Raw genomic sequence first — 57,521 nt, forward strand, 5'->3', positions numbered from 1 at the left:
CGGAGTGGACGGGACTCGAACCCGCGACCCCCGGCGTGACAGGCCGGTATTCTAACCAACTGAACTACCACTCCACCGAAACTGGTTTAGACAGCTATCCGAGTGGTCATTCTCAGATCCCTGTTGACTCAATGAGTCGAAAAATCACTTTGCCTTTGAGAGCATCGCCCTGAAGACGCCGCGAATATTACGGCGCCCCTTGCATAGCGTCAACCGATTTTTGCCGGCTCTTATTTCAATTGAATGCCTTTTCGCCGATTGGCGAAAAGGCATTCAATCACGGGGTGTTTTTTGTCTTCATGTCACTAACTAGACCAGACAGGTCAACCTCTTCAGGAGTCAGTTCCCCCTTAGGCTCAGGCTGGGCCAGCAGTTGCTGATAGAGGCGCTGCCGCTTACGCCAAATGATCAGGCCGGTACTGCCAACGAGCAACAACAGAAGATTGAGACCTCCCACCAGCCAAAGTACTTTACGCTTGGCTTTCTGCTCCTGACTTTTGGCCTGCTCCAATGCAATCATGGCCAGTTCCTCGGCACTCGGTGGAGAAGGCGGCAAGGGGGCCACAAAGGCGGCAACCTGAGGCAATACTAAGAAGAACTCCTCACCATTGCCGGCACTGCCCGCCACCTCACCGGAGATAATATAGTTGCCGGGATCATGCAACATGGGCAAAGGGACGACATGGCTCAAAGAGCCTGGGGTCACCGACATCTCAACCGTCTCCTGCTCAGGGGTCACCAGCACTAAATTCAGATGCATCTGCTGAGGGATCACTTCCGGCTCCACCTGAATATGCAACTCGTACCCTTGTTCGAGATCACCGTGGATCGCCAATCTAAGCGGCTGCGGCAGCAGTGTAATCGTGGTTTTCGTCTGCCGGCTAAAGACGGGGTTCTCAACACTCATCTGTAAGTTGTAGAGGCCGACTGGATAATCAAAATCCAAATTCGCCGTAAACACACCATCATGAGGACGCTCATCTAGGCCCTGACCATCGTCATAATAGGTGCCTATGTTGAACGGGCCGGCAGCAAAGTTTTCATCTCCCGGACGATTGGCACTGCTAATGAGCACACGCCACTCCAACTGCTGGTAAAAATCCCGCATCTCTATCCGATCGCTGTCAGCAGAAAGTTCTGCCGTCAATTTCAGACGCTGACCCCGATAGATGCTGGCCGGGAAAGGATCATGGTGCAGTGTAATATCGCTCATCAAGCGCACTTCGGAGCCCGCCTCAATTGAGCCGATCAATTGCCAAGGCCCTGGTGTGGGATTACGGATCTGGATCATGTCACTGCTCAGGGTCGCGCTCCAGCGCACACTCTGGGGGTGGCGGTCGGCGTACCACTTGCTGCCGTCAGGCTGTACGACAACCACCGGAGCACTGCCAGGCCGACGTCGGGCTAAAATGGTGATCTCCGAAACTTCGTGGTCGATACGGAAGCGGTTATCCAGCAAAGCCAGGGTCTGGGGTGCATTGACCGGTGAAGCCAGCGCGAACTGTGGTATGAGTGTGATCAGTACGCCCAGTATCCCCAACAGGTTACGACTGACGGAACCAAATCGCATCGGTAACGGCCTCCATCCTTTGGCTGTGATGTTCCAATTCCTGTTCGCTGGCGCGGATCACTCGAGTGCGAACTCGGTCCGCTGACAGACGTATTATCTCCGAAGCCCCACTGTCCCCACCGGCACTGAATTCCAACTTGGTTTGGCCACCTGTCATATAAAGGTAGACGTCGGCGAGGATCTCGGAATCCAGAAGTGCGCCGTGAAGCGTACGATGGGAGTTATCTATGCCGTAGAATCGACACAGGGCATCCAGATTCAGGTTGCCCTGGATCTCTCCCTTGTTCTTTTTCGCCCGAGCCAACTGAAGGGTATCGACAACGGTGCAGTGATCCATCACTTTTCCGTAACGCCCCAACATCTCAAATTCGTAGTCCAGGAAGCCGATATCGAAGTTCGCGTTGTGAGCAATCAACTCGGCGCCACGAATGTAGTTAAAAAACTCCTCCGCGACCTGTGAGAAATCCGGTTTATCGGCCAAGAATTCATCTGTGATGCCGTGAACTTCGATAGCTTCTTCATCGACCGGCCGGTCCGGCTTGATGTAAATATGATAGTTATTGCCGGTCAGCTTACGATTAACCAGTTCGACACAACCAATCTCAATCACCCGGTGCCCCAGGTAGTGTGGGCCCGAGCCCTGGTTCATCCCCGTAGTTTCGGTATCGAATACGATCTGTCGTAGTGGCGGGGTGGCATCTGTCATAACGGTTCCAATCAGTTCTTCGGTATACTTCGGCGTTTTCGCGCATCAATGGTATCAAGTTCAATGACCCAACGAAAACATGTCATTCTCTACACAGACGGTTCCTGCCTCGGCAATCCGGGTCCTGGGGGGTATGGCATTGTAATGCTGTATCGGCAGCATCGTAAGGAGATCAGTGCCGGATTTGAGCGCACCACGAACAATCGAATGGAGATGTTGGCCGCCATTGTGGCACTTGAGACCCTGACTGAGCCTTGCAGGATCGATCTGCACACCGACAGTCAATATCTGCGCCAAGGGATCACCCAGTGGATCCATGGCTGGAAGCGCAATGGCTGGCAGACCAAAGCCAAACACCCGGTTAAAAATGTTGATCTTTGGCAACGACTGGATGAGGCGGCATCCAGCCAAGAGATAGAGTGGCATTGGGTGAAAGGACACGCGGGTAACGTCGAGAATGAACGCTGTGACGTACTTGCCCGCGAGGCTGCCAGCGGCCCCTCCCTAAGCCCGGATCACGGTTACTTGGCCACTTGCTGACGCGCGGCGCCCAAGTGGTCCCGCCCGGCCAACTCTGGGATGGGTTTAACAATCAGGGGCCGACGCAGGTGCCATCGAGGTTGCACCGGGGTCAAGGGAGATTCTAACTTCTCTGCGACAAGCAGATACACACTTCCTAAACCGGGGAGATACTCTTTTAGCGTCTGCTGCAGGGAAGCAAAATGATGGGGTGACCAACTCAGGGAGTGTTGACTGAGGCACTCTTTTGCCAATAACCGGTAGCCCAGGATACCGAGCCAATCCTCAACTCGTGCCGAGGTGAAAAGGCGGCCATTCCAGGGTGGACGACGATGGTTCTTCGGCCATAAATACCCTAAGGCCAGAGAGCTGACCGGATTGAACCCCACCAGGATTAACCTCCCTCCGGAGACCAGGACCCGATCAACCTCACGCAGTAAGGCATGAGGATCACGATGAAACTCGAGGCAAAACGCACTCAAACAGGCATCGATACTGGCAGATTGAAACGGCAAGGCATCGAGTTGGCCCTGAATTTGGCCCTGAAGTGGGTCCAGACAGAAGTGATGGCGTACGGGACACAGCCCTGAGGCCAACTCACCGGAGAGGGCCCCCAGTTTAAGCAGGTGGTAACCGAAGATCTTCGGCCACCAGTCATTCAAACCCGCGCCGATCTGGTCCCGCAGCCAATAGCCATCGGGTAGTGCATCCCAATGCTTCGGGGAGACGAGCTCTTTGCTGCTGTAGGCAGGACGCAACATCATCACAGTTTCTCCTGCTCGGCAAAGGTTGGATACAAGGCTGGAGTTAACCGGACTGCATACGGTACCCTTGCTAAACCCTGTTCATCCATTTTAGCCTCTATGTCCTTGACCATTACGCCCATCCCTGCTTTTAACGACAACTACATCTGGTGTCTGCACAACGGACTCGACGCTTGGGTTGTTGATCCTGGTTGTGCAAACAGTGTCTTAGCGCATTTAACCACAGCCCAACTGACGCTGAAAGGGATCCTCGTCACCCATCATCACTGGGATCATACCGACGGGATCAATGAGTTGGTAGATACTCTGGGACCCCTCGAAGTGGTAGGACCGGCGGATTCGGCAATCACTGGCCTTACCCACACGGTGGCTGAAGGCGATCTGGTCCCACTCTCCGGATTAGGAGTAACACTGTCTGTGTTGGCGCTACCGGGTCATACCCTGGATCACATAGGTTTCGTCGGTCCACAGATGGTGTTTTGTGGCGACACTTTATTTAGTGCTGGATGTGGTCGCTTGTTTGAAGGCACAGCGGAGCAGATGCACGGCTCCCTACAAAAACTGGCAAGCCTGCCAGAGGCAACTAAAGTGTATTGCACGCACGAATACACGTTAGCGAACATCGAATTTGCACTGGCCGTAGAGCCAGACAACGATTTTCTGCACAATTTTATCTCGATTTGCCAAGGACTTAGGAAATCGCATCAGCCCACTCTCCCCAGCAGCATCGGGCAAGAGCTGCGCATCAACCCGTTTTTACGGTGTGACGAAGCGTCTGTGGCTAACAGCTTGGAGCACCATACGCAAGCGAAGCTCAACAATAGCGTGAGCCGCTTCGCGGCATTGCGGCGCTGGAAAGATAATTTCTGACAGTTTGGTACACTGGCGCCGTTTTTTTCACCGGGTCGACTGGGTTTCGATCTGTTTTTTGGGTTTCCAGAGCGTTCAATTTTGATGAGATTAAAGCTATCTACCCTGGCCATCGCGGTTGTCCTCGCTGGCTGTCAATCCACACCGAATGACGATGCCGAGCAAAAGGTCGCGCAGTCGGTACAAGGCACACAGGGTTCTGCCGACGCCATTGAGACGGTTGCCCCTAGGGCAAACGAAGCAAAGAAGGAGGTGATCTTGCCTCCCACGGACGTCTGGGAACGGATCCGCCGCCAACTGGCGATGGAGATCCCGGATAACGAGCGTATCGATAAATTCCGCCAATGGTACATCAATAATCCCAGTCACCTGGCTACGGTTTCCCGCCGTGCCGAGCCCTTTATGCACCTGATCGTCGAGCTGCTCGAAGAGCGGGATCTGCCAATGGAGCTGGCCCTATTGCCCATCGTCGAAAGCTCCTTCGACGTCTTTGCCTACTCTCACGGTGCCGCCGCCGGGATCTGGCAATTTACTGCCCCAATGGGACGCCATTTTGGCCTGACCCAGAACTGGTGGTACGACGGTCGTCGGGATGTCTACGCTGCGACGATCGCCGCCATGGACATGATGGAGTACTTGCACGGCAAGCTCCATCAGGACTGGTATTACGCCCTGGCGGCCTACAACACAGGTGAAGGCCGAGTCTTTCGTGCCATCCGCAATAACCGGGATGCCGGTAAGCCGACCGATTACTTTGCTCTGAGTCTGCCACGCGAAACTGAGCGTTACGTGCCTCAGTTGCTGGCCCTTGCCGATGTGATCAAAAATGCTGAGAAGTACGGGATCACCCTGACGCCGATTGCCAATGAGCCTGCGCTCAAGCGCATCGATGTCGGTTCTCAGATCGATCTTTCCCTGGCAGCCGATTTGGCAGACATGTCCGTGGGTGAACTGCACAAGCTCAACCCTGGCTTTAACCGCTGGGCCACTGCGCCGGATGGCCCACATAAGCTGCTGCTCCCGATCGAGAAAGTGGACGGCTTTACCCAGGCCTTGGCTGACACTGACAGTGCCCAGCGTATCAACTGGATCCGCTACACCATCAAATCTGGCGACAGTTTGAGCACGATTGCGCAGAAGTACCATACCCGAACCGGGATCATTCAGTCGGTCAACAAACTGGATGGCAACATGATCCGTGCTGGCCAGACCCTGTTGATCCCGGTGGCGGCCAAAGATCAGGAAGACTATGTCTTCAGTGCCGATCAACGTCTGGCACGGCACCAGTCCACCAAGCGAGCCGACTTTAAGGTCGAGCATGAGGTCAAATCTGGCGATTCACTGTGGACCATCGCCCGTGCCAACAAGGTCACGGTGGCCCAGTTGGCGAGTTGGAACAGCATGGCACCGTCCGATACGCTGCGGCTGGGCCAGAAGCTGACTATCTGGGTCAACAAGGTGGCCAGTAACCAGACCAAGTCGTCGATCATGCGCCAGATCAACTATACGGTGCGCAGCGGTGACTCCCTGGCCCGCATCGGCCAGCGCTTCCAAGTTACAGTGAACGACCTGATCCGCTGGAATAAACTGGAAGGAAAGAAGTACCTGCAACCGGGCCAGCGATTGACCCTTTATGTGGACGTGACCCGGGTACAAGTCTGAGTATCCAAACACACTCAAGGCCGGCATTTGCCGGCCTTTTTGCGTTTTGTGGTTTGCCTACCTATCGAAACAGAACATCCTCTCGATGAAACCAATAGGTACAAAATGCCAGTAGACTCGCCGCCAGCAGAACATTGGCCGTAAATACCGGCACCAAAGAAGCATACTCCATGGTGCCTTTGATCAACTCTTTGGTGGCGAGGGTTACATTGATGATTGGGATCCACAGCAGGACCCCCTTGAGCTCCACCCCGGGGATCAGGGCCACCATGGCCGGAATGATGGCTGCAATATTAAGGGGAGCCATGTAGTTTTGCGCCTCCTTGAAGGAGCGGGCGTACACAGACACCGCCAGCAACAGGGCGGAGAAAAACAGCGCGATGGGCAGGAGCATGGTCAGGATCAACACAAGATCAAGCCAACCAATGGCCAGGATCGCCTGTACCAGGGGCTCAAGCGCCAGAAACTGACCAATCAGCACTCCCCATAGCAGGCCGCTGGCCATGGTCAGACAGGCCAGCGCCATACCGGCGCTGCCGATCACGGCAAACTTGGCCAGGACGATTTGCCAGCGCGGCACCGGTGCCATCAGCAGGGTCTCCAGGGTACCCCGCTCTTTCTCCCCGGCACCTATGTCCAGGGCTGGCATCATGGCCCCCATCAGGCACAGCAGCAGAAGAATATAAGGCAAGATCCCGCCGATCTTCTCCCCCAGATCTTCCCGCTCACCGGCAACTCCCATACGTTGGATCGTCACCGGCTCAGACAGGACCTGCGCCTGGATCTCTCCCAACTGCCACCCACGGCGGTGCGCTTCTCGCCAGCGCGCCAACAGGGGGGCCAAAGCCTCTTCCAGCCGAGCAAACTGACCCACATCCCCCGCCTGATTAAACAGCATCTGCCACTCCCGACGTCGTGGCTCGGCGGGATCAAAATCCGGGGGGATCACCAGCACCAGATCCAGCACCTTGTGCTTGATGGCTTCACGATGTTGAGGCGGCTCGGTCAGATCAGGCTGCTGTTGCCAGCTCAGGCCGGGATGGCTGTCCAGGGTCTGTCCTATCACTTGCTGCAGCGGCTCCGGCCCCACCAGATGAAAGGTCAGCACTTCCTGGTGCTTCGTTACAACGGCGATGCTCACCCATATCATGCCTCCCCCCATCAGCAAGGGCAGGATCAGCGTGGGAAACAGCACGACAAACCAGAGGGTTTTTCGATCCCGTGCCACCTCCTTAAGCTCTTTAAGCCAGATCAACGCCAGCATCGTCAAGCCCCTCCCCTTGCGGCCACTCTCTGCCCTGCCGATCACATTGGAGAAAGGCGTTACGCAATGCCAGGCTGTCACGACTGCCTGCAAACTGCTCAAGTGTGCCATTGAATACCGAGCGTCCTTGCATGATCACGCACAGGGTGTCGCACAGCAGGCTGATCTCTTCCATGTGGTGGGTAGAGAACACCACGGGGATCCCCATGGCGCGCTGCTGTGCAATAAACTCCATCACGGTTTGTGTTGCCATGATATCCAGCCCGGTGGTGGGCTCATCGAGCACCAACACCGAGGGGTTATGCACGACGGCACGGGCGATATTGGCCCGCTGGGCCATGCCGGAGGAGAGATCCATCACTCGGCGGTGACGAAAATTTTCCATCTCCAGCTGCTGGCAAAGTTGGTCGATCCGAACACTGGCCTGCACTGGCGACAGGCCGTAGAGGCGGGCAAAGTAGCACAGGTTTTCTTCCACCGATAAACGCTGGTACAGGGCCGTGGTGGCGGACAAAAATCCCACTTGCCGTCGCACCCCATCGCCCTGGTGATGCAGATCTTCGCCCCCTATCCGGATCCCCCCCCGATCGGGACGAAGCACCCCGGAGAGCATTCGCAGCGTGGTGGTTTTCCCAGCCCCGTTAGGGCCTATCAACCCCAGCACCTGACCCGGCTGGCACTGCAGCTCAACCTGCTCCACGGAATGAAAATAGCCATCCCGTTGGCGGGGATCCCGCAGGGAGGGCTCCCCCTTGACAGGCGTAACGCCCAAACGAAAACGTTTGGCAACTCCGGCGACCTCTATCATTGGTCAGAGTTCCTGTTGCCGAGTGACAACAAGGCCATGAGTTCGCCTCATTGCAGGGTAATGCTCAGCGGCGTGACCAACGGAGCCTGGTTTTTGGGAAAAAAGTTCAGCTCAGCGTGCAGTTGATAGCGACCCGGTGTCAGCCCTTTCAAGGAACGAGGCCCAACCTCAACCGCCACTTCCCGGCGCCCCATGGCTGGCAAGCGAAAGCGGGTCAATGCCTGGGTAAAGGCCATCTCGTTGGCGTAGCGCCATAAGATCTTCTCCCCCTGCCGCAAGGTGAAATCCGCCAACATGCCCGAAGCCACGGTGTACTCAATGGTATGCTCCTCCATATTGACCAGCTCTAGAACCACCCGGCCGCCCTGCTCTCGGTCCCAGACGGCCTGACTGCGCAGGGTGGCTTGCAAGGTACTCTCCTCTCCGTTACGAACCGCGGAATAGCGACTGTCATCCCGATCCTGTCGGGGCTGCGCCGCCTCCAGTTTCAGGGACGTTGGCTCAGGTGGCGGTGACGCCGCCTCCGTCTGACTGCATGCCGCCAGCCAGACGGCACACAATGCCACCGGCAGTACCGGCAGGAAGGTTCTGATCATCAAAAGCCTCCGAATTTCTTAAGCAATTTGTCTTTGAGTTTCTTCTCCAGTTTTTCCCCTTCCTGCTTCAACACGCCTTTGGAAAGTGCGTCCAGATCCAAGCCGTACTCCGGCTCGGCAACCGTCCCGGAGATCGCCAGGGGAATGGGCACATCGCGCAGGGCCTCGACGCCCTCGCCTCCCTGCCCTTCAAGGCTACCCACCAGGGCCACGACCAAGTGATAGTCCAGGCTTTGGCTGGCCAGGGCTATCTCGCCCTGGCCGCTCAGCCGAAGCAGGGGGGAGGCCATCTGCATATTGCGCGTGGCCAGCACCCCTTTGGCCATAGCCAGATCCATGCTCAGGCTGGAAAAGTCGGTTTTCTCCACCGCCGCCTGAGATTGAAAGTCCCCCTTCAGCCGTGCCTGGCCATCCCGGATCATCTTGGCCACATTAACGCCGTACAGGGCGCCGTCCTCCACCACCAAGGTGCCATCGACCACCAGGTGCTCCAGCAGATCCGAACCCAGCCCTTTACCGCTCCCCTTAAGCTTCAAGGCACCGGTTCCAGCCAACAGTTCGGTCTCAGCCAACGCCTTGAGCATGGGTTGCAACGCCAATCCCTGCAAACTCTGCTCAAACCGATAAGCCTGAGTTTGTGCCTCGAGTCGGCCGCTCAGATCAAACTGTCCCTCGAAGCTGCGTCCGGCCAGTTGCTCCAGAGTCAGTACACCGTCCGTCAGTTGCAATGCCAGGCGGGCATTGTCGATCCGGGCGGAGGGCACGGTCAGCGCCGACAGGGCCAGTGTCAGGTCCAGATCTACCTGCGACAATGCGGAGAGATCGGGATCGGCACCCGGTTTCGGCGAACCCGTGGGTTCTTGCGACTCCTCCTCAACGCTGGCCATCCAGGGGCTCAGATCCAACGCATTCCCCTGGCCCTGCAACACCAGTTTAGGAACTCGGCCCGCCGTACTCAGACTGCCCTCACCCTGGAATTGAAAGGCATCCCATTCAAGAGAGAAGCTGGGCAGGGCAAAATGGCCGGCCGCCAGATCCAGATCGGCTTCCAGAGCCAGTTCCAGGGACAGGGGGGATACCGGCAAGGTCGGGGCGCTCAGGGAAAGGCTCTGCTGCCACTGGGCAAAATGGATCCGATCCAGCGCCCGGGAGAGGGTCATCTGGCTCTCTACCTGGGTCGCCAACTCGGTGTCGCCATCCCGCAGTGCCACCGAGAGTGTCAGTGGGGCTGCCTGACCCGGTGCCAGTCCGGTCAGGCTCAGTTTGGGAATGGTCAGTTGCTGCTGCTGTCCAGTCTGGCGGTTGTCCTGATTGATCAGCAGATCCTCGATCACCACTTTACCCAGCACCCAGGGCGGCGGTGAAGACGCTGAGGATGAAGGCCCCGTGGGCTCGCTGGCCGATGGGGCAGTATCATCAAACAACCCCGTCATGCTGGTGCGGCCATCCGCCAGCACCACCTGATTCAATGTCATGCCGCGGATCATCAGTTTCTCGATGGCCAGCTCATTGCGAAGCAGGGGTAAAAGACCTACGCCCACCGAGGTCTGTGCCACCGAGATCCACGCGGGCAGGCCGGCGCCGGGCAGGTTACTCAGGGTCACCTCGGACAACTCCAGACCCAGAGTGGGATAGACAGACCAGCCGATCTGGCCAATGGCCAGCTCCCGTCCGGTGGCCTCGGCTACCTGGGCCTGCAGCGTGGGCTTAAAGTCATTGGGATCAAAAAACAGCGCCAGATAGGCGGCGATCAACAGGATCCCGCCCAACAGGCTCAGGGCAAGCGCTTTAATCCATCTCATTGTGCAACTCCTCAAATCCTTCCGGAATGGGCAGCGGCAGGGGGCTGATCACTATGCCGTTGGGATCGGCATAGAGCCACTCCCCTGGGACGATCTTTCTTCCCTCTATCTCAACCACCACGTCACGCTCCCCCAGTCCCTTTTTCTCTGTTTTTACGGGCACGGCTCCCAGAGCCTGCACCCCCAGAGGCAGGGTCGCCAGGGTCATCAGATCCCGGACATAGCCATTGACCACGATCCCCGCCCAACCGTTATTGAGCGCCATGGTGGCCAATTGATCCCCCAGCAGGGCACGACGACGCCCGCCATTGCCGTCGATCAACAAGACCCGACCGTGCCCCGGCTCGGCCAGGATCTGCCGCACCAGGGTGTTGTCTTCCGGACAACGGACCGTCGTAACCGGACCGGCAAAGATCGCCCTTCCACCATAGCTTATGAACCCAGGCGGCAGGACGCACAGAGCCTCGCCGTGGCGATCACAGAGTTCAGGGACCAGATCGTTCATCTACATCATCCTTTGAGCTTTTGATAAACAATACTTTAACTCAGTTGATCCAAGTGGGTAAGTCCATACGTAGGAAAGGACAGGATCTCAGCAACAAATAGGCATCCATGATGAAACCTCGCATTGGCGTCAGCGCATGTAACCTGGGTCAGACCGTAAGATTTGATGGCGGGCACAAACGTTCGGTTTTTGTTGATACCCAGTTAGCCCAACTGTTCGATATCCACCCTCTCTGCCCTGAAGTGGGTGCGGGGATGAGCACGCCACGCCCCAGCGTGCGTCTGCGTCAAACCGAGATTGGCATACGTTTAGTGGACGATAAAAATGGCATCGATCACACCGAGGCGATGGAAGCCTTCAATCGACGAGCCCTGCCCCACCTGGCTGGCCTGTCCGGCTATGTCGTCTGCGCCAAGTCACCCAGCTGCGGCATGGAGCGCGTCAAGGTGGTTCAGGAGGATGGCAAGGGCGCCGAGCGAAACGGACGTGGGCTGTTTACCGCTGCCCTGATGGAGGCCTATCCCCTCCTACCGGTTGAGGAGGATGGTCGTTTGAATGATCCCCACCTGCGAGAAAACTTTGTCAGCCGTGTGTTGATCTACCATGAGTTTCAGCAATTGCAGGGCGGCCCGAGCAAGAAGGCGCTGATCGAGTTCCACCAAAGGCACAAGATGCAACTGCTGGCACACGATCAGGCGAGCTACAGACACCTGGGCCAGTTGGTGGCAACCACAGGGAAGGTCAACCTGGAGGAACAGATCCAGCAATACGGCACGCTTATGATGGGTGCATTGCAGCGTCCGGCCAGTCGCCGCGCCCACACCAATGTTCTGCAGCACCTGCTGGGATATTTTAAGCGGGATATCGATGGTAAAGAGCGGCAACACCTGCACGAAACCATCCTCGCCTACCGGACAGGAACCCTGCCACTGATGGCTCCCTTGAGCTTGCTGGCGGCGCTACAGGTTCGCTACCCCAAGCCCTATATCGACTCCCAAAGCTACCTGCAACCGCACCCGCCATCATTGGCGCTGCGCTGCTACCTGTGAGGACGTAATGCATCTTGTCTGGTTTCGCAATGATCTGCGCTGTGGGGACAACCCGGCACTGAGCATGGCATTGGCATCAGGAGAGCCCGTCATTGCTGTGTACCTTGCGACTTTGCAACAGTGGCAAGAGCATGGCGTCGGTGCCGGGCCCCTGGGTTGGCGACGTGCCAACCTGGACCGACTTAAGGCGTCTCTACAGCGGCTGCGGATCGGCCTGATCGTGGAGAGCTGCGAGCGTTTCGATGACGTGCCGCAAACTCTGCTTAACATCGCTCGAGCGCACAATGTCCGCTCCGTGCTATGCAACGGGGAGCCCGGCTGGAATGAGGAGCAGCGGGATCAGGCCACTGCCGGTCTGCTAGAAAAGAACAACATTCAATGGCAGCGCTTTGCCGAGCAAACCTTGCTGGAGTACGATGCCATTCTTACGGCAAGCAATACCCCCTACCGAGTATTCACCCCCTTTAGCAGGAAAGCCTGCGAACGATTGCACAGTCATGTACCTCTTCCCCTTCCTGCGCTCAACACGCCGCAAACCAAGGATACCCGGCTTCTTTCGACGGATCGTTGGCCTCAACGACCGGATTTTCCCGGCACTCTGCTACCCGGTGAAGACGCCGCCCACACACGGCTGGTGCATTTTTTGAGCGAGTCGATTGCGGATTATCACCAAAGCCGGGATCTTCCAGCCCAGCCTGGTACGTCAAAACTGTCCGCATACCTCGCCTGTGGCGTCATCTCAGTCCTGGAGATCTATCAGGCCCTGCAGGGCTGCGAAGCCTCGGCCGGCAAACAAAGCTGGCTCAATGAGCTGCTCTGGAGGGAGTTTTATCGTTACCTGATGCACCACTTTCCCCACGTCTCCCAAGGCAAAGCCCTCTATCCCGGTAGGGAGCCCTATTGGCAGAGCAACGAGACCTGGTTTCAGCTCTGGTGCAACGGGCAAACCGGCTACTCCATGGTCGATGCCGGGATGCGACAACTGAAACAGGAGGGCTGGATGCACAACCGGCTTCGCATGCTGTGCGCCAGTTTCCTGGTCAAAGATCTGCATCTCGATTGGCGCCTGGGTGAGCGTCACTTCATCGCCCACTTGCTTGATGGTGACTTCGCCTCCAATAACGGCGGTTGGCAGTGGGCGGCGGGTTGTGGTGCCGATGCCGTGCCCTACTTTCGCCACTTCAACCCCAAGCGTCAGGGGGAGCGCTTTGACCCGGATCACCGCTATCAGCGAACCTACTTAACCACGACTCAAGAGAATGCCCTCTCCCCAATCGTGGACCATTCGGCACAAAGTAAGATCTTCAATTTAAAGGTCAAGGCGCAACGCCTCCCCTACCGTAAGACGAACTGACGAGTGGCTTTCCCTTCGCCCCCCTTTACTGAAATAAATCGTACTCAATTCCCGATAATTGGTGAGAAAGCAAAGCGCGCTTGAACCATGGCCAGTAATAGACAAGATTTTGTCTTCTACTGATTATTGAGCCCGTTAACCGATGGTTTTATCCGATCCTGGCATGTTGACATTCACCCATGGCGTTTTACGACCCCAGGGCAGCAAGCCTCAACGGTCAATCCTCTTTGCATGGGAGGCCTTCGCTGGCATTTGCAGTGCCTTGCGTTACGCTTTAGGTGATAGGTCAGGTTGTCACCAAACCACTGTCCGGTACCCTTATTACTGGCATTTTTAAAGGTTCTTTCCTGGCTAGGGTTAAGAACATTGCAGAGACGTCGCCGTATGATGATGGAGGGTTTCTATGAACGTATTCAGTGAAAAATACTTATTGCATTCAAAGTGGACATCCAACTGCGCCTTTCACGATGAAACGCATTTTCTGGTGACACAGGTTCTTCATGGCCCCAACGGGGAACTGGATCGGGTCGTGTTGCAAGGACAGAACAACCGCCACCCCTACGAGTTGGACTGGCATGCGCTGGAAGACTCTGCACGTTGGCGCATGGGCTGGCTCTAACACAGGGCTTGCCGTCTGTAGGAATTCGCTTATCATGTGGCATCTGCGCTGGGCCAGATGCCCATTCATTCATTCGCAGCAGGGAAGCCAGGTATGTTAATTAATTACGTAGTCAAATATCTATGAGTAACCCACAATTAGAAGATGCCTTTCGCTCAGCGCTGATTGAGTTGGAGCACAATAAAACCACCCCTCGCGAACTGACAACCAGCACCCGCTCTCACAGACAGATGAAAAACTTTCTGGTACAGCTGGAATGGAGTGACAAACAGCTTGCTACCATGCAAGACGTGATCACTGAGATGCTCGATGAACGTCGCGAACAAGCTGAAAAAGCAGAGCGAGTTCAAACCTATCGCGCCAAACTGATCAATTTGGCTCGAGATCTTAATATGAGCTATCAAGATCTGGTAAATACCATGTCCGATCTGGAAAGCATCGAAAACAAGCCGGACAGTTAATTTTCAAAAAAAGCAGCCCAACGGCTGCTTTTTTTCTCTCTTTCATTCCCTTAGCTAAACTTTAGGCCAGCTAATACTGGTCAATCCAATCCAAGACTTCCTGCCACAGGGCATGGGCTTTTTCGGCCTTAAAAAAGTCATCGTGGCCCATTCCCCCCAATTTAGCCAGACGCTCACCACTTATGATGCGAGACTCCTGAAAGGCATTGGGGTAACGATCCGCCAGATCCAGTACCGCCCCAGGGGGAGCCTGTTTATCATCAGCAAAGCCGATATTGAGCAAAGGCTGGGTGATCCGGGCATAACCTCCCAGACCGAGTCCGTCCGCCCCTCCAAACAGGTAATCCCGACTTCGTCCCCATTGCGCCCATTGACGGATGATCCCGGCAGGGATATCAGTGGGTGCCAGGCCCAGAGCCTTGGCGGGAAACACCTTGCCCATGGAAAGAAGGGGAAGAAACAGGTGCCAGTTCAGCCACATTTTAATGCCACCCAAACCATAATGACGCCAGTAGGGAACTGAGCCCGCCACCAGGGTACAGGTAGCCAGCTCAGAGGCATTGTCTGCCAACCCCAGCAACTGGCTACCACAACCATGACCGAGATAGTGTATTGGCAGCTCACCGACCCGCTTTTGCAGTGCGCGCAGCGCCGTGGGTATATCCAGTTGCCCCCAACTGGCCATGGTCGTCAACTGGGGTTGCTGACTCTTAAGGCGAGAACCCGCCACGCCCCGATAGTCAAAGATCAGGGCGACAAATCCCTGCTCAGCAAGGAACTGTGCCAGCTCGGCATAATACTCACGAGCCACCCCAAATTTAGGAGACAGCAGAAAGCCGCCCTTTGGCGCCCCCTCAGGTAAGAACCAGGTCGCGGCCAGGGGCTGTCCATCGGGGCAGACCAAGCGTTCGGTCAAGCGTTTCAAAATCGGGCTCCCTCAGATCATTCGGGCGAGAAGAATGCCCCCCAAAGGCGACCATTGGCAACAGGGAATGCAGCCCATTCAATGAAAATCCCGAGAGTAGACGGTTAATTCGGCGATCTTCGCTGAAAGATCCTCCAAACGTCCCGCGACCAGGTGGATCACCCCACCCTCTTTTTCAACGATGCCACGCACCTTCAGCAGTTTTGCCGTCAAGTAGGGCTGGCGCTGGGCACGGGCCGTATCCGCCCACACCACCAGGTTGGCATTACCGGTTTCATCCTCCAGGGTAATAAAGGTCACCCCGGAGGCGGTGCCCGGACGCTGCCGCCCCACCACCAGTCCGGCCAGCTGTACCAGCTGACCATGACGACAACTCGACAGCTCTGCGGCGCTCAGACACCCGACCAGCTCCCCCTGCTCTCGCAGCAGGCTCAAGGGGTGACGCCCGAGGCTCAGGCCCGTCTGCCGGTAGTCACTCAGGATCCCTTCCCCTTCACCAGGCGCCGGCATCGAAGTCTCGTCCAGCTCGGCCAAGCCGGTTCCGGCCTGGGCAAACAGGGGCAGCTGCTCCGCTTCCCCTGCCAGCAACCAGCGCGCCTGATGGCGGTTCCCAGCCACCCCCTTCAGTGCATCTGCGGCCGCCAGCGCCTCCAGGGCTCCCTTATCCAGTCCGGTCAACTGCACCAGTTGATGCAGATCGGTAAAACCGCCTTCGGGACGGACTTGGAGCAGTGCTGCAACAACACCCTGGGACAGCCCTTTCACCAGACGAAAACCCAGCCTTAACGCCATCTTGCCCTCAACGTTTTCAATCTGGTGATCCCATTGGCTCACCTGGAGATCGATGGGCAGGATCCTGCCACCATGACGCTGAAGATCCTGCACCAACTGAGATGGGGTGTAGAACCCCATCGGCTGGCTGTTGAGCAGGGCACAGGTGAAGGCGACCGGATAGTGATATTTCAGGTAGGCGGAAACATAGGCCAGCAGGGCAAAGCTGGCCGAGTGGGACTCTGGGAAGCCGTACTCGCCAAAGCCACGAATTTGCCGAAAGATCTGATCGGCAAACTCACTGCTGTAGCCCCGCTCGGCCATGCCCTCTTTCAACTTACTTTCAAACTTCTCCAACTCGCCATGACGCTTCCAGCTGGCCATGGCCCGGCGCAGCTGATCCGCCTCGCCACCGGAAAATCCCGCCGCCACCATCGCCAGCTTGATCACCTGCTCCTGGAAGATCGGCACACCCAGGGTCCTGGCCAGCACCCCTTTGACCGCCTCACTGGGATAGCTCACCGCCTCTCGGCCATCCCGCCGTTTAAGGTAGGGGTGCACCATATCCCCCTGGATCGGTCCGGGGCGGACGATGGCGATCTGAACCACCAGATCGTAATAACAGCGGGGCCGCAACCTCGGCAGCATGTTGCTCTGGGCTCGGGATTCGATCTGGAATACGCCGATGTTGTCCGCCTGGCACAACATGTTGTACACCTCGGGCTGCTCCCACTGCACTTCACTCATCCCCATGGGCTGGCCCTGCCATTGGCTCACCAGCGCAAAGCAGCGACGAATGGCACTGAGCATGCCCAGCGCCAGGATATCCACCTTGAGCAGCCCCAGGCTCTCCAGATCGTCCTTGTCCCACTGGATCACCGTGCGATCCGCCATCGCCGCATTCTCCACCGGCACCAGTTCGTATAAGGGCCCGGCAGAGATAATAAATCCCCCCACATGCTGGGACAGGTGGCGGGGAAAGCCCAGAAGCTGCTCGACCAGGGGAATGAGGTGCCGGCCGGCCACGCCCTGCTCGCCCAGTCCCAGGTTATGCAACTGCTTCTGCCAGGGGAGCGTCTTATCGCGACGATCCGTTCCCCGGATCAGGTGCTCCACATAGGCCTCGTCCAGCCCCAGCACCTTGCCCACATCCCGCAGGGCACTCTTGAAACGGTAGCTGATCACCGTAGCCGCCAGCGCCGCGCGCTCACGCCCATACTTGCCGTAGATGTACTGGATCACCTCTTCCCGCCGCTGATGCTCAAAATCCACATCGATGTCCGGCGGCTCATTGCGCTCCTTGGAGAGGAAGCGTTCAAACAGCAGATTAACCTTGGTGGGATCCACCTCGGTGATCCCCAGGCAGTAACACACCACGGAGTTGGCAGCCGATCCCCGGCCCTGATGCAGGATCCGCTTCGACTTGGCAAAGCGAACGATGTCGTAGATGGTGAGAAAGAAGTAGTGGTAACCCAGCTCATCCACCAGCACCAACTCTTTATCGAGCTGCGCCTGCACCTTCTTTGGCACACTGTCGCCAAAGCGCCAGCGGGCCCCCTTGTCCACCTCCTGGCGCAGAAACTGCGAGGCCGTCATCCCCTCGGGCACCAGCTCCGCCGGATATTCGTAGCGCAGCTCGTCCAGGGAGAAGGTACAGCGCCGGGCGATCGCCAGGGTTTGTTCCAGCCAGGCGGCTCGATAGCGCTTTTGCAATAACGGCCGAGGCTTTAAGTACGCCTCGGCATTGGCCGTCAGTCGCTCCCCGGCCTGCATCAGGGTACAGCCCTGGCGAATGCCATCGAGCACATCCAACAGGGGCTTGCGCTCACGCCGGTGCATCCGTACCTGGCCCGCCGCCACCAGGGGGATCCCCGCCCTCTCGGCCAGTGCCTGCAGCGCCGTCAATCGTCCCCCTTCACCCGGCGCCAGAACCCGCTCCAGCAGCAGGTAAAAGCGGCCATGCCACTCCCCCTTTAGCCGGGACGCGAGCTCATCCAATCGCTCTGCGTATTCGGGGGACCACAACAGCAGGCAATCCGCCAGCCGATCCGCCGCAAGATCCTTCCAGTCGAGCCGGTAGCAACCCTTGTCACAGCGACGCCGGGCTTGCGTGATCAATCGACAGATCTGGCCATAGCCCTCCCGGTTTTGCGCCAGCAACACCAGCGTGTCCCCCTGTTGCCCTTCCCCCAAACGAAAACTGCTGCCGATGATCAACTTAAGCCCATGAGCCCTGGCGGCCTCGTGTGCCTTGACCACCCCGGCCATGGAGCACTCATCGGTGATTGCCAGGGCCGCGTAGCCCAGCTCGGCCGCTCGGGCCACCAGTTCATCCGGATGAGAGGCACTGCGCAAAAAACTGTAGTTGCTCAAGCAGTGCAGCTCGGCATACCCCGTCTCATGGGTGGCCGTCGCCGCCAAGTCAGAACCAGCCATGCAAAAACCAGCCTTCGCTGCCGTGGAAGATCCAGCACAGGCCGCCTTCCGGGGCTTGGGCCAGAAAGTAATCCCGGGCGATGGGCATCGACTCCCACCAGCCGGACTCGATCCGCTCCGGACCCCGTAGCAGTTGGTACTGCTCCCGGACGATCGCCCGGGGCTGGGGCAGTAACCAGCAGGGACGGTGCAAGCCACTGGGGCCATCGCGTAGATCCCCGCCCTGGCCGGCTGGCACAGGACGACTGCTGTACTCGGGCCGATGTTCGGCCACCGCCTCAAGGCTGCGAACCCGATCCTCACCCAGGCGCGCCGCCAGTTGCGCCAGCAGATCCTGCGCGGCGCTGTCCGGTGCCCCTCCGCCGATCAGGCGCTCACTGTACACCTCCAAAGGCTGCAACGTTTCCCCCACCAGCTCGATCTCCATCACAGGCTCAAACAGGGTCAGACGCTCCAGCTTCAACAGGCACAGGGCCATCCACGCCTCGGCCCTGTGTTCATTGCCAGCTCCTCGCAGGGCGATCACCGTCGTTGGACGGTGCCTGTGGTGCAACAGGAGTTCCAACTGCGGCAAGGCCAACTGGCGTCGACGCAGCAGATCGCCCAGCTCAGCAAACAGACGTTTCAGTGGAAACCTCAAGCCCTGCAGATGCTCCAGCTCCTCAAGCAGCACCAGCTTGCGTCGGTAATGCTGCGGCGGCTGAAAGTGTTCTCGGGGATCGGGCCGCTCCCCCAACAGGCGCTCCAGCCATAGCAAGAGCTCCCCGCCAAAACGTCGCCCCAATTCTGAGCGTGGCAGGGCCATCAGCTGGGCCAGGCTTCGTATCCCCATGCTCTCCAGGCGCGTCGCCTCCGGTCGCTCCAACCGGGCCAAAGACAAAGGCAACAGGCGGGCCAGGGCCTGCTCCGGCTCGGCCAGGATCGTTCCCTGACCCATCATCATCGTATCCCCCTGATGGCCATGGCGAGCCAGCAGAGTGGCCGCCAGCGGCGTCTCGGCCAGCACTGCCCGCCATGGCAGGGCCATGGCATCAAGATCCGAGCCCAGTTGCGCCAGCCAGCCCTCCTGTCCACCAAACAGCCTCAGCATGGAGCTGGCCTCCAGGATCAGGAGATCCGGCGCCACCAGGGTGATCTGGGCACTGAAGCCATAGGCCCACTCGGCCAGCTGCTCAAGGATCTGCCTATCTTCCTGTTCATCGCCCTGCAGCAGTACCAGTGACTCGCACAGGGCGGTGGCGGTCGCCAGCTTCTGCCCCACCGCCACCCCTTGCTGACGGGCCTGAGCATTGCACTGCAGCACTGTCAGGGGGTGGCCGCCAAACAGAGCCATGGGATGCTCGAGCTGCTGTTGACCGCGGGCGCGGTGGTGCAGACTCAGATCGATAAAATGCAGGCCCAGCAGCATCACCAGGGTCCCTGAACCACGCCGACGCTTTGCTCAGGCCCCACTGGGGTGTGCCGAGGTGCTTTAGCCCGATGGGGCAGTGACAGGGGGAGATCGGGCTGGGGCCAGCCGCCCCGCTGCTTGAGCAGTTGCACGGTGCAGCCCGAGGGATCAGGGCTCACTCCCAGCCGCAGGGAGACCGCGTGATGCTCCGCCAGGACGCTTGACGGCAGATGCACAAACAACAAGCAACGCCCTTTCTGCGCCGCCAGTTGCAGGCGACGCGCCTGGGTTGCGTTCAGCTCATCGAGCCAGGCAAGCACCACACTGCAGCGACCCGAGTTAAGGCTATGCTCCAGGGTCCACAGTTGCTCCTTGCGGCACTGGGTATCAATCCAGACAAAACGGCTCAGGGCGATCCCCGCTTCCGCCCAGGCCGGAGCGTGAGGCAGGGCCGGTGGGGCCACACACACCTGCCAGCGCTCACTGTCCTGTTGCGCCTTAAGCACAGGCAGCAGCAGATCGGTCAACCCCAGCAAGGTTTCTCCTTGTGCCGTGCCCACCAGCTCCACCACGCCATACTCCGGCCAGCCCTGTCCCGCCAGATGCTGATCCAGCGTGGCAAAACCTGTCGCAATAGCTTGATTATCATGTTGCCACTGTCGCCCCAACCAGATATCGGGGCGAGTGAGCAGCGGGGAAACGTCTGCGGCCATGGGATCTCAGCCTACCCACCGTTTAACTGTACATTTATACAGTATAGCCGGATCGCCCCATGCTCTGGCAAGGCCATCCCGTCCGATGTGAGAGATAAGCCACACAGGCGCGCCAACCAAAGAGCAGGCCCGGCGTTTGCCGGGCCCGGAAGCTGGAACTCAAATCTAAGCTGTTCGCAGCTAGTTCAACCGTTCGTACTCAAACGAACTGCGGATCTTGTTGTAGAGGTAACTGCCCTTCGAACCGGCTTGTCGTAGCCCATCGACCACAGGGGCCGGAACCTCGTAGTAACGATAGATGGCCCCACTGACAAACTCGATATCCAGGATCTTGCTCACTGCTGAAAACCCGAAGCTTGCGATGGCCGTAGAGTCCACGGCCTGCTGCCCATGCATGGGCCAGGGCGTCATGTCGTAGGCGATCTCCACAATCCGATTGGCAATCGCTTCCGATTGCCCGGGCTGCACCAAATAGGATTCATAGAAACCGTGACCACTCCAGTCAAAGAGATTAAAGCTGGCCGCATAGGTAGAGGGCAGCGCCCCAACCGTGGCCCGCACCCCCGCCATCACCAGATCGGTGTTATTGGTCACATTGCCCAGAACCTCTGCGTGCGCGGATCCTGCCGCCCCTCCCACTTGATAGGAGGGGGTTGCCACCGCCATCTGCCCCAGCATCACGTACTCCTCTAACGGCCACTCCCCCTCCAGGAAGTAGTTCGACAGGAAGTCAGTAAACAGGTGATCGCCATAAAAGTTACCCTGCGAGTGAGTCACCAGCACCGTCCTGGCACAAGAGCCCAGATCATTTCGCAGCGCCTGCGCCATCTTGCTGAAATCCCGTTCATCACCAATGGAGTAGTATTCGGCCACCGTCTCGGCCCAAAGCAAAAAGAAGGGGGAGAGCTCCAGCACGCCGATGGACTCGCCATTAACAAAACGCCAGAACGCTTCCAGCCAATCCGACCGTCCCAGAGAGCTGAGCTTTTGCAGGAATACTTCCCGCAACTGCTCCGTGGTGACTTCGTCATAATTATGAAAGCCAATCACCGGCCCATGTTTAGGAAACGCACCGGTCAGTCGCCAGTTTTGGAACTGATCCAACTCCCGAACGGAGTCGATAAAACCGGCTGCGTGAGTAAACATGCCGTTAATGTAAACCAGCTGCAAAGAATCAACACTCTTGCCGCAGGAAAATGCCGCCTGAGCCTGGTATGAACTCAGTAAAAGTAATACCACTAAAAATAAACGTTTCATTACCAACGACCTCCAGCTTCAACCAGCAGGACCGCTCGGGAGCACGGATCTTCAACAAAAGGAGGTCGATACTGCGTTGTCAAAATATCCAACATCAGTTTCTGATTTCGACGATAGGCGCTTACTCGCTCTAACGTATTAAAATATTTGTATTCGAACCCCGTAAAGCTGGGGTCGCTCTTTCGTAACTCCCGTTTACACGAATACATCTGAACCAAGGATTCAAACAGATCGCGTACCTCCTCCTCTGGCCAGGAAGCGATCGCCGCAGCGTCCGCCATCAGGGCTTTTTGATAGGAGTCCGCCAGGCCAAGGCCCACCTCCCGAGTGCGCTGAGAGTAGGTCATCACCACAAAGACCTCGTAGTCATCCCGGATCCCATTGTCATTAAGATCGATCCCCAGCAAGCTTTGTTTTGCCAACGCCTCATCGACCAGAGGCAGATCGTACCCCAGGGCGGGGTGACGAAATGCCTGCCACTTGGATTTGGCTGAAGGATGCCGGGGCGAACGCTTGGCCTTCTTTAGGGCAAAGAAAGGCTCCTCATCGAGCAAGACCACGCTACCGGCGGCATACTCTTTTCCAGACCGCCAGGGAGCTGCTGACTCAATCTTAACCCGTACCCAGCCTCGGTCCTCGGTAGGTGGGGACGGCTTCCCTGGTTTATCGGCAATCCACAGGTGGCTGGCCTGGCGCACCACGGCCCCCTTGCTGTAACGAACCCCCTGCTCCCACGGGGCAAAGGCATCAAACTCAAGGGCACCGACTGGCAGTGACAGCCCCCAGAGTCCCAGCACGATCCATCGATATACTATGTTCATCTCCACTCCTTGGTTTCATCACGAGACTTCCCTCTCTCCTTGGCAAACACGCAACCGGCCTTTGCGCATCAGGATCAGTTAAGCGGATTAGCCACACCTCAACCCAGCAGTGAGTAAAACGGGAGCCAGTCGCCTGCCAGTCCAACCCGCCAGGGCCGGACCTGAGCCTGAAACGGGCGCAACGACGACAAAGAAGGAGCGCAGAACAGGCCACTGCCCATCCGCAGCAGGCACAGGTTCGCTGCGCAGCAGGCACCATTTGAGTTGACATGAGTTTGATTCGGAAGGAAATTGGTTAAACAGAACGGCATCTGGATGCAGCATTAACGCGACCTTGCAAGGTACAGCAAGCTTGCAAGGTCGCACTAATACACTGTTAAGAGTCCCAAGGATGGTGACGAATGCTCAACTACATAACGGTCGTCGTATTTGGTTGTATTTTGTATATGTCGGTGCGAATTACCTATATGGTTATTCGTAGCGATATGCTTGATCGCAAGCAATCTATAGCTGCTATTTTAATGTCTTGGCTTCTTCCTGTTGTTGGGCCAGTGCTACTTCAATCGTTACTGAGAGTAGAGCTATATAGCAGAGCACAAGACTCTGGCCGGAGGTGGGACATAGTTTGGGACAGGCTATTTTTCGCTTACATCGTAGACCAACACGTTAGTTATGTTGGTTCATCTAGAGCTGATGATGGATGCGGAGGCGGTGATTATAGTGATGGTGGAAGTGGCGGATTCAGTGATGGGGGCGGTGGTGGTGGCGACTCTTAACAAGCCCAATCAGAATTGCGCACTGCGTGCGCGGGATCTCGCTACGCTCGTCCCCTGTTGGGGGCGTTAGACACTCTAATAAGGATAACAATGAACTTTTTTAGAATTGCTGTGCTTTTTACAGCTGCCACCTTTCAAGTGACGGCAAGCGAGAATAGCCATAAGTTGCTTCAGTTAATGGGGGCGCAAACTCAGTGGGAGCAAACCATTGAGCAGATCTTGCCTACCAGCATGGATGTCGATGAAAGTGAAGATCCAATTTTGTATGAAAAGCATCAAGAGCATTTAAAAAATGTTGAATCTATTATTGAAAGGCACCTTGCGTGGCGTGATGTAGAGGTACTGCTGTCAAGTGCTATTGAAAGCACATACGAAGATTGGGAGATGTTAGAGTTAATAACTTTCTTGGAAAGTGATGTGGGCCAAAAATTCTTTGGTTCAGCGGAGCACTTGGACAAAGTTATGGTGCACGAGTTTAAAGACCGCATGACTAAGTATGTTGACGAGTATCAAGAAGAAAACAAGCATTTCTTAGATTGGTTTCATTTACACATTAAAGGGTCTGAGTAAGTGTCTAACAAGAGTAATCAGGCTGCTCGTTTCACTCGCCGGACCGGCCTTCGGCCGGCCCGCTGTTACTGGCGTTATGTGTTTTCTCGAGTTATGTTTTATAGGAAGTAAATCTTGAATTCTAAATTATCTTTACTAATTAGTTTTGTTTCATTTTGCTTAATTTACATAGTGTTAGATTCAGTCGTAGACTTCCTTGGATTGCCTACTTATATTGACTTTGGGGAAACAATTAATGTAACTCGAGGTAGTGGACGATACTCCTATGATGAAGATATATCAGGGGTAAATACCGACATCGGAATTTACATTATGGTGATGAGTGGCATGTTTGCTTGGCGGGTTTACCATTGGCTAATAACTGGGAAACTTGATGGCAATCGTTCAACGTTAAGCTTGCTTAGTTGGACTTATTGGGTTGTTGGTTTCTCTGCGTATATTGTTGCGACAACACCTATATGGTTCATTGATATGCCGGGAATTATTCAAAGGTTGTTAGTTCTAGGGTTAGGCGGCGGCATTGCTTGGTTTACGTTTTGTAAATACAACCAAGCAAGAGACGAAATTGAATATGGTGAAAAAAACACATAACAGTCTGTTTAAGAGTAATTCGCAACGCTTGGCATTTTTGCTATGCGTTGCATTTTGTGTTTAAGGTGGTATGCGGGAGCTTCGGCATTGCGTTGCTCACACCTTAACAGGGCGTTATGGCTAAGTGAAATCATGAAGAAATTTAATAAAAATGAGATTTCCTTCGAGTATCCGGAAAGCTGGAACATTACAGATGAGCAATGGGGTGATGATATATCTGCATTAACCTTTGAGGATGGTGAAGATATATTTATGATTGATATTTACCACTCTAAAAATGGCCCTGAATTAGAGAACTACGCAAACAAACACTATCAATGTTTCAAAGAGGAATTGCCATTTTTATCCAAGATTACCTCAGGCCCTTCTTACGCAAGCATTGATGGTGGGATAATGCTTGAATTTACTACAAAGACACACTTAATTTTAAAAACGGATTATTTAAATCCTGTGTTTAAAATTCAATGTAAAAATAGCGTTAGTTACATATCCGGCCAATTTAAAAAAAGGGATAGCCCTAATAAAATCGAGCATTTACAAAGGGTAGTTGGTAGTTACAGTGCAGCTTAAAAATGGGCAAAGCCATAACAAGGCTCAGCAACCAACCTCCGGCCATTGTCACGTTTTTTGTGTTCCACAAAAAAGCGCGCCAATAGCCTCCGGCGGCAGTGCGCGGCGTTACTTTTCTTTGTTGTAAGGGAGTTCGATGAGAAATATTTTAGTCATGGTTGCACTTTTTTCATTTTGTGCAAGTGCTGATCACATCATTTATTCCAATAATATCGAGGAAAGATTCTCTCACAAGGACTGGGTAGCGTATAAAGAGTCTTCCGGACTTTGTCGGCCAACGGTAGAGTTTATTGTCGGAGAAACATTAGCATCGCTAACCATCTTCTCGAATGGGTGGGGAGGCCGATTTGAAAAAACTGAGCCTTTTCGTGCTCATTTGTATGGACAGTATATTAAGAGCGTAAGCCTAAGGTTGGGTGATGATAACTTTGACCACTCACAAATTTCAGATGATTTACTGTATAGAATTGCTAACTCTGACTCACTTTATATTACGGCTGAGATCTATAAGAACTTTTCCCGGAAAAGAGATGATGACGATGAATATTTTTCTACGGAAGCTGAAATAAGTCTGGATGGAAGTTCTGCTGCCTTAAGGTTCTGTGGGTTTATTGCATGAATTATGCGATAAAACGTAACAAGAGTAATCAGGCTGCTCGTTTCACTAGCCGGCCCGCTATTACTGGTGTTATGAGGAATATGGATATTCAACTAATACAAATAAAAAGTGATGAGTTTGAAAGTCTATTTTCTGTTGTAAAACAAGGACTTTATTCGCATGTTGATGCCGTCTTTGGTTGGTGTGATGAGTTTCAGGTCAATCGTTTAAAAAGTGACTATGAGCCGCATTGGTTTCACTGGGTTTATCTCAATAACACGAAAGTTGGAATGCTATGCTTCAAGCCTTACGACAATGCACTTCATGTACATTTACTCATTGTGCTTCCAGAATTTCAAAATAAAAATTTGGGTGAAAGAGTAATGAACATGGCTCACGAAATAGCGCGAAAGCAAGGGCGTAGTCACGTAACCTTATCAAGCTTTACTAGAAATGAGTCAGCGGTAAGGTTTTACAAATCTCTTGGCTATAAGGTGACTAAAAGCGATGAAAACTTCCTTTCTTTGTCGCTTCAAGTTGCCTCATAACAAAGCGTTTAAGACGGATTCCTAACGCTCGATATTTTCGGTTTGATTCAGCTTTAGTGTTTACGTCACAATAAGTTAGGTATGGTTGCCTGCGTTGCTCACCACTTGACGCGGCGTAATGTGAATAGGAAAAAGGAGAACTAGGGGTGATGGAATCGAATGTTTTTGAACGCACTTACAACGGAGAGCAAGAAGTAAGCTCACGGCTGTATAATTTTACGATCGGACTGGTGCTGTGTTGGGGCTTTTGGATTAACTGGATAATGGTTGGGAATATCCCGGCTGAGTCAATTGCATCTATTAATCCCTGGATCTTTTTCATCGGCTATTTTGCAAGCTGCTTCTTTGGAGTTTACTTATTCAGTAAATCCTCTAACCCATTGGTTAGTTTTGTCGGCTACAACTTTGTAGTTGTTCCTTTTGGACTCATTATCAACTTGGTTGTATCACGCCATGACCCATCATTGGTTTTAGGTGCGATTAAGGTTACAGGCCTAGTGACTGGCATGATGATGCTACTCGGAACAATTTTTCCCGTGTTTTTCCAAAGAATCGCCGGTGTATTAACTATTGCGTTAATAGTCGTAATTGTGGTCGAGCTCTTTCAAATATTTATACTTGGAATCCACCAAGAATGGATAGACTGGGCAGTTGTTATCATTTTCTGTGGTTATATCGGTTATGACTGGGGGCGAGCAAATCAAATTCCAAAAACAATAGACAATGCTGTAGATAGCGCAGCAGCGCTATACATGGATATTATTAATCTATTCTTGAGAATACTTCGAATTATGGGACGCAAATAGAATTCACAGGTTCAAGGTTCAAGAGATCAGGTTCATTTGAAACCCCAGTGACTCCTTTATGGCGAAACCGGCCTCCGCAGGCGTGTTCACAATGTTGAGCTTCGCTGCGCTCAACTTAACCTACGCCGAGGGGGACCAGCTTCAAATCGGCCTCCGCAGGCGTCTTCAACAACGTTGAGCTTCGCTGCGCTCAACTTAACCTACGCCGAGGGGGCCAGGTTCAAATCGGCCGGAACGGGGCGAAAGCAGCCCCCAGAGCCGATGGCCCACCCTGTATCTTCGCCGACTTCGAGGACGACGCTGTCCGCGAGATTAACTACTCGTGCGTTAATGAAGACACTGTTCAACCGAGACACAGCGCCGCCGCAGTGAAGGCAAAGGGGGAGTCCAGAGGGGCTGGCCCCCTTTGGTTGCTGCGGCCAACGCCGCGACCAAGTTGGTGAAGCACCATATCGCCATGCCGCAGGCATCCACAACATAGAAAGTGGTGACCTCTTTGTGGTGATAGCTGCCGCCTGAGGCACGCATAGGGCGGCGTGCTTTGGGACCAAAGCGGTCAGCCCTTGGCTGCAGGGCGTCCCGTTTCGCCAGCAGCACCATTTTGCGGCGCTGGTGCACCGTTAAACGCCAGGGCGATCGCCATTAACTCAAAACCCTATACCTTTAACCCCAGTGCCTCGGCATGGAACCTGAGGTGATCGTCGATAAAGGTGGCGATAAAGTAGTAGCTGTGATCATAACCCGGGTGCATCCGCAGCGTCAGGGGATGGCCGGCGGCGTCACAGGCCGCTTTAAACAGCTCGGGTTTAAGCTGCGGATCGAGAAACTCATCCTTGCTGCCCTGATCGATCAACAGGGGCAGGCGCTCTTCGGCGTCGGCCACCAGCAGGGTGGCGTCGTAGGCTGCCCAGGCCGCCTCATCCGGGCCAAGATAGCCGGTAAAGGCCTTGCGCCCCCAGGGCACCGCGCTGGGATGCACAATCGGCGAAAACGCCGAGACCGAGTTGTACTGGCCCGGGTTCTTCAGGGCGCAGATCAGGGCGCCATGGCCCCCCATGGAGTGACCACTGATCGCCTTGTCCGCCGTCACCGGCAGCATGGCCTCAACCAGGGCCGGCAGCTCCTCCGTCACATACTCATACATGCGGTAGTGATCGGCCCAGGGCTGCTCGGTGGCATCCAGGTAGAAACCGGCCCCGGAGCCAAAATCATAGCTGTCGTGCTCACCGGGCAGAGCCAGCCCTCGGGGGCTGGTATCCGGGCAGACGATGGCCAGGCCCAGTTTGGCCGCCAGACGAAACGCCCCGGCCTTCTGACAGAAGTTTTCATCGGTGCAGGTCAGCCCGGACAGCCAATAGAGCACCGGCACCCTGCCCGCCGCCACCGCGGGCGGCAAAAACACCGCAAACACCATATCGGTGGCGGTGGCATCACTGTGATGTCGATAGCGCCTGAGCCAGCCGTCAAACACCTCTTGTTGCGAAAGCAGTTCCATCGGGTACTCCCCTTCCCTTGATCCGATCCTGACCATAGCACGGATCCTCGAACGCCGAGTTAACCCTATCAGCCCTATTACCCCTCAGAGGGAGGTTGCGACGTCAGGGCACGATGGGCGATCCCCTCCACTCGAATGCAGGCATCCCGGTAGCCAATGCCGATATGATCCAAACGCTCCATGCTCAGGTTCACCAAAAAATCGGTTCCCGGGTGCACAGTGAGCGCCTCGGACAGCGCCGTCTGCACCGATGGCGCGGCTCCGCTGGGCAGCAGGTACAGCCAGAAACGCTGGCATAATTCGATCCGGGCAGGCCCTAATACTTCACTGTGTGCCCGTTGATCCTGTGTGGCGTAGCTGTGGGTCGAAAACGTCCCCAGATCGCCCACCTGACAGCCGGTCAGACCCAGCAGCACCAAACAGGCAATGCCCAGTTTTTTAGTCATTTTTCTTATTCCCACGCCTTTGCTTCCTATGACAGATAGCGCAGCAGAAGCGATCTTGCTAGTCTTGCCCCATCATCCCGACAGGAAGCGTCACCATGTCCGCCAGTCCCGCAATTCAGCAGATCTGGAAAACCCTGCAGCAGGTTCCCAAGGGCAAAGTAGTGACCTACGGCCAACTGGCCGATCTGGCCGGCCTGCCAGGTAAAGCCCGCTTGGCGGCCCGAGCCCTGCGCATGGCCCCCCAAGCACTCGCCCTGCCCTGGTTCAGGGTGATTGGCGCAGGGGGAAAGATCAGCATACCCAAGACGAGTCCCGGCCATGCCCGACAGATAGAGCACCTGCGCAGCGAAGGGATTATGGTGAACAATGGGCGGGTAAAGCTGTCGGAATATCAATGGCAACCGGATCTGGCCCAGCTGATCTGGCAACTCGAATTTTAAACAAGGATCCCTATGCGCTTGCTCTTCGCCCTACTGGCTGGCCTCTCCCTGTATGCCACCGCCGGTCCCTACACCCCATTTCGTGCCGATTACGAAGTGCTCCATGGCAAGGATTCCCTAGGCGGCGGCTACTACGAACTGCAGCAATTGGGTGAGGATCGCTACCGCATGGGCTATCAAAGTGCGGTGAAATACCTGTTCCTGTCCGACAAACGCACCGAGCAAACCGAGTTCTCGGTCCATGAGAATCGCCTGCAGCCGCTCAATTACCGCATGGAGCGCAGCGGCACAGGACCCAACTTCGGCGCCAACGTGGTGTTTCATCATGACACCGGACGGATCGATGCCCGCTACAAGAAGCGAACGGCCCAGTTCGATCTGATCCCCCCCATCTACGACGCCCTGCTCTACCAGCAGCAGCTGCGGCTCGATGTGGCTCAGGGCAAAACCGAGATGGCCTACCCCTTTATCCATAAAACCAGCCAGAGAGAGTACCGTTTCAAGGTCACGGATCGAGAAACGCTTCAGCTGCCCTTTGGCCAGTTGGACACCATCCGGGTGGAGCGGATCCGGGATCCCGGTAACGATAAGGAAACCATCTTCTGGCTGGTGCCTGAGCTTCACTACATCGTCGCCCGCCTGGCCCACTACGAAGAGGGGGAACTTAAGGCCGACATGCAGTTAAAGGCTGTGCGTTTCGACAACTGACCGCCACGGATCAGCCCCCAAGGAAAGAGAGGGAGACCGTCCTGCGTGACGGTCTCCCTCTTTCACTTTGCCCCGCATCCTCCCCCCATGCAGCAGGATGCCGGCAACGCCCCGGTGGTACTGGGCAGATATTCAAAAGGTGTACTCAGGCCGTTCAGCCCTGTGCCACCACTTCGCCATCTTTGAACAGACACCAGCTGCCCGCCGCCATCTTATGCCAGGCCTCGTTGCTGGTCAGGGGCCGAGTGGCGATCACCGTGACGATGTCGTTGGGTGTGGTCTCCTTCTGGAAATCGATCACCATCTCGGTGTCGATCAGCTGGGCCTCACCAAAGGGCGCACGACGGGTGATCCAGTGCAGGTTGTTGCCGCACAGAGCCAGCAGGTAGGGGCCGTCCGAGATCAGCATATTGAACACGCCCATGCTCTGCAGCTTCTTGCCCTCTTTGGCCAGGTAACGAAAGGCCGACTCGCGCTTGGCGGGCTTTTGCGGGTATTTCTCCGCCAGCTTGTCCAACAGGTGACAAAAGGCCAGCTCACTGTCGGTGGCACCGACGGGAAGGAAACGTTGCGGTTGCAGCACCGTCTTATAATCGGAAAGCTGGCCGTTATGGGCAAAGCTCCAGTTACGTCCCCACAGCTCTCGACCAAAGGGGTGAGTATTCTCCAGTGACACCTTTCCCCGATTGGCCTGACGGATATGGCTTATCACCGTCTTGGACTTGATGGGGTAGGACTTGAGCATGCTGGCCACTTCCGAGTGGCAGCTGGGATCACTGTCCTTAAAGGTACGGTTGCCGGGACCATCGTAGAAGGTGATCCCCCAACCATCCCGATGTGGTCCGGTCTTGCCACCACGCTCAACCAGCCCGGTAAAACTGAACACAATATCGGTGGGCACATTGGCGCTCATCGCAAGCAGTTCACACATTATTCTTCTACTTCGTCTTATATCTCAGATCCCAGGCTGCAAGCATAACGATAAAGCCTTTGAAGCCCAACCCTTAACGCCCAGCCACCGCGCATCAAACAATAATCAAACGGCCGTTTAATAATTTCGTGACACAGGTCTGACCTGTGTCATACACTGTGATCCATCGCACGTCCGACCGTTCGGACTTCGAGCCGGGAATCGACAAGGAGAATGCTCGTGACCACTTTGATCTGGAGTCTTGCCGCCATAGTGCTACTGGGGGCCCTGCTTTATCAACGCGCTTCATTGCTGCTGTTCACGGCCGTCACTGCCGTGATACTGCTGCTGGGCACCCTGCTGGGGATCACCGGCAGCCTGGCCTGGACACTCTTTGCCCTTATCGCCATCCCCCTCAACCTCACGCCCCTGCGCACCACATTGCTGACCACGCCCATTCTCAAGATCTTCCGCGGCATCATGCCGGAGATGTCCGAGACGGAGAAAGACGCCATCGAAGCCGGCACCACCTGGTGGGACGCACAGCTCTTCTCCGGGGCCCCGGACTGGAACGTGCTGCACAACTATGTTCGCCCCACGCTTAGCGATGAGGAGCAGGCCTTCCTGGACGGGCCGGTGGAAGAGGTGATGGGCATGGTCAATGAGTTCGAAGTGACCCATGAACTGGCCGATCTGCCCCCTCAGGTATGGCAATACCTGAAGGACAAGAAGTTCTTCGCCATGATCATCAAGAAGCAGTACGGCGGCCTGGAGTTCACGCCTTATGCCCAGTCGCGAATATTGCAGAAGCTGGCTGGCCACTCCACGGTCCTGGCCTCGACCGTCGGCGTCCCTAACTCCCTGGGGCCCGGTGAGCTGCTCCAGCACTACGGCACCAAAGAGCAGAAAGAGTACTACCTGCCTCGCCTGGCCTTGGGCCAGGAAGTCCCCTGCTTTGCCCTGACTTCGCCCGAAGCGGGTTCCGATGCCGGTGCTATCCCGGATTTTGGCATCGTCTGCCAGGGTGAATGGGAGGGCAAGGAAACCCTGGGGATCAAGCTGACCTGGAACAAGCGCTACATCACCCTGGCGCCGGTCGCCACCGTACTGGGCCTGGCCTTTAAACTCAGGGATCCGGACGGCTTGCTGGGCGACAAGGAGGAGCTGGGGATCACCTGTGCTCTGGTACCGACAGATCTGGACGGCGTCAAGATCGGTCGTCGCCACCTCCCCCTCAACAACATGTTCCAAAATGGCCCGACTCAGGGCGATGGGGTGTTTATTCCCCTCGACTTCATCATCGGCGGCCCCAAGATGGCTGGTCAGGGTTGGCGCATGCTGGTGGAGTGCCTATCGGTCGGACGGGGGATCACCCTGCCCTCCAACGCCGCCGGCGGGATCAAAACCGTGGCCGGGGCGACTGGTGCCTACGCCCGGATCCGCCGCCAGTTCAAACTGCCCATCGGCAAGATGGAGGGGATCGAGGAGCCCCTGGCCCGGATCGGTGGCAATGCCTACCTGATGGATGGGGTCACGGCGCTGACCACCACGGGCCTCAACCTGGGTGAAAAACCCTCGGTGATCTCCGCCATCGTCAAGATGCACCTGACCGAGCGGATGCAAAAATGCATCATCGACGCCATGGATATCCACGGCGGCAAGGGCGTCTGCCTGGGCCCGGATAACTATCTGGGACGGGGCTATCAGGGAGCTCCCATCGCCATCACGGTCGAGGGCGCCAATATCCTCACCCGCTCCATGATCATCTATGGTCAGGGGGCGATCCGCTGCCACCCCTATGTGCTCAAGGAGATGGAGGCCGCCTTTGATAAAGACTCAAGCCGCAGCCTTATCCAGTTTGATCAGGCGATCTGGGGCCACGTCGGATTTGTCTGCTCCAACCTGGTCCGCAGTGTCTGGCTGGGCCTGACCTCGGCCCGCTTCTCCACCAGCCCATTTGGCGATCAGACCCGCCGTTACTACCAGCATATGAATCGCTTTGCTGCCAACTTGGCCCTGCTCTCTGACATGGCCATGGGCACCCTTGGGGGCAGCCTGAAACGCAAGGAGCGGATCTCCGCCCGCCTGGGAGATATTCTCAGCCAGCTCTACCTGGCCTCGGCAACGCTGAAACGCTTCCATGACGAAGGCCGCCAGAGTGACGATCTGCCCCTGCTGCAGTGGGCCGTTGAAGATTCCCTGCATAAGCTGCAAACCGCTCAAATAGAGCTGCTCGACAACTTCCCGGGCATTGGCGGACTCCTCAAGGTGCTGCTGTTCCCCCTGGGACAGCCCATCAAGCGTCCCTCCGATGAGCTGGACCACAAGATCGCCCGGATCTTGCAGACCCCCTGTGACGCCCGAAGCCGGCTGATCGACGGGCAGTGGCTCGAACACCACGAGCAGAACGCCCTGGGCCGTCTGGAGCACACTCTGGGCCTGATCCTCGCCGCTGAGCCGCTGTTTGATCGGATCTGCGAGGCCGCCGGTGAAAAGCTGCCCTTTATGTTCCTGGACCAGGTCGCCCAGAAGGGTCTGGCACTGGAGGTGATCAGCGAAGAGGAAGCCCAACTGCTGCGAGACGCCGAGCGCGGGCGCCTGCATGCCATCAACGTCAATGACTTTGATCCGCAAGAGCTCAGGGCCAACCGCCCGGCTGCCAGTGGATCCGGGAGCAATAAGAAGGGCGGCAAAGCCGCCTGATACAGTCCCGGAACAAACAGGCGCCCTCGGGCGCCTGTTTTTATAAAAGGCGCATCAGAATTCAACTCGCCACACTCTGACAACGGAGGATACATTCAAGGCATGAGCTATGCCTTTTGAGTATTAACCTGCAATTGCCCTAATCTACGGTTGTCGTAATAATCCGCCGCCCATAATAAAAAATAATCCGAATTAGGCCTGATGGAACATACACTCACTTACCGCCGAACACCTTGGCGCCTGCACCGATCTCACTGGATAGCTTTGTTACTCACCCTCGGCCTATTCGCCTGGGTGGGGATTAATACCGGCTCCAGCACACAAATTATGCTGACCGCCTTAGGCTGGTTGATCGGCATAAGCCTGGTGCAAGCCGCGTTCGGTTTTACCGCTGGCTGGCGCCACCTCCTGGAAAACCGGGATGGCCGTAACCTTCGTACCCAGATGCTGATGATGGCTTTAGGGGCTGCCTGCTTCATTCCCCTGCTGCACTCAGGCAGTTTTGCCGGCACCCAGATCAGCGGCTTCTTCCCACCCATAGGTGTTCCCCTGCTGATCGGCGGATTTATGTTTGGCATGGGGATGCAATATTGCGGTGGCTGCGCATCCGGTACCCTCCGCCTGGCTGGCTCCGGTGGCAGCAAAATCTACCTGGTATTGCTCGGCTTTATTGCCGGCTCCGTGTTGGCAGCTCACCATATCGACTTCTGGCGTCACCAACCCGGTACCGTGATCAACTTAGGACAAGAGTTTGGTCCACTGCTCGCCGTTGTGATGGTGCTACTGCTATGCAGCTGTGTCTGTGCCCTGACGCTCTGGCTTGAGCAGCGCCGTCACGGCAAGCTCCTTCCCGCACGTCCCATCAACCACGATAAGAGCGCCGTGAGTTTTCTCCTCAAAGGAGAATGGCCAATACTCACCATCGCGGTTCTGCTGGTCCTCGCCAACCTGGCGACCCTTCATCTGGCCGGGCGGCCATGGGGAGTGACCTCAGCCTTTGCACTTTGGGGCTCAAAGGCACTGGCAATAACGGGTATCGACGTTGCGAGCTGGAGCTACTGGAACCACAGTCCCGCGCTCGATCGCAGCATCGCCTTTGATGTGACCTCGGTGATGAATATCGGCCTGATCTTAGGCGCCTTCCTGGCGACGACCCTATCGGGCAAATTTGCCCCTTTGACCCGATTACCGCTCAACGTAACATTTTACGCACTGATCGGCGGTGTTCTGATGGGCTACGGCGCCCGCATCGGTGGAGGATGTAACATTGGGGCCTATTTCAGTGCCCTGATCAGTGGCAGCTTTAGTGCCTGGTTCTGGTTGATCGTCGCCATGACTGGCTTCTGGTTCTCCCTACAACTGCAGCGCCGCCTGAGTTAAGGCAAAAACGCTTAAGGTGCCGGGTTAAGTGATCGAGGTCGGGATCACCGAGTGCCAACCTCTCTACCGCCTTAACGCTTTGACCAAGCTGGAGCCAAGGGCGTTTCCACCCCTTTGCCCCACACCTGCTGGGCATCCAGGACCCGTTGTTGCCGGGCCTGGGTGTCGGGGTGGGTACTGAGCCATGCCCAGGCTGGCCCCTGCCCCAGCTTGGAAAATACCCGCTCGGCACCTCCCAGATGGCCATAGAAGCGACGCAGCGTCAGCAAGGCTCGCTCATCGGAGTCGGTTTCCTGCTCACGGCTAAACCCCATCTCGGTCACTCCGGCGGCCAGCTCCGCCACACGGGCCTGATCCCCCACCACCCCGTTCCACAGCAAAAGGACGCCAAGTTGCCGAGTGGCCTGTTTCAGAGCATGGCGCTCACGAACATGGGCCAGTTCATGAGCCAAAACCAAAGCCAGGGCATTTTCGCTGTCCAGCGCATCCACCAGACCGGTATTCAGGATGATCTCCCCCCCTAAGCCGGCGTAGGCGTTGATCTCAGGGGAGAGCACCAGAGTGGCCCGCGCCTGCATTCCCTCAGGAAGGGGATCGGCCTGGACCAAGGCATCCAACAAGCGATCCAGCTCTGCCTGAGCCGGGCTCGAGGTGCGCAGCGACGACGACCAGGAGTGGCCAACCGCCTGCTCCCACTCCCAGGGGATCTTTGCCGCCAGAAAATGCAGGGCCAACATCAACAGGGCAAGAATACCGATACCGGCAGCCACAAAGGCCGCCAGCAAGGCGCCAAACTCCCTCAGCGGGTGTACCGATGAGACATTGTTTTCTGGTGGTAGGCGGTTTTCGAATCGACTCATGGGCGCGGCTGAGTTGGGATCACCGCCGTCCCGTAGGCGTAGACTTCCACCGACACCTGCTGGTCTTTCGCGCCCTTACTGATGGACGCCGTTTCCAGGCGAACGTTGAAGACGGCGCGGGCGCCAAGGGCCTGGGCCTCGCGCTTCATTCGGATCAGCGATTCGCGCCGGGCGCGCTCGATCAGGGATTCATAGGCGGTCAGCCGTCCACCAAAGAGACTGCGCAGTGCTGCGGCCATCACCTTGAAGTAATCCACGGCAACCACGGTATTGCCTCCCACCAGGGCAACGTCACAGGGCTGAAACTCTTCAGGGACCCGCTTTTCACTGAAGAGCAGCAAAGGGGCCAGTTCGCTTTCGGCCTGACGAATACGGGTAAAATGACTCTGCTCCGCATGGCGCCCAAACAGATAGCCTATGACCAATAAGATCAGGGTTATTAGCAAGGCATACATAGGACTACTCCACCACTACAGCCGTACCATAAGCGAAGAGCTCGGCCGCCCCTGAGGTGACCGAGGAGGTGGAAAAGCGCACGTTGATCACGGCATTGGCTCCTATGGCCTGAGCCTGCTCCACCATGCGGGCCACCGACTCCTCACGAGCCTCCTGCAGCAACTCGGTATAGCCCTTAAGCTCACCGCCAACGAGGTTCTTTAACCCGGCCATAAAATCCCGGCCGACGTGTTTCGCCCTAACGGTATTGCCCTGCACCAGTCCCAGGTGAGTTCGAATGGTCCGACCCGGAATCGTTTCGATATTCGTGAGGATAACCTGCTGATCCATTTATTTTTATTCCTTAAACAATGCACTTGAGGTCCAGAGTAACCGAAGGACGCGGGATCAACAAAATCCATCAACCACCACCCACCCACCAGTTTCATGCCCAAAAGACACAAAGTCGCAACTGAGCATGCCTTTGACACACTCCGCATTAATACAGAAAAACCAACTAAAACGATATTCATACACAGCCCTCATGTCTTTTATGCATTTATATATGCGCAAAAGATTACATTTACACATACATATCATCACGCTAACCTGAGCTCGAGTTAGAGCAACCCAAACGCAACAATAAGGCAGCCCCGTTGTGCAAGATCAGGTGAAACGGTTACCTCAGATAACCGGCTTGCAGGGAGGCAGGAGGCGAATATGTTTAATAAGAAGAAAGTCAGCCAGGCCGTACAACTGGCATTGGTAGCAAGCTTGGCTAGCACCGCATCACTCGCATGGGCGGAAGAAGACAAGCAAGAAGAGCAAGTCGAGCGCATTGAGGTAACCGGATCACGGATCAAGCGCATCGACATGGAAGGCGCAGCGCCAGTCGTGGTGATCTCTGCCGATGATATGAAAAACCAGGGCTTCACTACCGCATTCGATGCTCTTCGTGGCCTGACACAGAACACCGGCTCGATTCAAGGTAATGAATTTGGCGCCCAAGGCAGCTTTACCCCCAACGCGGACGTAATCAGCTTGCGTGGCTTCGGCCCCAGCTACTCACTGGTGCTGGTTAACGGACGCCGTATCGCCGAAAACCCAACCCCTTATAATGGCCAGTCAAACTTTGTTAACCTCAATGGTATTCCCTTTGCCGCCATTGAACGGATAGAAGTTCTCACCGATGGCGCCTCAGCCATCTATGGTTCTGATGCCGTTGCAGGGGTCGTCAATATCATTCTTAAAGATGATATCGACTATACCGACATCACGGCTCAACTCGGTACCACCAAGGATGGGGGCGGTGACGAACTGCGTTTCCAGCTCGTCACCGGATTCTCGGGTTCCAATTACTCCCTGACTGCAGCGTTTGAGTACTTTAAACAAGATCCCATCTACGCCAGCGATCGGGACTGGATTGATGGCGTGGAAGATGTTCCTGGCGGCGGAGGCGACTTAGCCCGTGGGATCTTGGTATACGACCATGTATTTCGCACCTATGTTGATCCCGGTGAACAGGCGTGTCTGGATTCAGGCACCGGTTATACTTACGCAGAGCGCTCCTCCGGTGGGCTGTTTTATTGCGGCACAGACATGACGGGTGACAATTCCATCCAGAATGACCGTGAAAACATCTCCGCATTTATCAGTGCCAAATACGATTTAACCAATGATCTGCAACTCTTCACGGATATAACTTTCTCCGATATGCAGTCTAAGGTACGAAGCGGCAGACATTTCATTAATAGTGATGTCGTACGTGAAAATACCGATGGAACCGGCAACCTCGCAGCTTGGTATGGCCCGGATGCGGCCGGACTGGATCTGCTGTTGTACCAACGCGTCTTTACAACCGACGAGATGGGCTGGAAAGAGACAAGGTTCGATGAACAAAACTACGCAGGGACTCTCGGAATAGCCGGTTCCTTGTCAGGCCAATACGAGTGGAAAGCCTATTATTCAGAGAGCCGTTACGATTACCAAAGCAAGCGCGACTGGATAAAGTCAGAAAAAGCGGCCCAATACTTCTTAGGGGTCAACTCCATCCTGTGGGGCCTGGGCGATGGAGAAGGTGAGTTGGGGCTTTACGACAAGGTTTCCGCCGAGGTCGGCGCAGACATGCTTGGTGTACAAGTCATTGATGCAGAATCCTATTCACGCACTTTCGCAGCGGAGATCACCGGAGACATTATCGATTTGCCGGCCGGGACTGTCGGCTTTGCTGCCATCGCCGAATACAATCGCCAAGGATATGATCTGGAGCAAGATGACCGAACCCTCACGGGGGGATGGCACAACTTGACAGGCTCTCAAGGCGGCGGCGATCGCGATCGCTGGGCCCTTGGTGCCGAATTTTTGGTCCCCATCTTCGACGGGTTTGAACTGAACCTCGCTGGCCGCTATGACGAATATGACGACGAATCTTCCGATGTCGGTGGCCGTTTTACCCCTTCGGTCAAAGCGACCTATAAGCCCATCGATCAAGTCATGTTCCGTGCCAGCTATGGTGAAAGCTTCCGTGCCCCGGATATGCACTACGTCTTTGCCGGAGAAAGTGGGTTCTATCAATACCCCATCGACTGGATCGACTGTCGCGCACAAAGTAACGATCCAAACTTCGTAAAAGATCCGTCCGTTTGCGATACCACTCAAATCCGTGGCACCCGCTCGGGCAATACTGAATTGAAAGAGGAAACCGGTACCAACTACAATATTGGTTTGGTGCTTGAGCCTCTGGATGGTCTGAATCTGACCATCGACTGGTACAAGATCCGTTTGGAAGACATGGTTCGGGATGAAAGCACTGCAGATCTGCTCGATAAAGAGTACGACTGTGTCTACGCCATTGGCCAGGATCCTGACTCACCATTGTGCCAAAGCGTCTTTTCCAAAATTAACCGAGATGATAATGGCCGTATCCAGGGTATCTCCGTTAAACCCATTAACCAGGCGATGTACGAACAGTCCGGGATCGACTCAAAGCTCCACTATCAGGTTGACAGCAGTTTTGGTGACTGGAACTTTATCATCAACTACACCCATATTCTCGAGACTAAAGAGCAATATTTGGCAACTTCCGAGGTTGAAAGTGTTCGGGATAAGTACTGGAATGATGAACCTCGCTCCAAGGTGGCAGCAACCATCACCTATGAGTATGAAGATTGGTCTGCCGGCTTGTGGGGCACCCGCATCGGAGGTGTCCCCATTTGGAACCAGCCGACAGAGAACTTCGACCCTCAGTTAGGCGACTACGCCAAGGTCGACAGAACCGACGCGTATATCACAGTCAACGCCACTCTGGGCTATGCATTCACGGACAACCTGAGTACTCAATTTACAGTGGTTAACCTCTTTGACGAACGGCCACCAAAAGATGATACCCACTACGACTGGCCGTTCTACAACAGCTCCGCATTTCCTGGGGGAGCGACCGGAACACAGTTCTACTGGGATGTCTCATATCGCTTCTAATTGAGCTCAATCCATAAGGCGCCGCTTTCGCGGCGCTTTTCCCGTTTCAATCGTTAGGATAAGAACACCGAAAGATCCAACCGAATCCATGGCCACATAAGCCAGGTTCGGTTAGAGTCGAATTCAAGAGGTACACAAGGATGCGTATACACCTTTGGCTTCTGGCCATCTCCTACTCTCTGCTGTGCAATACCGTAATGGCACAGGATGTGACGCCATTTTCACGCCATGCCATGTTCAATAACATTAAAATATCTCCTACGGGAGAGTATTTTGGCGCCATCTTCCCATATGAAGATCATAAGCGGCTGGCCATACTGGCTGCTAAGGACTATTCAGTCCAGTGTACCTTCCACTTTCGAGAGTCCGAAAGTGTTGCCGATTTCTCGTGGGCTAATGATGACCGGGTGGTCATGACCATAGTAAAAGAGGTGGGCCAGTTTGCTGCGCCAGGATGGACCGGTGAGCTCTTTGCTGGCAATGCGGATTGCAGCAAACGAAAGCAGATCTTTGGCGCTCGAAAGGGGGGAGGCGGCGAACGTGCCGGCGCTCAGATACAGAGTCTCCTGTTCGAAGATCCCAAACACATCCTTATTAGCTCCAATGAAGATAAACATCAGTTTGCCAACCTGTACAAGCTGGATATCTACACGGGGAAGAAAAAGCTACTGGAGAAATCCGAACATGAACACAACGATATCTACCTCAATTCAAAAAACGAATGGCTTGTAACGTCATCCGTAGAGAAAAACCGGAAAGGGATCGGCAAAGCTAAGACGACAGGCAAGGTAAAGTACCTATTTCGAAAAACTGAGCAGGATGAATGGCAGCTACTGTCTGAAACAAACTTGGTCCGTGAAAGTGCCAGTGGCTCAGTCAGTATCATAGGGTACGGTCAGGAACCCGGTACGCTGCTCCTTCTAGATAACCGGTCACATAGCCAGTCAGGGCTATACCGATACGATATTGAACAGGATAAGCAAACTCCTCTGTATGTTGACGAGACGGTCGATGTCTCTCCGTTCAGGTACACTTACCATAATGCGCAAGGTGCCCGAGTCGTCGATATCGTTGGCGCAATCGTCCCAGATGGGATCCCCAGGGTAGAGTTTTTTGATGAGACGTCAGAGTTTGCACAGGAGTATCGAGCCCTTGAGCAGGCTTTTCCTGATCAATTCGTCTCCATCACTTCGCAAACCAAAGACAATCAATTCTGGGTATTGCACGCTCGCTCAGACATCAATCCCGGTACCTTCTTTTTGTACAATCGTGCTAACCGAGAGGTTAAATTTCTTATGACCTCGCGCCCCTGGATTGAGCCTAAGCAGATGTCACCAATGAAGCCTGTGACCATCGAAGCGAGCGATGGGCTTACGCTCCACGGCTACCTTACCGTTCCCAGGGGTAAAGAGGCCAAAGACCTGCCGTTAATTGTCCACCCCCATGGTGGACCTCATGGCCCACGGGATCATTGGGTTTTTAATCCAGAAGTGCAGATGTATGCCAGTGCCGGCTATGGAGTTCTTCAAGTGAACTTTCGAGGGTCTGGAGGGTATGGGCGTGAATTTGAGGATTTGGGCTATGGTCAATGGGGCGGACGCATGCAGGATGATCTCACCGATGCCACGCATTGGGCCATCGCTCAAGGGATCGCGAACCCCGACCGGATCTGTATTTCCGGTGCCAGCTATGGGGGCTACGCAGCCCTTATGGGCGTAGTAAAGGAGCCTGAACTGTACAAATGTGCCATCGGTTATGTTGGTGTCTATGATCTGCCCCTTATGATGAGCAAAGGTAATGTGGCAGAACGTCTCGACTGGGGAAAGAGGTACATGGAGGAGGCTTTTGGTGGCTCTAAGGAAAAAATGATCGCCAATTCACCCGCTTACCACGCAGATAAGATCAAAGCGGGTGTCTTCCTCGTGCACGGTGGCAAAGATCTGCAAGCGCATTACCAGAACGCTTATAACATGCGTGATGCTCTGGAAGAAGCGGGTAAGCCCTACACTTGGTTATTCAAAAAAACCGAAGGACATGGTTTTTACGATGAAATGCACAACCAAGAACTGTACGAAATGATGTTGGCCTTCTTAGAAAAACACATTGGCAGAGATTAAACAAAAAACGGGCGCCACTGGGGCGCCCGTTTTTTTGTTAACACCTAAACCTAAAAGATCAGGTGGCCCATCAGGGCGATCACCGGCAGTACCACCAGGGTACGCAGGATAAAGATCAGGAACAGCTCCCACAGTTTTACCGGAACCTTGGAGCCCAGCATCAGGGCGCCAGTCTCTGACATAAAGATCAACTGGCTGACGGACAAGGCCGCAACCACAAACTTGGTCAGATCGCTGTCGATGCTGGCCGCCATGATGGCGGGCAGGAACATGTCGGCAAAGCCGACCACCACTGTGGTGCTGGCATGGCTGGCTTCCGGGATCTGCAACAGTTCCAGCAGTGGTACAAAGGGGGCCCCCAACCAACTGAACACCGGGGTGGTCTCGGCAACGATCAGGGCCAAGGTGCCGATGGCCATCACCACAGGTAGAACCCCCAGGATCATGTCCGCCGCGTTATGAACGCCTTCCATCACCACGCTCTTGGCACTTTTAACCTTAGCGGCCCGCGCCTTGGCCATCTTGTAGCCATAGGAGAAGCTGGTTTCACCGGCTGGCACCATCTCATCATCGTGCTGGCGAGGCTGGCCATTGATGAAGACGTCCTTCTTACGGGACAAGGGAGGCAGACGCGGCACAATGACCGCTGCGACCAGACCGGCCAGACAGACGGTGCCGTAGAACGGCAGGAAGTACGCCTCCAGGCCCACAGTGCTGATCACCACCAGTGAGAAGGTGATGGATACGGCGGTGAAGGTGGTACCGATCACTGCGGCTTCCCGCTCGGTAAACAGGCCCTGCTCATACTGTTTGGAGGTCATCAACACCCCGACTGAGCCATCCCCCAGCCAAGAGGCAAAGCTGGTCACCGCAGAGCGTCCCGGCAGGTTGAAGATCGGACGCATCAACTTGGTCAACAGGCAACCGATCAGCTCAAGCAGACCAAAATTGATCAGCAGCGGCAGCAACAGGCCGGCAAACAGAAACACACAGAGCAGAGTCGGCAGCAGATCGTGCAGCACCAGCCCTCCGGTGTCCTCAGAGTAGATCAGCTCAGGCCCGACGGTGAAGAAGGTCAGCAAGACTGCCAATGCCCCGAAGATCCGGGTACCGGCCCATAGCCAGGAGGGGTTGAACAGGCCCTGAAGAAATGGGCTTTTCATCACCACGGCGGGACGCACCACCTTGGTGATCAGGGTGAGTGCCGCAGAAGCAACGACGAGCCAGGTCACCAGAGGTACTGCCAGTGAGTCCAGCTGGGCCAGGGTCCCCTTCGCCAGGATCGCGATAGGAATGGTGACATTCCCTTCGTAGGCAACGGGCGTCATAAACAGGAAGATCCCGATCAATGACGGGATCAGGAACATCAATGTGCTCCCCAGTGAGGTGGTTTTTTGCATCGCTATGGTTTGCTCGCTGTTCACGGCATTCACCCTCTAATTATCCAAGATCACTCGCGGGGCTCAGTCTTTTTGACTGCAATTATATGCACGGCCAGTGATAATCGACGCACATCCTACCTATCAGCTTTCCGATTGCAAAGTAGAAATGCCTAACTCAGGGTGAGCCAGATCACATATAACCGACCATGCAAAGTGCGTATCTATTCACTTAGCATGATCGGTCAAAAAGGCGACGCTCAATGTGGCTTCAGGATTTGCCTGCCCGGCGCTGAAGCTGATCCAGCAAGTTTGGCGGAACCCCTTGGATCGTCAAGGTATCCCGCGCGGGATCCCAGATCACACGTTCGCCCAGGTGGCCGGCATCAAAACTCACGGAAACACCGCCGCCAGTACCGCTGAACTTCTTGAGCTGACGCAGCGTTGACTGGTCCGCCGGGAAGTCCTCTTCCAAACCATAGTCGCCTTCGCTGGTAAACTGGTAGAAGGCATCCAGACCTTTATCCGCCAGCTCATCGGAAACATCCTTCATCGCAATGGTTTCGCCGCACGCGATCTGGCTCTTGCAATAATCGAAGACGGCTTCTCGGGCTTCCTGAGCTTCGTGTTTATCGAGTTCCTCTTTGCCTACGAAGTCTTCGACGGCTTTCATCAACTGCTTGTTCTGACTTTTGGCGTCGACGCCTTCAACACAGCCCATAAAGTCGAGGAAAAAGTCAGCCACCTTGCGACCGGCCCGCCCTTTGACAAAGGACAGATACTTCTTGGAGGTCGGATCGGCCTGCCATTCGGTCAGATCGATACGGGCCGCCAGCTGCATGTTGGACAAGTCCAGATGCTCACTGCCATGCACCTCCATCTCCTCGGACACGCTGACCGAAGGCTTAGGTGACAACAGGGCAACAAACAGGTATTGGCTGGCGATGTGACTGTAGGCCGCCATCAAGAGATACCCGCCCGTGGCAAAGTCGTACTTGCTCAGCTCGGTGCCCAGCAACTGGCTGGCCTGAGCACTGAACTCAACGAATCCCAACTCACCCGATCGCCAGGCGATCATGGCGTTGAGGAAGGCTTCATTGGCCTCGCCATCTGGTTGACCCTCTTCATTGGTTGGCACGCCGAAATGACCGTAGCCTTTACCGGCTTTCGCGGTGTAGAGACGGTGCAACTCGGCCACCAAATCGTCTGCGGCGGCGGACTGAGTCAAGGGCTGGGGTCGCAGGCGGCATTCCAACTGGCCGTCGGCACCTTGATTGACCGCATGAAGAATGGCTTGTTCTATTTTAATAGTCATGGCTGTGGATTAGTGGTTTACCGGAAAAACCGCTATTATATGCCGCCCTTTTTTCAACATCACAGGATTTACAATGGCTATCGTATCGAAATACAGCAATGAACAGGTTGAGACCTTATTGAGCGAGCTGCTGGGTGTGATGGAAAAGCACAACACACCAACCGATCTGGCTCTGATGAGTCTGGGCAATGCCGCAACCGTGATCATCAACTCCAAGATCGCACCGGCCAATCGTGCCGCGCTGGCCGAGCAGTTTTCCAAGGCACTGACGGCCTCTGTGCGCACAGACTCCTAACCGATTGAATTCACAATCTGGATTAGTCGTTTTATTCCTCGTAGGATAAGGCAACGAATTCCGTGCAACTCGACTAGGCGCACACCCCAAGCATGCAGACACAAGATCATAACAAGGACCGTGTGTCCCAGCTCGTCCTTTGGGGCCACTGGTTCACTTTTATCAACATCCTGTTGGCGATGCTTATCGCCAGTCGTTATCTCTATGTTGAGGGGTGGCCAGAAACGGCGCTCGGTCAACTCTACATGTTGGCAAACTGGGTAGGCCATTTTGCCTTCTTGGCCTTTGTGGTCTACCTGATCGCCCTATTCCCCGCTACCCTGCTTCTGCCCTACTCGAGGGTTCTCCGGGGCTATGCCGCCGTGATCGCGACACTGAGTCTTTCGGCGCTGGCCTTTGATACCCAGATCTTTTCCTACTACCGCCTGCATCTGAGCCCCTTTGTCCTGGATCTGGCCAGCAGCGATCTCAATGCCCTACTGAGAACACCGGCACTGGTTTTGGTGCCGGTTGCCATCATGGCGCTACAACTGGTGATCGCTAATGGCCTCTGGAAGAGACTGCAGCGGGTCCGCAGAAGGAAACTTGGTGGCCGGATCACCACAATACTGGTGAGCTGTTTCGTCACCTCACACTTGATCCATGCCTGGGCGGATGCCACGGTCTACCGACCCATCACTCAGCAGGATGATATGTTTCCCCTGCACTACCCTTTCACTGCCAAGAGTTTTATGGCACGTCAGGGCCTGATGAGTGATTTAACCCTGCAGGAGCGGGAGCGAACAGCCCAGCCCACTCATCAGCTCAACTACCCGCTGAGTCCGATGCAATGTCAAATGGACGAAACGCCGGACATCCTGATGATCGTCGTCGACGGCTGGCGGGCCGATCTGGTGGACGAGCAAACCATGCCGGGTCTGCTCGATTACGCCAAGCATGCTCACTGGTTTACAAGCCATCAGAGCGGCGCCAATGAGTTTGAACATGGCCTTTACAGCCTGCTGTACAGCATGCTTCCCAGCTACCAAACATCATTGTTTGCTGACAAAAAAACGCCTGTACTGACCCAAGTTCTGGAAGACGCCGGCTATCAACTGTCGAGCTTCGGATTTGCCGAACACCATCTTCCTCATGCCATAAATGCCCAGTTCATTACACACCAAAGCAATGCCGCTCTCCTGAACGATGTGCCTGCCGAGCAGGATCAAGCTACTACGATACAACTGCTTAAGCACTTTGCGAGCCAACCCGGTCCCCAGTTCCGTCTGGTGACCTATCGAGCACCGGCTTTCTACAGCACGCCCGTGGGCTTTGTTGGGATCCCAACAGCCCGGCCAGATATGAAGCTGAATCACGCCCAAACTGTGCTGTATAATCAGTACCGGCAGTCTCTTTCCTTTCTCGACAAGGAGTTGGCGCGCCTACTTAGCCAGGTGGACGATGAGACTCTGGTGGTCATCACCGGCAGTCATGGCAACCTCTTTACTACCGACGGAAGCAGCAACCGGGATAACTTCGCCCCCGCTGCGACCAAGGTTCCCTTGATGATTCGTTGGCCAGCCGACCGGGCACGGATCATCAAGCGCCCCAGCAGTCACTACGGGCTGGCCCCGGCGTTGTTAGCGGACCTGTTTAACTGTGACAATTCCCTGCGAGACTACAGTGTCGGTGAGCACCTCTACCAACCCCAGGCACTTCCCTATCTGGTAATGGGAAACAGCCGTAACTATGCAATTCGCAATAAATTAGGCACAACGGTGATCAATCATCATGGCGAGTACAAGGTGTACGACACCGAGTACCAACGGCAGCGGGATGCCAGCCTGGATGTGCCGACCTTGATCAACATGATGGAGGAAGGTCGACGTTTCCTCAGCCATTGATAAAGAGGTTGCACAAAGATACAGCGGTTGGTTTCGCCAGCCCTTGCAATTCCCTGAGGGCACAGTAATATGGCCTCCGTTGTCGGCCAGTAGCGCAGCTTGGTAGCGCACCGTCATGGGGTGTCGGGGGTCGGAGGTTCAAATCCTCTCTGGCCGACCATACAACAGAGAAAGCCCGGAGTTCATAGAGCTCCGGGCTTTTTCGTACCGCCTCCCCAAGCAGTGCTACGCACTGCGGTCGGACCGGAAGCCCGGCGCGGTCAAATCCTCTCTGGCCGACCATACAACAGAGAAAGCCCGGAGTTCATAGAGCTCCGGGCTTTTTCGTACCGCCTCCCCAAGCAGTGCTACGCCCTGCGGTCGGACCGGAAGCCCGGCGCGGTCAAATCCTCTCTGGCCGACCATACAACAGAGAAAGGCTCTAACCGAAAGGTTGGAGCCTTTTTCGTTTCTCCTCCCGGCAGGGCTACGCCCTGCGGTCGGACCGGAAGCCCGGCGCGGTCAAACCCTCTCAATTCCACCGGGCCACGCTCTTCCAGCTCATCACTCCGCCCACACATATCCCTCCTGGGGTATGTGTGGGCGTATGTATATTGGCGCTCATCACCTTGACGTACCGCCCTCCAGGGCACAACCTCACATTAACCCCCAAAGAGATCGGGCCGTTATGCATCTCCTTCGCCTGTTCAGTCGCCTGAGTCTGCTTGTGTTACTCCTGGCTGCCTTGGGAGTGACCAAACTGCTCTGGGATCGCCAGCCCGTCACCCATGGCCAACAAATGCTTAGCGGACTATCCGCTCCCGTTGAGATCGCCTTTGACTCCTATGGTGTTGCCAGCCTAAGTGCCCAGGATGATCTGGATGCCATGATGGCTCTGGGATGGCTCCATGCTCGAGACCGGCTTTTTCAAATGGACGTCTTGCGACGAGTGGGTAAAGGAGAGCTCGCAGCCCTATTTGGACCTAAGGCGCTGGATACCGACCGCTTGTTTCGCACCTTGGGCACACGGCGCTGGAGCCAGCAACAGGCTCGACAGTTGGCAGAGCGGGAACCTCAGCTGGCAAAATGGGTTGATGCCTATATCAACGGCATCAACCAAGCCATAGCCACCCACCCGGCCCCTCTGGAATATCTGCTGCTCAACAGCAAGCCCCACCCCTTTTCCACCACAGATATTTTTGCCGTATTAAGTTACATGGCGCACAGCTTCAACGCTGCCTTTGAACAAGATCCTCTGATCACAGCCATGTACCAAAAACTGCCTGAGCCCTACCACCACGCCATAAAAGATCACTGGCAAGCCCCGCTGCAAACACCGCCGGATCCAGGCTCTCTCAGTCGCTGGAAAGAAACCATGGGAGAGTGGCCCCAACGTCTTCCATTAGGCACCCTACAAGGCTCCAACGCCTGGCTAGTAGCACCTTGGCGCAGTGACAGTGGCGCCGCTCTGTTTGCCAACGATCCCCACATCAGCTTTTCAACCCCTCAGATCTGGTACGAAGTGCAATGGCACACCCCAAAACGCCAGATCTATGGCCATTTCCTGCCAGGCCTTCCCCTGCCCCTGCTGGGCCAAAGCCCCACCCACGTCTGGGGCTTAACCATGTTGCTGAACGACGATGCCGACCTTTATCAGCTTCATGCCGAACAAGGAGGCTACCTGCTGGATGGGGAACGGCAAGAGTACGCAGTCGAACTGCAGCACATAGAGGTTAAGGGGCACGACCCAGTAGCTGTTGAGATCCAACATACCCGCTTTGGTCCGCGAGTCGATCATATCATCGGCCTAGACCAGCCAACGGCCCTGTACTGGGTCTTTACTGAGCCCGACAATGCCCCTCTTGACGGACTATTTCACTTATTACAGGCCCAATCGATGGAGAGGCTCCCTAAGGCCCTTGAAACAATCTGGTCTCCTGGAGTCAACCTTTTATACGCAGATATCAAAGGCAACATCGCCAAGTGGGCTATCGCTCGTTACCTCAAAAGGGCAGAAGGGCTCGACGGCTCCACCCTGATTGATGGCACCCGTCTGTCAAATCGCCCGGAGGGTTTCTACCCCCAATCCGACAACCCCAAAGAGATCAATCCCCCTTCCGGCCTCATCTTCTCCGCGAACACCCCCTACTCCACACCGGTAACAACAAAAGAGCGCTCCAGCTATTACGCCCCGAAGTTCCGCCCACAACAACTGGCTCATCAATTGGAGCGACAACACCACTGGAGTGCGAAAGAGTTTGAGCATCTGCAAACCGACAGTAGAAACCTCAGAGCCCAGCAACTGCGCTCCCTGCTCCAACCCCTGTTGAAAGATGATCCTCACTGGCAGGCATTGGCCAGTTGGGATGGTGTGTACCGAGGTAGCAGTAGCGCCCCGTCACAATTTGAAACCTTTTACTTTCAGCTATTAAAAGCAACGATGATGGATGAACTTGGCCCCGAACTCTTTGATCCGCTCCGCCATCAGGAACTGGTCGACAAGATGATGCATGAGATCATGTCCGATCCCGACTCTGCCTGGTGGGATAACACTCAGCAACCAGGACGACAAAGCATGCAGGACACCCTGCTGCAGGCTTGGAACGCCAGCAAGGAGTCGGCTCAGGCCCCCCTTTGGCAACAAACGGCGCAATACCGCCACCGTCATCCAATGGCTATCAATCCTTGGCTACAGGCCCTGCTGGAAGGCCCACAGCTCCCCGTAACCGGCTCTAAAAGGGCCGTCAACAATGTCTCATACCGATATCAAAACAGCGGTTGGCAGGCAGTATTTGGCCCCTCGACTAGACGTATCGTCGATCTGGCCAAACCATATCAAGCCCAAGTGATCAGCCCTTTGGGGCAAAGCGGCCAAGCCTGGACCCAACATTTCGCCGATCAAGCCCAAGCTTATCAGGCGGGCCGCTACCGTCAGGTCACATTACACTCCCCTGAATCACCAACCTTGACGCTGAACCCTGCACCCCAGCCGTAACGACACCCATTCCCATTAATATTAAGGTGCTTTATCATGGCACCAAGCAGGCAGGATCCATATTGAGGTAATCCATGGGGAAGCGAGCGAAGAAAGCCAAAAAGCAGCAGCTGAAAGCCCTGAACAAGGAGTGCAAACAGTTAGCGAAGGCGTTTAGAAAAAAGCTTAAAAAAGAGCTTGCTCACGAACCAGGAACACGCTCGCCTCTAACCAAGAAAGAGCTAACCCCCCTCGTTAATCAATGGGTGGAGACCTATCTTGCCAGCTCAACTGCCAATGTAGTGCCCATTCATGCCCCGAAGAAAATTGTTCTCGACTTGCCACTCAAGCAACGTCCGTGCAAAGGCTGCCCGGCACTCAACAACGGCTTGTGCCGCTGTGCGGTTAAACGAGCCGAGCGGCACCACCTTGTACAACAAATCCCCACCCTGGCCAATGCCTGAGCAGTTGTCAAAATATAAGAAAAAATGGCTTGCATGTCAGATGGTTCTGCATAGAATAGGCTCCGTTGTCGGCCAGTAGCGCAGCTTGGTAGCGCACCGTCATGGGGTGTCGGGGGTCGGAGGTTCAAATCCTCTCTGGCCGACCATACAACAGAGAAAGGCTCTAACCGAAAGGTTGGAGCCTTTTTCGTTTCTCCTCCCGGCAGGGCTACGCCCTGCGGTCGGACCGGAAGCCCGGCGCGATCAAATCCTCTCTGGCCGACCATACAACAGAGAAAGGCTCTAACCGAAAGGTTGGAGCCTTTTTCGTTTCTCCTCCCGGCAGGGCTAAGCACTGCGGTCGGACCGGAAGCCCGGCGCGGTCAAATCCTCTCTGGCCGACCATACAACAGAGAAAGGCTCTAACCGAAAGGTTGGAGCCTTTTTCGTTTCTCCTCCCGGCAGTGCTACGCCCTGCGGTCGGACCGGAAGCCCGGCGCGGTCAAATCCTCTCTGGCCGACCATACAACAGAGAAAGGCTCTAACCGAAAGGTTGGAGCCTTTTTCGTTTCTCCTCCCGGCAGGGCTGCGCACTGCGGTCGGACCGGGCGTCGGGTAAAGCCCTCTCTCTTATCCATCCACCCGCCGCTTTACAGGCCTACCACTACCGGTCCCTGTCTTTGGGGTCGCTAACAGGCAACGTCTCAGCATTCGCCCATGCTGCTCATTCGCTTGGTGCATAAGCTCATTCCCAATGGCCTGCCCTTGGTATCTTGCGGACGGAGCTTCTCGCAGCAAGGTGCTCGCTTGAGACAGCGCTGTCGGCTCACGAGGCAAGCCAACGGCATCGAGTACAGATCCGATCCCTGCCTTTCCCGCTCGACAGAGCCCTTCATATTGAAGGAAATGAACCCCGTCGAGTTCACCTAGAAATCGATAAGCCGCCAACCAGTATGCCAACCAATAGGCAAGATCTGAGGGGTCCCGCTCACCACACAGTTCGTCCAGTTCAGGAAAGCCTACAGGCTTGTGAAGATGGCCAAATTCATAATGACCGATATACCCCATATACTCCTGATTAAATCTATCTCTTTCATGTAACTGCAGAAACCTTTTGTGCTGACGCCACATCGAAATGGCATGCTCTACCGGCTCACGAAATGGGACGATAATTTTGGCATCGGGGAAACAACGCTTAAGAAAGGGCACCCGAGCGACATTGCCGTTGTTTTTGCTCAGATAACGATTGCCATTCCTTAGCCATAACAACTTACGGATCTGCTCCCCAAGGCGAACATCCACCGGATAACTGTCCTCATACCACATCCCAATGCAATCATGCTCATAGTGATGAGGGTAGTGTTGGCGCCACAGCACCTCTTCGAAAGCCTCCAGGCTGTCGTAACCGATCTGTAAACCATCCCCATGCATGCGCTCCTGTTTTTGCGCCTCCAGCATGAAGGGCTTGGTCACGCGTTGCCAAAGCACCGGGGAACCGATGAAGGGCATATCCCGGTAGGAATAGCTAACCGTTCCAGAAAAGCCGCCGAGGATCTCCAGCAATACCGTGGTACCGGCTCTGGGTAACCCGCAGATGAAGATAGGCGAATCAACCGAACACTGACGCCAGTTGGCACCATAGAGCGTATCCTCCAGATCCTGCATCACCTGTCCGAGCATGGGGACACGAAATGCCAGCCGATTGATCCAGCGATCGAAAATCGCGTACTTATCGCTCGCCATCTCTGCTCTCCCATGGTCGCTTCCGGCCCCAGGCCAACAATAAAAAGCCAAGAAGGGTCACCAGTAACACGTCGGTCCGCAAACAAAACTGAGCAAAGTCCCGGTAGCTGAACCAACCCCAATGCACCAACAGAGCCACGGGGATCAGGCAAAGGACCAGACAAAAAGCCATTTTCAGTAAGATCCACAATGACTCCAACAGCAAACGGATCGCCCCACGTCGTGCAATCATCTCTTTTTCTGAGTCACTAAGTTTGACGCTGCTCAGCGCAACCCAGCTCTCTTTTGATAAACGAAAGGCCGTAACCACATGCTTTAAAGCCCTAACCTTGATGACGGCCAATGAGAAAACCGCCAGCACCAGCAGGTAAGCCAACCCAATCATCAGGGCCGCTCACCTCTATCTGAGCCTTCCTCCGAGCCTTCTTCTACTTTCTGAAGCGGCGCTTCGATCCCACGCTTTGCCTTGTACCGGCTGATGAGGCGCTTCATCGGGTACCACACAAACCCTACGATCAGGAGTAAGAGCGCACCAATAAAGGCAAGCACGGTTCCTAGCGCCGACAATCCTGTGCCTGGTCCAACATAAGCAAGGCAAAGTGGGGAAAACAGTGCACAGAATACTGAACTCAGGGATCTTATATGGATCATCGTTGTACTCCAATTTCACGCCCTTGGCACTGCAGGGCATCGGGATGAAAAAAGGTGGGCTGAACACGCTGCGCGATCGCTATCAATGATGCGAGTCGATCGTCATAGGATGAGGTATATTGCCAAACCGTTTGCCCCTCAGGGGTCACCTCAAACACACGGCCCGCTCGGCTTTCCGTGATTAAATAGTTGCCGTTAGCCAGGACCTGATGATGTCCCAGAATATCCGTATAAAAGCTCTGGCTCGCCTTTTTGGGGTATAGGGTGGTCACCTGCCGAGTAGAGGGGTCAAGCGCCATCAGGCTGCTGCCAGGCACCCGGTTAAACGCCAGCCCGCGCACCCCATTGTTAAACACGACGATGGTGCCATCAGGCTGAATGTCGGGATCATGCTGAAACACCCAAGGTCCAATAAAGTGCCACTTCAATGCGCCCGTATGCCGATCTATCACGGCCAGCATGTGCATTTGCCGGATAGAAATCAGTAAGTCGCCCTCATCTACCCCATCAAGCATTCCCGCTAAAGCAGAGGAAACCATTTCGATATCATTTACATGAGTGACATCGGCTCGCCTCCATTTAAGCGCATTCAATACCACAGATTCGAGGCCAGCATCGTACAAGGCCTGCAGCACGGAAAACTCCCTTAATACCTCCCCGTTGCCATCAACCAAAAGCAGCAGGTTCTCATAGGAATGAGCGACAAAACCCTTCTCGTTCGCCGCCGCTTTCAAAGCGTCACGCGTGATCCCGGCAAACAGCAATTGATCGGGGATCTCGTCAACGGCTCTATGCGCGGGGATCCAATAATTTCCTTGTGCAGTTCCGGTGACCGAATGGTGAGTCATACGATCGACCGTCCACACTACCTCAGAGCAAGCATTCAGTTTCACCGTGCCCTTTTCACCCACATTGGCAACAACGGACCCATCAGGCAGCGCAACAAACCCTTGCGTATGGTAATTGTTTGCGGTCTTCGGCTTGGACGCCTCATCAATGTGCTGGGCATCGGGCCAGATCTTGAAATAATCGATCTGCCATCGATGCAACTCCCTCCCCTGCATATCAATGGCGCGGATCTGAGTACCACCGGGAAAGGTGCCCTGGAGTAAGGTAACTCCCCCATAAGCCAGATCCGGCTCATGTACCGACACCCCCTCTGTGGTATATCGGATCGGTTTAAGCAATGCCGGCTTTCTGACTACATAGGTCTGATATAGACCCTTCGTTTGCTGCCAACCCTGCTCGATCAAGGAGAAAGGGGGCATGCCCTGCAGGGCAAACCACCCTCCCATCAGGAATAGGGCCAGAACCAGCACCAGTTTAAATAACACTTCAGAGATCTTTGCCACGCCACTCCCCCGAAAACGTCACCTGATAAGCTTCAATGATCCAAGCTGGCATGCGCGATCTGAGCACCCCTCTTCGGCCCGCAAAACCGTCCCCTGCTGCTCAGCTCATTCTGATAAAACTGGCATGCCTGCTTTATCAAGGACCTTACATCGGGAACAGCTTGGCCGGGAACGTGGCGCGAGAGTTGACCACCTTCAAGGTCGATCAACAGCAGATCATCCAAGTTCGGTTGAGACACCAATTGCCAGCCATCACCATAAGCCGACAACTGCTTTTGTCGAATGAGCGAGCGGTAATTCTCCAACTTAAATACGATTCGACCGTCGGGGCGAACCTGATAGCGTCCCGCCATTTCAGAAAGGATGTTGTTCTTATCGAGATGACTCTGGGTTAACGCACGGGAATACAACGAAGATTCGACAAATACTGCCCGGTCGCGCTCCACCCCTTTCTGAGTCAAAGGCAAAACTTTTCCATCCATACTTACCTCGGCGGTAAGGCCACTATCCCGATACAAAGTGGGTGCAATATCAACCAGAGAGAACTGCCCTTGAAGCACCCCAGAACCATGGGCAGGCTTCCCCGAGCGATACTGCACATAGCTTAGCAAGACGTCTGATTGGGCCTGGGTCATTACACTGGTTCCATGTCCCCGAACCCCCTCTTTGTAAACGGAAAGCTCAGGTTCGCTTACCTCAAGATCATCACTGTCCAGGCCCAGTCCCTCACCATGATCGGAAAATACAATGATCGTGGCATTTTCCAGATACCCAGACGCCTTCAATAAACTAATAAACTCAGAAAATTGCGTATCCATTTGCTTCAGCATCTGAACATACATGTAGTACTGAAAGTTCCCATCCCACTGCTTTGGTTCAAGCTGTACAAAGTTTCTTGAGGTATAAGGCCAATGTAACTGGCAGAAGTGGACAGATAAGAAATTGGGTTTATCAAATGACATCCCCTCGAGCACACTTCGATTAAATGCTGAAGGCGAATAAGCCTTGCCATAAGCACGGTTGTTATAGAGATAGGGAAATAGATAGCGAGACCAGGCGGAAGCCATCACCACGTTGACGATGGGGAGATCGGCAAAACCAGTGATAAGAGTATCGGCAGCACCGGCCTTAGGGCCCACCACCCGGTCAAAGCCATAACTTCGATCAATATTGTTAAAGCGCCGTTCGTCCATGGCGTAAACAGTGTGATAGCCGTCTTTACTCAAGGCTTCCACCAATGGAACCGGGCGTTCAAGTAACTCTGGAGGCGCCAGATTAAAGCGAATACCATGGCTGCGTGGATACTGCCCGGTCAGCAGGCTGATCCAGGCAACATGAGTTCTTGCCATCGGCGTATAAGTCCGATCATAAACCAAGGCATTAGAGATAAACGCATTGATCGCCGGTGCAAAATTTTCTACTGCACCACGATAAGCAAGATGATCCGGTCGTAATCCATCGATACCGATCACGATAATATTGGGCTGCTCATCCTGAGCAATGCCCTTCTGGGGGAGGTGAGGCGCGGTGAAAAAAGCCACAACGGCAACAACCAGGGCAACAGTGAATGATCGCTGCCGTGCCCCTATTTGACTGCTACCGAGCCATAGCAGACCCAACAGTGGCAACAGCAACAATGAAATAATGGCGCTATTGGCCAAACCGCTGTCACGAAAGTAGGCAACCAATGAAGTGGGATAAAGCAAGCTATTTAGCGCCACTATGACTGTCATGTGCAAAACCAAGACAAACAGTACGAATAGCGCCCGAAAACCTTTGTGCTCGCTGGCCCGAAAACCAGGTAAACAACTGATCACCATAAGCCAGGTCCAGAGCAGGTGGACCCCCAGCAAGACCAGACCAAAGTAAACCAGGTCAAAGATCAAGCCAACACTAATAAAGTCAGAAAGTTCAAGGCGAGTGATCAGGGTTGCAATCGACACTGCCGAGGCTCCCCGAAGGGATCCCCCCAAAAGATAAAATAGAAATTCAATGTAGAGCAGACCAAACAACACACGAAGGAATAAGCCTTTCTTGTCGACAACCAAATTATCCGCCGGCATCAGGGGCTCCTGGCTGGTCAGCAAGCTCAGAGCTTCCCTCAATAAAGAACTCAAGCTGAGTCTTCATCCCCTCAAGCCCAACAGGCCAATCCCCAAACAGCAGATAGCGCTCCGCAAGGCTGGAGTTTGGCTCATCTATCGACTTGATCTGATCGGCACTGCTTAGCGAGTGCATGATCATTGCACCATGCCAACCCAACATGCCTCCAAGCCCGGTAATTAAGTAAAAAGCCGTCAGCCTCATGCGTCTCCCACTCTGCTTAAACAATCCCAATAACCCCTTAAGATCAGAGGTAAGTGTAGACAATAGTGAAGCTGCAAAGAGGTAACATTACGCGGCCTACTGGCAAAGGAGACAGAATGAATAACGCGATCCAGGAGATGACAGCAAAGCAAAGATGCACTCCCCCTCCCCCTGCCGGGGCCGACTTCGGCCATTGATGACAATTTCCGACCCTTTGGTAACCTCCGGTGAGAGCTCTTTTCGCGTAGCCACTCGCCCTGGCATCGTGGTCACCGCAAAAACGCAAAGAACCGCACAGGGTGCGGGTTTTTCGGGGATCTGGTGTTCAGGGAGAGATGATCGCCTTCGGCGTTACTCCATCACGTCGCGCTTCCGCTGCGAACTCTGGCGAGTGATGTTCTAGACTGGGCACTCCCCTGACTCTGGATCACTGCTCAAGCAATGATAAAATCCACCGAAGGGGTGGGTTTTATCAAATATGGCAGTCAGTGAAGAGATGATCGCCTTCGGCGTTACTTCAGCGCTTCGCGCTTACGTTTCGGCTCTGGCGAGTGATTTTCGAGAGTAGCCACTCTCCCCCGATCCCAGTCTTTGCTCCAGAAACGCAAAAACCCGCACATCATGCGGGTTTTCTTGATATGGCTGTCAGGGAGAGATGGAATTCAGCCATCCCTGGCTTTCGCCCTGCGGGTGGCCTTCGGCCATTGAAGCCGGTTCCCGACCGACTTGGCGAACTATAGAGTTCGAACCAAGGCCTCCGCTAAACACCGAATAACAAAAAACCCCATCCTTTCGGATGGGGTTTTTTGTTATATGGCGGTCAGGGAGAGATTCGAACTCTCGATACGTTGCCGTATACACACTTTCCAGGCGTGCTCCTTCAGCCACTCGGACACCTGACCTTTAAA

Annotated in this window: 51 protein-coding genes and 4 tRNA genes; 26 read left to right on the forward strand and 29 right to left on the reverse strand. The window is 55.1% G+C overall.

The features are described 5' to 3' along the window. The 3 genes from AC2D8U_RS20150 to dnaQ all read right to left on the reverse strand — a co-directional run bounded on the left by AC2D8U_RS20150 (position 1) and on the right by dnaQ (position 2,276). Positions 1-74 (reverse strand) — tRNA-Asp (locus AC2D8U_RS20150). A gap of 203 nt (positions 75-277) precedes the next feature. Further along, entirely contained in the window at positions 278-1,570 is a 1,293-nt protein-coding gene (locus tag AC2D8U_RS20155; RefSeq protein ID WP_484620872.1) for a TIGR03503 family protein, read from the reverse strand. Continuing rightward, positions 1,545-2,276, reverse strand: coding sequence for a DNA polymerase III subunit epsilon (dnaQ, locus tag AC2D8U_RS20160; RefSeq protein ID WP_484620873.1), 732 nt, complete (start codon positions 2,274-2,276; stop codon positions 1,545-1,547). Before dnaQ ends, AC2D8U_RS20155 begins: the two co-directional genes overlap by 26 nt. A gap of 63 nt (positions 2,277-2,339) precedes the next feature. Between dnaQ and rnhA the strand changes: the two genes are divergently transcribed. Then, positions 2,340-2,816: a ribonuclease HI gene (rnhA, locus tag AC2D8U_RS20165; RefSeq protein ID WP_484620874.1), complete on the forward strand. Its 477-nt coding sequence runs from the start codon at positions 2,340-2,342 to the stop codon at positions 2,814-2,816. Here the strand turns inward: rnhA and AC2D8U_RS20170 are convergent. After that, positions 2,798-3,559 carry a class I SAM-dependent methyltransferase gene (locus AC2D8U_RS20170; protein WP_484620875.1) on the reverse strand — a complete coding sequence of 254 codons (762 nt, stop codon included), beginning with the start codon at positions 3,557-3,559 and terminating at the stop codon, positions 2,798-2,800. The two genes, rnhA and AC2D8U_RS20170, sit on opposite strands and share 19 nt — an antisense overlap. A gap of 99 nt (positions 3,560-3,658) precedes the next feature. On the opposite strand from AC2D8U_RS20170, the gene gloB reads away from it, so the two are divergent. Both gloB and AC2D8U_RS20180 read left to right on the forward strand, forming a co-directional pair. Then, positions 3,659-4,429: a hydroxyacylglutathione hydrolase gene (gloB, locus tag AC2D8U_RS20175; protein WP_484620876.1), complete on the forward strand. Its 771-nt coding sequence runs from the start codon at positions 3,659-3,661 to the stop codon at positions 4,427-4,429. A gap of 84 nt (positions 4,430-4,513) precedes the next feature. Beyond that, on the forward strand, positions 4,514-6,091 hold the full coding sequence (locus AC2D8U_RS20180; protein ID WP_484620877.1) for a LysM peptidoglycan-binding domain-containing protein: 1,578 nt from the start codon (positions 4,514-4,516) through the stop codon (positions 6,089-6,091). Between the two features lie 61 nt (positions 6,092-6,152). Here the strand turns inward: AC2D8U_RS20180 and AC2D8U_RS20185 are convergent, their stop codons facing one another. From AC2D8U_RS20185 to AC2D8U_RS20205, 5 genes are read right to left on the reverse strand one after another with little or no spacing between them, the layout of a single operon-like run. After that, positions 6,153-7,355, reverse strand: coding sequence for an ABC transporter permease subunit (locus tag AC2D8U_RS20185; protein ID WP_484620878.1), 1,203 nt, complete (start codon positions 7,353-7,355; stop codon positions 6,153-6,155). Further along, positions 7,333-8,163, reverse strand: coding sequence for an ABC transporter ATP-binding protein (locus AC2D8U_RS20190; RefSeq protein ID WP_484620879.1), 831 nt, complete (start codon positions 8,161-8,163; stop codon positions 7,333-7,335). The genes AC2D8U_RS20185 and AC2D8U_RS20190 overlap by 23 nt, the downstream gene beginning before the upstream one ends. Before the next feature lie 47 nt (positions 8,164-8,210). Further along, a complete protein-coding gene (locus AC2D8U_RS20195) occupies positions 8,211-8,759 on the reverse strand; it encodes a BsuPI-related putative proteinase inhibitor (RefSeq protein ID WP_484620880.1) in 549 nt (182 codons plus the stop codon). Beyond that, entirely contained in the window at positions 8,759-10,561 is a 1,803-nt protein-coding gene (locus AC2D8U_RS20200; RefSeq protein WP_484620881.1) for an AsmA family protein, read from the reverse strand. Before AC2D8U_RS20200 ends, AC2D8U_RS20195 begins: the two co-directional genes overlap by 1 nt. After that, positions 10,548-11,066 carry a putative 4-hydroxy-4-methyl-2-oxoglutarate aldolase gene (locus AC2D8U_RS20205; RefSeq protein WP_484620882.1) on the reverse strand — a complete coding sequence of 173 codons (519 nt, stop codon included), beginning with the start codon at positions 11,064-11,066 and terminating at the stop codon, positions 10,548-10,550. Before AC2D8U_RS20205 ends, AC2D8U_RS20200 begins: the two co-directional genes overlap by 14 nt. 107 nt (positions 11,067-11,173) lie before the next feature. Here AC2D8U_RS20205 and AC2D8U_RS20210 point away from each other — a divergent pair, with 107 nt between their 5' ends. The 4 genes from AC2D8U_RS20210 to AC2D8U_RS20225 all read left to right on the forward strand — a co-directional run bounded on the left by AC2D8U_RS20210 (position 11,174) and on the right by AC2D8U_RS20225 (position 14,549). Next, complete coding sequence (locus tag AC2D8U_RS20210; protein WP_484620883.1) at positions 11,174-12,115, forward strand: YbgA family protein; 942 nt, start codon at positions 11,174-11,176, stop codon at positions 12,113-12,115. A gap of 7 nt (positions 12,116-12,122) precedes the next feature. Then, positions 12,123-13,469 (forward strand): cryptochrome/photolyase family protein, encoded by a 1,347-nt coding sequence (locus AC2D8U_RS20215; protein WP_484620884.1) that lies wholly within the window; start codon positions 12,123-12,125, stop codon positions 13,467-13,469. 403 nt (positions 13,470-13,872) lie between these two features. Further along, positions 13,873-14,088 (forward strand): TIGR02450 family Trp-rich protein, encoded by a 216-nt coding sequence (locus tag AC2D8U_RS20220; RefSeq protein WP_484620885.1) that lies wholly within the window; start codon positions 13,873-13,875, stop codon positions 14,086-14,088. Between the two features lie 122 nt (positions 14,089-14,210). After that, on the forward strand, positions 14,211-14,549 hold the full coding sequence (locus AC2D8U_RS20225; RefSeq protein ID WP_484620886.1) for a hypothetical protein: 339 nt from the start codon (positions 14,211-14,213) through the stop codon (positions 14,547-14,549). Between the two features lie 70 nt (positions 14,550-14,619). Here the strand turns inward: AC2D8U_RS20225 and AC2D8U_RS20230 are convergent, their stop codons facing one another. The 6 genes from AC2D8U_RS20230 to AC2D8U_RS20255 form a co-directional block, all read right to left on the reverse strand. Further along, complete coding sequence (locus AC2D8U_RS20230) at positions 14,620-15,474, reverse strand: alpha/beta hydrolase family protein (RefSeq protein WP_484620887.1); 855 nt, start codon at positions 15,472-15,474, stop codon at positions 14,620-14,622. Between the two features lie 78 nt (positions 15,475-15,552). After that, the gene (locus tag AC2D8U_RS20235) at positions 15,553-18,681 is read right to left on the reverse strand and encodes an error-prone DNA polymerase (protein WP_484620888.1); all 3,129 of its coding nucleotides are present in this window, start codon (positions 18,679-18,681) and stop codon (positions 15,553-15,555) included. Next, the gene (locus AC2D8U_RS20240) at positions 18,668-20,089 is read right to left on the reverse strand and encodes a Y-family DNA polymerase (protein WP_484620889.1); all 1,422 of its coding nucleotides are present in this window, start codon (positions 20,087-20,089) and stop codon (positions 18,668-18,670) included. Before AC2D8U_RS20240 ends, AC2D8U_RS20235 begins: the two co-directional genes overlap by 14 nt. Continuing rightward, positions 20,089-20,784 (reverse strand): translesion DNA synthesis-associated protein ImuA, encoded by a 696-nt coding sequence (gene imuA, locus AC2D8U_RS20245; RefSeq protein WP_484620890.1) that lies wholly within the window; start codon positions 20,782-20,784, stop codon positions 20,089-20,091. The genes AC2D8U_RS20240 and imuA overlap by 1 nt, the downstream gene beginning before the upstream one ends. Positions 20,785-20,964: 180 nt before the next feature. Beyond that, positions 20,965-22,041: a KTSC domain-containing protein gene (locus AC2D8U_RS20250; RefSeq protein ID WP_484620891.1), complete on the reverse strand. Its 1,077-nt coding sequence runs from the start codon at positions 22,039-22,041 to the stop codon at positions 20,965-20,967. After that, positions 22,041-22,862, reverse strand: coding sequence for a hypothetical protein (locus AC2D8U_RS20255; protein WP_484620892.1), 822 nt, complete (start codon positions 22,860-22,862; stop codon positions 22,041-22,043). Before AC2D8U_RS20255 ends, AC2D8U_RS20250 begins: the two co-directional genes overlap by 1 nt. A gap of 401 nt (positions 22,863-23,263) precedes the next feature. Between AC2D8U_RS20255 and AC2D8U_RS20260 the strand changes: the two genes are divergently transcribed. From AC2D8U_RS20260 to AC2D8U_RS20290, 7 genes are all read left to right on the forward strand, one after another. After that, positions 23,264-23,638 (forward strand): hypothetical protein, encoded by a 375-nt coding sequence (locus tag AC2D8U_RS20260; protein ID WP_484620893.1) that lies wholly within the window; start codon positions 23,264-23,266, stop codon positions 23,636-23,638. Between the two features lie 90 nt (positions 23,639-23,728). Continuing rightward, the gene (locus AC2D8U_RS20265) at positions 23,729-24,208 is read left to right on the forward strand and encodes a DUF2059 domain-containing protein (RefSeq protein WP_484620894.1); all 480 of its coding nucleotides are present in this window, start codon (positions 23,729-23,731) and stop codon (positions 24,206-24,208) included. Between the two features lie 114 nt (positions 24,209-24,322). Continuing rightward, positions 24,323-24,799: a hypothetical protein gene (locus AC2D8U_RS20270; protein WP_484620895.1), complete on the forward strand. Its 477-nt coding sequence runs from the start codon at positions 24,323-24,325 to the stop codon at positions 24,797-24,799. Between the two features lie 132 nt (positions 24,800-24,931). Then, positions 24,932-25,369, forward strand: coding sequence for a hypothetical protein (locus tag AC2D8U_RS20275; RefSeq protein ID WP_484620896.1), 438 nt, complete (start codon positions 24,932-24,934; stop codon positions 25,367-25,369). Positions 25,370-25,505: 136 nt separating this feature from the next. After that, positions 25,506-25,988: a hypothetical protein gene (locus AC2D8U_RS20280; protein ID WP_484620897.1), complete on the forward strand. Its 483-nt coding sequence runs from the start codon at positions 25,506-25,508 to the stop codon at positions 25,986-25,988. An 80-nt stretch (positions 25,989-26,068) separates the two neighbouring features. Continuing rightward, positions 26,069-26,515, forward strand: a complete 447-nt coding sequence (locus AC2D8U_RS20285; protein WP_484620898.1) for a GNAT family N-acetyltransferase — start codon at positions 26,069-26,071, stop codon at positions 26,513-26,515. A gap of 149 nt (positions 26,516-26,664) precedes the next feature. Next, a complete protein-coding gene (locus AC2D8U_RS20290) occupies positions 26,665-27,321 on the forward strand; it encodes a Bax inhibitor-1 family protein (protein ID WP_484620899.1) in 657 nt (218 codons plus the stop codon). 655 nt (positions 27,322-27,976) lie between these two features. Here AC2D8U_RS20290 and fghA read toward each other — a convergent pair. Continuing rightward, the gene (gene fghA / locus AC2D8U_RS20295; RefSeq protein ID WP_484620900.1) at positions 27,977-28,816 is read right to left on the reverse strand and encodes an S-formylglutathione hydrolase; all 840 of its coding nucleotides are present in this window, start codon (positions 28,814-28,816) and stop codon (positions 27,977-27,979) included. Between the two features lie 77 nt (positions 28,817-28,893). Next, positions 28,894-29,262: a hypothetical protein gene (locus AC2D8U_RS20300; RefSeq protein WP_484620901.1), complete on the reverse strand. Its 369-nt coding sequence runs from the start codon at positions 29,260-29,262 to the stop codon at positions 28,894-28,896. 95 nt (positions 29,263-29,357) lie between these two features. Here AC2D8U_RS20300 and AC2D8U_RS20305 point away from each other — a divergent pair, with 95 nt between their 5' ends. Both AC2D8U_RS20305 and AC2D8U_RS20310 read left to right on the forward strand, forming a co-directional pair. Then, on the forward strand, positions 29,358-29,702 hold the full coding sequence (locus tag AC2D8U_RS20305) for an MGMT family protein (protein ID WP_484620902.1): 345 nt from the start codon (positions 29,358-29,360) through the stop codon (positions 29,700-29,702). 12 nt (positions 29,703-29,714) lie between these two features. Beyond that, positions 29,715-30,410, forward strand: a complete 696-nt coding sequence (locus AC2D8U_RS20310; protein ID WP_484620903.1) for a DUF3108 domain-containing protein — start codon at positions 29,715-29,717, stop codon at positions 30,408-30,410. Between the two features lie 154 nt (positions 30,411-30,564). Here the strand turns inward: AC2D8U_RS20310 and AC2D8U_RS20315 are convergent, their stop codons facing one another. Continuing rightward, positions 30,565-31,341: a class II glutamine amidotransferase gene (locus AC2D8U_RS20315; RefSeq protein WP_484620904.1), complete on the reverse strand. Its 777-nt coding sequence runs from the start codon at positions 31,339-31,341 to the stop codon at positions 30,565-30,567. A gap of 219 nt (positions 31,342-31,560) precedes the next feature. On the opposite strand from AC2D8U_RS20315, the gene fadE reads away from it, so the two are divergent. After that, positions 31,561-34,023 carry an acyl-CoA dehydrogenase FadE gene (fadE, locus tag AC2D8U_RS20320; RefSeq protein WP_484620905.1) on the forward strand — a complete coding sequence of 821 codons (2,463 nt, stop codon included), beginning with the start codon at positions 31,561-31,563 and terminating at the stop codon, positions 34,021-34,023. A 327-nt stretch (positions 34,024-34,350) separates the two neighbouring features. Beyond that, positions 34,351-35,403, forward strand: coding sequence for a YeeE/YedE family protein (locus AC2D8U_RS20325; RefSeq protein ID WP_484620906.1), 1,053 nt, complete (start codon positions 34,351-34,353; stop codon positions 35,401-35,403). A 71-nt stretch (positions 35,404-35,474) separates the two neighbouring features. Here AC2D8U_RS20325 and AC2D8U_RS20330 read toward each other — a convergent pair whose 3' ends face one another. Genes AC2D8U_RS20330 through AC2D8U_RS20340 form a run of 3 tightly spaced genes read right to left on the reverse strand, consistent with a single transcriptional unit; the run spans position 35,475 to position 37,049 of the window. Further along, complete coding sequence (locus tag AC2D8U_RS20330; RefSeq protein WP_484620907.1) at positions 35,475-36,263, reverse strand: M48 family metallopeptidase; 789 nt, start codon at positions 36,261-36,263, stop codon at positions 35,475-35,477. Then, positions 36,260-36,718 (reverse strand): YbjQ family protein, encoded by a 459-nt coding sequence (locus AC2D8U_RS20335; protein ID WP_484620908.1) that lies wholly within the window; start codon positions 36,716-36,718, stop codon positions 36,260-36,262. The genes AC2D8U_RS20330 and AC2D8U_RS20335 overlap by 4 nt, the downstream gene beginning before the upstream one ends. Positions 36,719-36,722: 4 nt before the next feature. Continuing rightward, positions 36,723-37,049, reverse strand: a complete 327-nt coding sequence (locus AC2D8U_RS20340) for a YbjQ family protein (RefSeq protein ID WP_484620909.1) — start codon at positions 37,047-37,049, stop codon at positions 36,723-36,725. A 369-nt stretch (positions 37,050-37,418) separates the two neighbouring features. Here AC2D8U_RS20340 and AC2D8U_RS20345 point away from each other — a divergent pair, with 369 nt between their 5' ends. Beyond that, positions 37,419-40,175, forward strand: a complete 2,757-nt coding sequence (locus AC2D8U_RS20345; protein WP_484620910.1) for a TonB-dependent receptor plug domain-containing protein — start codon at positions 37,419-37,421, stop codon at positions 40,173-40,175. 140 nt (positions 40,176-40,315) lie between these two features. Continuing rightward, positions 40,316-42,292, forward strand: coding sequence for an alpha/beta hydrolase family protein (locus AC2D8U_RS20350; RefSeq protein WP_484620911.1), 1,977 nt, complete (start codon positions 40,316-40,318; stop codon positions 42,290-42,292). A 50-nt stretch (positions 42,293-42,342) separates the two neighbouring features. Here the strand turns inward: AC2D8U_RS20350 and AC2D8U_RS20355 are convergent, their stop codons facing one another. After that, the gene (locus tag AC2D8U_RS20355) at positions 42,343-43,692 is read right to left on the reverse strand and encodes a YjiH family protein (RefSeq protein ID WP_484620922.1); all 1,350 of its coding nucleotides are present in this window, start codon (positions 43,690-43,692) and stop codon (positions 42,343-42,345) included. 250 nt (positions 43,693-43,942) lie between these two features. After that, positions 43,943-44,986, reverse strand: coding sequence for a nucleoid-associated protein YejK (gene yejK / locus AC2D8U_RS20360; protein WP_484620912.1), 1,044 nt, complete (start codon positions 44,984-44,986; stop codon positions 43,943-43,945). Positions 44,987-45,059: 73 nt separating this feature from the next. Here yejK and AC2D8U_RS20365 point away from each other — a divergent pair, with 73 nt between their 5' ends. The 6 genes from AC2D8U_RS20365 (at position 45,060) to AC2D8U_RS20390 (ending at position 50,727) form a co-directional block, all read left to right on the forward strand. Continuing rightward, positions 45,060-45,281: a YejL family protein gene (locus tag AC2D8U_RS20365; RefSeq protein WP_484620913.1), complete on the forward strand. Its 222-nt coding sequence runs from the start codon at positions 45,060-45,062 to the stop codon at positions 45,279-45,281. Between the two features lie 92 nt (positions 45,282-45,373). Continuing rightward, on the forward strand, positions 45,374-47,164 hold the full coding sequence (locus AC2D8U_RS20370; protein WP_484620914.1) for a DUF3413 domain-containing protein: 1,791 nt from the start codon (positions 45,374-45,376) through the stop codon (positions 47,162-47,164). A gap of 83 nt (positions 47,165-47,247) precedes the next feature. After that, positions 47,248-47,324: transfer RNA gene (locus AC2D8U_RS20375), tRNA-Pro, on the forward strand. Positions 47,325-47,831: 507 nt separating this feature from the next. After that, on the forward strand, positions 47,832-50,138 hold the full coding sequence (locus AC2D8U_RS20380; protein WP_484620915.1) for a penicillin acylase family protein: 2,307 nt from the start codon (positions 47,832-47,834) through the stop codon (positions 50,136-50,138). 74 nt (positions 50,139-50,212) lie between these two features. Continuing rightward, on the forward strand, positions 50,213-50,581 hold the full coding sequence (locus AC2D8U_RS20385; protein WP_484620916.1) for a hypothetical protein: 369 nt from the start codon (positions 50,213-50,215) through the stop codon (positions 50,579-50,581). 69 nt (positions 50,582-50,650) lie between these two features. Next, positions 50,651-50,727: transfer RNA gene (locus AC2D8U_RS20390), tRNA-Pro, on the forward strand. Between the two features lie 463 nt (positions 50,728-51,190). On the opposite strand, the gene AC2D8U_RS20395 is transcribed toward AC2D8U_RS20390, so the two are convergent. From AC2D8U_RS20395 to AC2D8U_RS20420, 6 genes are all read right to left on the reverse strand, one after another. Next, entirely contained in the window at positions 51,191-52,303 is a 1,113-nt protein-coding gene (locus tag AC2D8U_RS20395) for a sulfotransferase (protein ID WP_484620917.1), read from the reverse strand. Next, positions 52,290-52,688, reverse strand: a complete 399-nt coding sequence (locus AC2D8U_RS20400; RefSeq protein ID WP_484620918.1) for a hypothetical protein — start codon at positions 52,686-52,688, stop codon at positions 52,290-52,292. Before AC2D8U_RS20400 ends, AC2D8U_RS20395 begins: the two co-directional genes overlap by 14 nt. A gap of 262 nt (positions 52,689-52,950) precedes the next feature. Continuing rightward, positions 52,951-54,306 (reverse strand): arylsulfotransferase family protein, encoded by a 1,356-nt coding sequence (locus AC2D8U_RS20405; RefSeq protein WP_484620919.1) that lies wholly within the window; start codon positions 54,304-54,306, stop codon positions 52,951-52,953. A gap of 32 nt (positions 54,307-54,338) precedes the next feature. Continuing rightward, on the reverse strand, positions 54,339-56,369 hold the full coding sequence (locus AC2D8U_RS20410; RefSeq protein ID WP_484620920.1) for a sulfatase-like hydrolase/transferase: 2,031 nt from the start codon (positions 56,367-56,369) through the stop codon (positions 54,339-54,341). Next, entirely contained in the window at positions 56,356-56,613 is a 258-nt protein-coding gene (locus AC2D8U_RS20415) for a hypothetical protein (protein ID WP_484620921.1), read from the reverse strand. The genes AC2D8U_RS20410 and AC2D8U_RS20415 overlap by 14 nt, the downstream gene beginning before the upstream one ends. Before the next feature lie 814 nt (positions 56,614-57,427). Then, a tRNA-Ser gene (locus AC2D8U_RS20420) sits at positions 57,428-57,515 on the reverse strand. Positions 57,516-57,521 lie beyond the last annotated feature (6 nt).

The sequence above is a fragment of the Ferrimonas sp. YIN67 genome, assembly GCF_057219095.1.

Coding starts and splice junctions, on each gene's coding strand:
- AC2D8U_RS20155 (WP_484620872.1), bottom strand. CDS start 1,570: ATGCGATTTGGTTCCGTCAGTCGTAACCTGTTGGGGATACTGGGCGTA.
- dnaQ (WP_484620873.1), bottom strand. CDS start 2,276: ATGACAGATGCCACCCCGCCACTACGACAGATCGTATTCGATACCGAA.
- rnhA (WP_484620874.1), top strand. CDS start 2,340: ATGACCCAACGAAAACATGTCATTCTCTACACAGACGGTTCCTGCCTC.
- AC2D8U_RS20170 (WP_484620875.1), bottom strand. CDS start 3,559: ATGATGTTGCGTCCTGCCTACAGCAGCAAAGAGCTCGTCTCCCCGAAG.
- gloB (WP_484620876.1), top strand. CDS start 3,659: ATGTCCTTGACCATTACGCCCATCCCTGCTTTTAACGACAACTACATC.
- AC2D8U_RS20180 (WP_484620877.1), top strand. CDS start 4,514: ATGAGATTAAAGCTATCTACCCTGGCCATCGCGGTTGTCCTCGCTGGC.
- AC2D8U_RS20185 (WP_484620878.1), bottom strand. CDS start 7,355: ATGCTGGCGTTGATCTGGCTTAAAGAGCTTAAGGAGGTGGCACGGGAT.
- AC2D8U_RS20190 (WP_484620879.1), bottom strand. CDS start 8,163: ATGATAGAGGTCGCCGGAGTTGCCAAACGTTTTCGTTTGGGCGTTACG.
- AC2D8U_RS20195 (WP_484620880.1), bottom strand. CDS start 8,759: ATGATCAGAACCTTCCTGCCGGTACTGCCGGTGGCATTGTGTGCCGTC.
- AC2D8U_RS20200 (WP_484620881.1), bottom strand. CDS start 10,561: ATGAGATGGATTAAAGCGCTTGCCCTGAGCCTGTTGGGCGGGATCCTG.
- AC2D8U_RS20205 (WP_484620882.1), bottom strand. CDS start 11,066: ATGAACGATCTGGTCCCTGAACTCTGTGATCGCCACGGCGAGGCTCTG.
- AC2D8U_RS20210 (WP_484620883.1), top strand. CDS start 11,174: ATGATGAAACCTCGCATTGGCGTCAGCGCATGTAACCTGGGTCAGACC.
- AC2D8U_RS20215 (WP_484620884.1), top strand. CDS start 12,123: ATGCATCTTGTCTGGTTTCGCAATGATCTGCGCTGTGGGGACAACCCG.
- AC2D8U_RS20220 (WP_484620885.1), top strand. CDS start 13,873: ATGAACGTATTCAGTGAAAAATACTTATTGCATTCAAAGTGGACATCC.
- AC2D8U_RS20225 (WP_484620886.1), top strand. CDS start 14,211: ATGAGTAACCCACAATTAGAAGATGCCTTTCGCTCAGCGCTGATTGAG.
- AC2D8U_RS20235 (WP_484620888.1), bottom strand. CDS start 18,681: ATGGCTGGTTCTGACTTGGCGGCGACGGCCACCCATGAGACGGGGTAT.
- AC2D8U_RS20240 (WP_484620889.1), bottom strand. CDS start 20,089: ATGCTGCTGGGCCTGCATTTTATCGATCTGAGTCTGCACCACCGCGCC.
- imuA (WP_484620890.1), bottom strand. CDS start 20,784: ATGGCCGCAGACGTTTCCCCGCTGCTCACTCGCCCCGATATCTGGTTG.
- AC2D8U_RS20250 (WP_484620891.1), bottom strand. CDS start 22,041: ATGAAACGTTTATTTTTAGTGGTATTACTTTTACTGAGTTCATACCAG.
- AC2D8U_RS20255 (WP_484620892.1), bottom strand. CDS start 22,862: ATGAACATAGTATATCGATGGATCGTGCTGGGACTCTGGGGGCTGTCA.
- AC2D8U_RS20260 (WP_484620893.1), top strand. CDS start 23,264: ATGCTCAACTACATAACGGTCGTCGTATTTGGTTGTATTTTGTATATG.
- AC2D8U_RS20265 (WP_484620894.1), top strand. CDS start 23,729: ATGAACTTTTTTAGAATTGCTGTGCTTTTTACAGCTGCCACCTTTCAA.
- AC2D8U_RS20275 (WP_484620896.1), top strand. CDS start 24,932: ATGAAGAAATTTAATAAAAATGAGATTTCCTTCGAGTATCCGGAAAGC.
- AC2D8U_RS20280 (WP_484620897.1), top strand. CDS start 25,506: ATGAGAAATATTTTAGTCATGGTTGCACTTTTTTCATTTTGTGCAAGT.
- AC2D8U_RS20285 (WP_484620898.1), top strand. CDS start 26,069: ATGGATATTCAACTAATACAAATAAAAAGTGATGAGTTTGAAAGTCTA.
- AC2D8U_RS20290 (WP_484620899.1), top strand. CDS start 26,665: ATGGAATCGAATGTTTTTGAACGCACTTACAACGGAGAGCAAGAAGTA.
- fghA (WP_484620900.1), bottom strand. CDS start 28,816: ATGGAACTGCTTTCGCAACAAGAGGTGTTTGACGGCTGGCTCAGGCGC.
- AC2D8U_RS20300 (WP_484620901.1), bottom strand. CDS start 29,262: ATGACTAAAAAACTGGGCATTGCCTGTTTGGTGCTGCTGGGTCTGACC.
- AC2D8U_RS20305 (WP_484620902.1), top strand. CDS start 29,358: ATGTCCGCCAGTCCCGCAATTCAGCAGATCTGGAAAACCCTGCAGCAG.
- AC2D8U_RS20310 (WP_484620903.1), top strand. CDS start 29,715: ATGCGCTTGCTCTTCGCCCTACTGGCTGGCCTCTCCCTGTATGCCACC.
- AC2D8U_RS20315 (WP_484620904.1), bottom strand. CDS start 31,341: ATGTGTGAACTGCTTGCGATGAGCGCCAATGTGCCCACCGATATTGTG.
- AC2D8U_RS20325 (WP_484620906.1), top strand. CDS start 34,351: ATGCTGACCGCCTTAGGCTGGTTGATCGGCATAAGCCTGGTGCAAGCC.
- AC2D8U_RS20330 (WP_484620907.1), bottom strand. CDS start 36,263: ATGAGTCGATTCGAAAACCGCCTACCACCAGAAAACAATGTCTCATCG.
- AC2D8U_RS20335 (WP_484620908.1), bottom strand. CDS start 36,718: ATGTATGCCTTGCTAATAACCCTGATCTTATTGGTCATAGGCTATCTG.
- AC2D8U_RS20340 (WP_484620909.1), bottom strand. CDS start 37,049: ATGGATCAGCAGGTTATCCTCACGAATATCGAAACGATTCCGGGTCGG.
- AC2D8U_RS20345 (WP_484620910.1), top strand. CDS start 37,419: ATGTTTAATAAGAAGAAAGTCAGCCAGGCCGTACAACTGGCATTGGTA.
- AC2D8U_RS20350 (WP_484620911.1), top strand. CDS start 40,316: ATGCGTATACACCTTTGGCTTCTGGCCATCTCCTACTCTCTGCTGTGC.
- AC2D8U_RS20355 (WP_484620922.1), bottom strand. CDS start 43,692: ATGCAAAAAACCACCTCACTGGGGAGCACATTGATGTTCCTGATCCCG.
- yejK (WP_484620912.1), bottom strand. CDS start 44,986: ATGACTATTAAAATAGAACAAGCCATTCTTCATGCGGTCAATCAAGGT.
- AC2D8U_RS20365 (WP_484620913.1), top strand. CDS start 45,060: ATGGCTATCGTATCGAAATACAGCAATGAACAGGTTGAGACCTTATTG.
- AC2D8U_RS20370 (WP_484620914.1), top strand. CDS start 45,374: ATGCAGACACAAGATCATAACAAGGACCGTGTGTCCCAGCTCGTCCTT.
- AC2D8U_RS20380 (WP_484620915.1), top strand. CDS start 47,832: ATGCATCTCCTTCGCCTGTTCAGTCGCCTGAGTCTGCTTGTGTTACTC.
- AC2D8U_RS20385 (WP_484620916.1), top strand. CDS start 50,213: ATGGGGAAGCGAGCGAAGAAAGCCAAAAAGCAGCAGCTGAAAGCCCTG.
- AC2D8U_RS20395 (WP_484620917.1), bottom strand. CDS start 52,303: ATGGCGAGCGATAAGTACGCGATTTTCGATCGCTGGATCAATCGGCTG.
- AC2D8U_RS20400 (WP_484620918.1), bottom strand. CDS start 52,688: ATGATTGGGTTGGCTTACCTGCTGGTGCTGGCGGTTTTCTCATTGGCC.
- AC2D8U_RS20410 (WP_484620920.1), bottom strand. CDS start 56,369: ATGCCGGCGGATAATTTGGTTGTCGACAAGAAAGGCTTATTCCTTCGT.
- AC2D8U_RS20415 (WP_484620921.1), bottom strand. CDS start 56,613: ATGAGGCTGACGGCTTTTTACTTAATTACCGGGCTTGGAGGCATGTTG.